At 60.4% G+C, this 56214-nt stretch carries 51 protein-coding genes, 1 tRNA gene and 1 pseudogene (2 of these 53 cut by a window edge); 21 read left to right on the top strand and 32 right to left on the bottom strand.

Annotated elements, in window-relative coordinates; all coding sequences use genetic code 11:
- The 3 genes from Q2T52_RS17335 to Q2T52_RS17325 all read left to right on the top strand — a co-directional run.
- Positions 1-502 carry the 3' portion of a cold-shock protein gene (locus Q2T52_RS17335; RefSeq protein ID WP_302078055.1) on the top strand. It extends 77 nt beyond the left edge of the window, so only the last 502 of its 579 coding nucleotides appear in the window; its start codon lies off the left edge, out of view; it ends in the stop codon at positions 500-502.
- 3 nt (positions 503-505) lie between these two features.
- Positions 506-982, top strand: a complete 477-nt coding sequence (locus Q2T52_RS17330; protein ID WP_302078054.1) for a DUF192 domain-containing protein — start codon at positions 506-508, stop codon at positions 980-982.
- A 79-nt stretch (positions 983-1061) separates the two neighbouring features.
- Positions 1062-1138 (top strand) — tRNA-Pro (locus tag Q2T52_RS17325).
- Positions 1139-1922: 784 nt separating this feature from the next.
- Here the strand turns inward: Q2T52_RS17325 and Q2T52_RS17315 are convergent.
- From Q2T52_RS17315 to Q2T52_RS17245, 15 genes are all read right to left on the bottom strand, one after another.
- The gene (locus Q2T52_RS17315; protein WP_302078053.1) at positions 1923-3236 is read right to left on the bottom strand and encodes an LLM class flavin-dependent oxidoreductase; all 1314 of its coding nucleotides are present in this window, start codon (positions 3234-3236) and stop codon (positions 1923-1925) included.
- A 16-nt stretch (positions 3237-3252) separates the two neighbouring features.
- Positions 3253-4602 carry an MmgE/PrpD family protein gene (locus tag Q2T52_RS17310; RefSeq protein ID WP_302078052.1) on the bottom strand — a complete coding sequence of 450 codons (1350 nt, stop codon included), beginning with the start codon at positions 4600-4602 and terminating at the stop codon, positions 3253-3255.
- 9 nt (positions 4603-4611) lie between these two features.
- A complete protein-coding gene (locus tag Q2T52_RS17305; protein WP_302078051.1) occupies positions 4612-5400 on the bottom strand; it encodes an amino acid ABC transporter ATP-binding protein in 789 nt (262 codons plus the stop codon).
- A gap of 13 nt (positions 5401-5413) precedes the next feature.
- On the bottom strand, positions 5414-6193 hold the full coding sequence (locus tag Q2T52_RS17300; RefSeq protein ID WP_302078050.1) for an amino acid ABC transporter permease: 780 nt from the start codon (positions 6191-6193) through the stop codon (positions 5414-5416).
- Positions 6190-6936, bottom strand: coding sequence for an amino acid ABC transporter permease (locus Q2T52_RS17295; protein WP_302078049.1), 747 nt, complete (start codon positions 6934-6936; stop codon positions 6190-6192). Before Q2T52_RS17295 ends, Q2T52_RS17300 begins: the two co-directional genes overlap by 4 nt.
- A gap of 20 nt (positions 6937-6956) precedes the next feature.
- A complete protein-coding gene (locus Q2T52_RS17290; protein ID WP_302078048.1) occupies positions 6957-7793 on the bottom strand; it encodes a transporter substrate-binding domain-containing protein in 837 nt (278 codons plus the stop codon).
- 203 nt (positions 7794-7996) lie between these two features.
- On the bottom strand, positions 7997-9085 hold the full coding sequence (locus tag Q2T52_RS17285; protein ID WP_302078047.1) for an LLM class flavin-dependent oxidoreductase: 1089 nt from the start codon (positions 9083-9085) through the stop codon (positions 7997-7999).
- 40 nt (positions 9086-9125) lie between these two features.
- Positions 9126-9905, bottom strand: a complete 780-nt coding sequence (locus tag Q2T52_RS17280) for an ABC transporter permease (RefSeq protein WP_302078046.1) — start codon at positions 9903-9905, stop codon at positions 9126-9128.
- A gap of 2 nt (positions 9906-9907) precedes the next feature.
- Positions 9908-10729 (bottom strand): ABC transporter permease, encoded by an 822-nt coding sequence (locus Q2T52_RS17275; protein WP_302078044.1) that lies wholly within the window; start codon positions 10727-10729, stop codon positions 9908-9910.
- A gap of 39 nt (positions 10730-10768) precedes the next feature.
- Positions 10769-11845 carry an ABC transporter substrate-binding protein gene (locus tag Q2T52_RS17270; RefSeq protein WP_302078042.1) on the bottom strand — a complete coding sequence of 359 codons (1077 nt, stop codon included), beginning with the start codon at positions 11843-11845 and terminating at the stop codon, positions 10769-10771.
- Between the two features lie 27 nt (positions 11846-11872).
- A complete protein-coding gene (locus Q2T52_RS17265; protein ID WP_302078041.1) occupies positions 11873-12706 on the bottom strand; it encodes an ABC transporter ATP-binding protein in 834 nt (277 codons plus the stop codon).
- Positions 12707-12979: 273 nt separating this feature from the next.
- Positions 12980-14287: an NtaA/DmoA family FMN-dependent monooxygenase gene (locus Q2T52_RS17260; RefSeq protein ID WP_302078040.1), complete on the bottom strand. Its 1308-nt coding sequence runs from the start codon at positions 14285-14287 to the stop codon at positions 12980-12982.
- Positions 14284-15531, bottom strand: a complete 1248-nt coding sequence (locus tag Q2T52_RS17255; RefSeq protein WP_302078038.1) for an acyl-CoA dehydrogenase family protein — start codon at positions 15529-15531, stop codon at positions 14284-14286. Before Q2T52_RS17255 ends, Q2T52_RS17260 begins: the two co-directional genes overlap by 4 nt.
- Before the next feature lie 184 nt (positions 15532-15715).
- Positions 15716-16801, bottom strand: a complete 1086-nt coding sequence (locus Q2T52_RS17250) for a rhodanese-like domain-containing protein (protein WP_302078037.1) — start codon at positions 16799-16801, stop codon at positions 15716-15718.
- Positions 16802-16812: 11 nt separating this feature from the next.
- Positions 16813-18423: an ABC transporter substrate-binding protein gene (locus Q2T52_RS17245; RefSeq protein WP_302078036.1), complete on the bottom strand. Its 1611-nt coding sequence runs from the start codon at positions 18421-18423 to the stop codon at positions 16813-16815.
- 399 nt (positions 18424-18822) lie between these two features.
- Here Q2T52_RS17245 and Q2T52_RS17240 point away from each other — a divergent pair, with 399 nt between their 5' ends.
- From Q2T52_RS17240 to Q2T52_RS17205, 8 genes and pseudogenes are all read left to right on the top strand, one after another.
- Complete coding sequence (locus Q2T52_RS17240) at positions 18823-19683, top strand: NADPH-dependent oxidoreductase (protein ID WP_302078035.1); 861 nt, start codon at positions 18823-18825, stop codon at positions 19681-19683.
- A 169-nt stretch (positions 19684-19852) separates the two neighbouring features.
- Positions 19853-20908, top strand: a complete 1056-nt coding sequence (locus Q2T52_RS17235; protein ID WP_302078034.1) for an ABC transporter substrate-binding protein — start codon at positions 19853-19855, stop codon at positions 20906-20908.
- A gap of 9 nt (positions 20909-20917) precedes the next feature.
- A complete protein-coding gene (locus Q2T52_RS17230; RefSeq protein ID WP_302078033.1) occupies positions 20918-21814 on the top strand; it encodes an NmrA family NAD(P)-binding protein in 897 nt (298 codons plus the stop codon).
- A complete protein-coding gene (locus Q2T52_RS17225; RefSeq protein ID WP_302078032.1) occupies positions 21805-22974 on the top strand; it encodes an LLM class flavin-dependent oxidoreductase in 1170 nt (389 codons plus the stop codon). The genes Q2T52_RS17230 and Q2T52_RS17225 overlap by 10 nt, the downstream gene beginning before the upstream one ends.
- A gap of 67 nt (positions 22975-23041) precedes the next feature.
- Positions 23042-24248, top strand: a pseudogene (locus tag Q2T52_RS17220) (M20 aminoacylase family protein).
- A gap of 35 nt (positions 24249-24283) precedes the next feature.
- The gene (locus Q2T52_RS17215) at positions 24284-25870 is read left to right on the top strand and encodes an ABC transporter substrate-binding protein (protein WP_302078031.1); all 1587 of its coding nucleotides are present in this window, start codon (positions 24284-24286) and stop codon (positions 25868-25870) included.
- A 207-nt stretch (positions 25871-26077) separates the two neighbouring features.
- Positions 26078-26416, top strand: coding sequence for a DUF3088 domain-containing protein (locus Q2T52_RS17210; RefSeq protein WP_302078030.1), 339 nt, complete (start codon positions 26078-26080; stop codon positions 26414-26416).
- A 99-nt stretch (positions 26417-26515) separates the two neighbouring features.
- Positions 26516-27868 carry an LLM class flavin-dependent oxidoreductase gene (locus tag Q2T52_RS17205; RefSeq protein ID WP_302078029.1) on the top strand — a complete coding sequence of 451 codons (1353 nt, stop codon included), beginning with the start codon at positions 26516-26518 and terminating at the stop codon, positions 27866-27868.
- Positions 27869-28069: 201 nt separating this feature from the next.
- Here Q2T52_RS17205 and Q2T52_RS17200 read toward each other — a convergent pair whose 3' ends face one another.
- The 7 genes from Q2T52_RS17200 to Q2T52_RS17170 all read right to left on the bottom strand — a co-directional run bounded on the left by Q2T52_RS17200 (position 28070) and on the right by Q2T52_RS17170 (position 35321).
- The gene (locus Q2T52_RS17200) at positions 28070-29026 is read right to left on the bottom strand and encodes a LysR substrate-binding domain-containing protein (protein ID WP_302078028.1); all 957 of its coding nucleotides are present in this window, start codon (positions 29024-29026) and stop codon (positions 28070-28072) included.
- 17 nt (positions 29027-29043) lie between these two features.
- Positions 29044-30288, bottom strand: coding sequence for an acyl-CoA dehydrogenase family protein (locus Q2T52_RS17195; protein WP_302078027.1), 1245 nt, complete (start codon positions 30286-30288; stop codon positions 29044-29046).
- A gap of 65 nt (positions 30289-30353) precedes the next feature.
- Positions 30354-31409: an aldo/keto reductase gene (locus Q2T52_RS17190; protein ID WP_302078026.1), complete on the bottom strand. Its 1056-nt coding sequence runs from the start codon at positions 31407-31409 to the stop codon at positions 30354-30356.
- Between the two features lie 19 nt (positions 31410-31428).
- Positions 31429-32364, bottom strand: a complete 936-nt coding sequence (locus tag Q2T52_RS17185) for an ABC transporter ATP-binding protein (RefSeq protein WP_302078025.1) — start codon at positions 32362-32364, stop codon at positions 31429-31431.
- Entirely contained in the window at positions 32342-33340 is a 999-nt protein-coding gene (locus Q2T52_RS17180; RefSeq protein ID WP_302078024.1) for an ABC transporter ATP-binding protein, read from the bottom strand. The genes Q2T52_RS17185 and Q2T52_RS17180 overlap by 23 nt, the downstream gene beginning before the upstream one ends.
- Complete coding sequence (locus Q2T52_RS17175; protein ID WP_302078023.1) at positions 33337-34335, bottom strand: ABC transporter permease; 999 nt, start codon at positions 34333-34335, stop codon at positions 33337-33339. Before Q2T52_RS17175 ends, Q2T52_RS17180 begins: the two co-directional genes overlap by 4 nt.
- Positions 34332-35321, bottom strand: coding sequence for an ABC transporter permease (locus tag Q2T52_RS17170; protein ID WP_302078022.1), 990 nt, complete (start codon positions 35319-35321; stop codon positions 34332-34334). The genes Q2T52_RS17175 and Q2T52_RS17170 overlap by 4 nt, the downstream gene beginning before the upstream one ends.
- A gap of 244 nt (positions 35322-35565) precedes the next feature.
- Between Q2T52_RS17170 and Q2T52_RS17165 the strand changes: the two genes are divergently transcribed.
- From Q2T52_RS17165 to Q2T52_RS17155, 3 genes are read left to right on the top strand one after another with little or no spacing between them, the layout of a single operon-like run.
- Positions 35566-37173 carry an ABC transporter substrate-binding protein gene (locus tag Q2T52_RS17165; protein WP_302078021.1) on the top strand — a complete coding sequence of 536 codons (1608 nt, stop codon included), beginning with the start codon at positions 35566-35568 and terminating at the stop codon, positions 37171-37173.
- 47 nt (positions 37174-37220) lie between these two features.
- Complete coding sequence (locus Q2T52_RS17160) at positions 37221-38249, top strand: ABC transporter substrate-binding protein (RefSeq protein ID WP_302078020.1); 1029 nt, start codon at positions 37221-37223, stop codon at positions 38247-38249.
- A complete protein-coding gene (locus Q2T52_RS17155; RefSeq protein ID WP_302078019.1) occupies positions 38246-39448 on the top strand; it encodes an acyl-CoA dehydrogenase family protein in 1203 nt (400 codons plus the stop codon). The genes Q2T52_RS17160 and Q2T52_RS17155 overlap by 4 nt, the downstream gene beginning before the upstream one ends.
- Before the next feature lie 48 nt (positions 39449-39496).
- Here the strand turns inward: Q2T52_RS17155 and Q2T52_RS17150 are convergent, their stop codons facing one another.
- The 5 genes from Q2T52_RS17150 to Q2T52_RS17130 form a co-directional block, all read right to left on the bottom strand.
- The gene (locus tag Q2T52_RS17150) at positions 39497-40162 is read right to left on the bottom strand and encodes a methionine ABC transporter permease (RefSeq protein ID WP_302078018.1); all 666 of its coding nucleotides are present in this window, start codon (positions 40160-40162) and stop codon (positions 39497-39499) included.
- Positions 40155-41237: a methionine ABC transporter ATP-binding protein gene (locus tag Q2T52_RS17145; RefSeq protein ID WP_302078017.1), complete on the bottom strand. Its 1083-nt coding sequence runs from the start codon at positions 41235-41237 to the stop codon at positions 40155-40157. Before Q2T52_RS17145 ends, Q2T52_RS17150 begins: the two co-directional genes overlap by 8 nt.
- Positions 41238-41309: 72 nt before the next feature.
- Positions 41310-42137, bottom strand: coding sequence for a MetQ/NlpA family lipoprotein (locus Q2T52_RS17140; RefSeq protein WP_302078015.1), 828 nt, complete (start codon positions 42135-42137; stop codon positions 41310-41312).
- A 304-nt stretch (positions 42138-42441) separates the two neighbouring features.
- Positions 42442-42630 carry a hypothetical protein gene (locus tag Q2T52_RS17135; protein ID WP_302078013.1) on the bottom strand — a complete coding sequence of 63 codons (189 nt, stop codon included), beginning with the start codon at positions 42628-42630 and terminating at the stop codon, positions 42442-42444.
- Positions 42631-42804: 174 nt separating this feature from the next.
- Positions 42805-42984 (bottom strand): hypothetical protein, encoded by a 180-nt coding sequence (locus Q2T52_RS17130; protein WP_302078012.1) that lies wholly within the window; start codon positions 42982-42984, stop codon positions 42805-42807.
- A 291-nt stretch (positions 42985-43275) separates the two neighbouring features.
- Here Q2T52_RS17130 and Q2T52_RS17125 point away from each other — a divergent pair, with 291 nt between their 5' ends.
- Entirely contained in the window at positions 43276-43731 is a 456-nt protein-coding gene (locus tag Q2T52_RS17125; protein ID WP_302078011.1) for an RrF2 family transcriptional regulator, read from the top strand.
- Positions 43732-43740: 9 nt separating this feature from the next.
- Here the strand turns inward: Q2T52_RS17125 and Q2T52_RS17120 are convergent, their stop codons facing one another.
- The 5 genes from Q2T52_RS17120 to Q2T52_RS17100 form a co-directional block, all read right to left on the bottom strand.
- On the bottom strand, positions 43741-44937 hold the full coding sequence (locus Q2T52_RS17120) for an acyl-CoA dehydrogenase family protein (protein ID WP_302078009.1): 1197 nt from the start codon (positions 44935-44937) through the stop codon (positions 43741-43743).
- 130 nt (positions 44938-45067) lie between these two features.
- Positions 45068-45613, bottom strand: a complete 546-nt coding sequence (locus Q2T52_RS17115) for a flavin reductase family protein (RefSeq protein ID WP_302078007.1) — start codon at positions 45611-45613, stop codon at positions 45068-45070.
- A gap of 117 nt (positions 45614-45730) precedes the next feature.
- On the bottom strand, positions 45731-46900 hold the full coding sequence (ssuD, locus tag Q2T52_RS17110) for an FMNH2-dependent alkanesulfonate monooxygenase (RefSeq protein WP_302078005.1): 1170 nt from the start codon (positions 46898-46900) through the stop codon (positions 45731-45733).
- 10 nt (positions 46901-46910) lie between these two features.
- Positions 46911-48389 carry an FAD/NAD(P)-binding protein gene (locus Q2T52_RS17105; RefSeq protein ID WP_302078004.1) on the bottom strand — a complete coding sequence of 493 codons (1479 nt, stop codon included), beginning with the start codon at positions 48387-48389 and terminating at the stop codon, positions 46911-46913.
- Positions 48390-48481: 92 nt separating this feature from the next.
- Positions 48482-48622 carry a hypothetical protein gene (locus Q2T52_RS17100; protein WP_302078003.1) on the bottom strand — a complete coding sequence of 47 codons (141 nt, stop codon included), beginning with the start codon at positions 48620-48622 and terminating at the stop codon, positions 48482-48484.
- A 738-nt stretch (positions 48623-49360) separates the two neighbouring features.
- Here Q2T52_RS17100 and Q2T52_RS17095 point away from each other — a divergent pair.
- The 6 genes from Q2T52_RS17095 to Q2T52_RS17070 all read left to right on the top strand — a co-directional run.
- Positions 49361-50359 (top strand): MsnO8 family LLM class oxidoreductase, encoded by a 999-nt coding sequence (locus Q2T52_RS17095; protein WP_302078000.1) that lies wholly within the window; start codon positions 49361-49363, stop codon positions 50357-50359.
- Positions 50360-50376: 17 nt separating this feature from the next.
- The gene (locus Q2T52_RS17090; protein WP_302077999.1) at positions 50377-51711 is read left to right on the top strand and encodes an LLM class flavin-dependent oxidoreductase; all 1335 of its coding nucleotides are present in this window, start codon (positions 50377-50379) and stop codon (positions 51709-51711) included.
- Between the two features lie 48 nt (positions 51712-51759).
- The gene (locus Q2T52_RS17085; RefSeq protein ID WP_302077998.1) at positions 51760-52947 is read left to right on the top strand and encodes a M20 aminoacylase family protein; all 1188 of its coding nucleotides are present in this window, start codon (positions 51760-51762) and stop codon (positions 52945-52947) included.
- A 24-nt stretch (positions 52948-52971) separates the two neighbouring features.
- On the top strand, positions 52972-53520 hold the full coding sequence (locus Q2T52_RS17080) for a GNAT family N-acetyltransferase (protein ID WP_302077997.1): 549 nt from the start codon (positions 52972-52974) through the stop codon (positions 53518-53520).
- 9 nt (positions 53521-53529) lie between these two features.
- Complete coding sequence (locus Q2T52_RS17075) at positions 53530-55311, top strand: amino acid ABC transporter permease/ATP-binding protein (RefSeq protein ID WP_302077996.1); 1782 nt, start codon at positions 53530-53532, stop codon at positions 55309-55311.
- A gap of 89 nt (positions 55312-55400) precedes the next feature.
- Positions 55401-56214, top strand: the 5' portion of a protein-coding gene (locus tag Q2T52_RS17070) for an ABC transporter substrate-binding protein (RefSeq protein ID WP_302077995.1). Its footprint extends 125 nt past the window's final position; only the first 814 of its 939 coding nucleotides appear in the window; its start codon is at positions 55401-55403; the stop codon falls past the right edge of the window.

The raw sequence follows: 56214 nt of genomic DNA, 5'->3' as shown, positions 1-56214 counted from the left end.
CACCGGCGTGGTGAAGTGGTTCGATGTCGCCAAGGGTTTCGGGTTCATCGTGCCGGATAACGGCATGCAGGATGTGCTGCTGCATGTAACTTGCCTCAGGCGGGACGGCTTCCAGACCATTCTGGAAGGGACCCGCATCGTGGCGCTGATCCAGAAGGGTGGTCGTGGTTACCAGGCCTTCCGCATCCTTTCCATGGACCAGTCGACGGCGGTGCACCCCTCCCAGCTTCCACCGGTCCGCACCCACGTTCAGGTAACACCCACGAGCGGCCTGGAGCGCGCTTTGGTCAAGTGGTTCAACCGTACAAAAGGGTTCGGCTTCCTGACACGTGGTGAGGGGACCGAGGATATCTTCATTCATATGGAAACCCTTCGCCGCTTCGGCCTGACGGAACTTCGCCCCGGTCAGGTGGTGCTGGTTCGTTTCGGACCTGGCGACAAGGGCCTCATGGCTGCGGAGATTCATCCGGATGGTCCAAGCTCTCCGGTGCGGGCACACTAAGACATGCGCATCATCGTCGCGATTATTAAGACTTTCATGCTTTTCGCGGCGCTTGTCTGGATGCAGTTACCTGCATCCGCAGAAGTTCGTTTTGCGAAAGAGCCGCTTTCCATTGTCACGACTGCTGGCGTGAAGCATCAATTCGACGTGGAGTTGGCGCTGAATGACGAGCAGCGGGAACTTGGGTTGATGAAACGCACAGCGCTCGGTGCGGATCAGGGCATGCTTTTTGATTTTGGTGGGTCGCGCGACGTGTCGATGTGGATGCGCAACACGCTGATCCCGCTCGACATGCTGTTCATCAACGCCAATGGCGTGATCAGCCATATTCACGCCAATGCCAAACCGGAATCGGACGATATCATTTCGTCTAATGGCAAGGTGGCCTATGTGCTGGAACTAAGCGGGGGCGAGGCGGCAAGGCGCGGCATCGCTATCGGCGATCATGTTCTCAGCCATCAGATAGGCAATCTGAAATAAGCTTCTGTGAGAAAACAGATTAAAGCGATTTTGCAGTTGCGATACGTTTCTGAACGTTGTATGCGCAACCTCATTGGAACGGAGTGTAGCGCAGTCTGGTAGCGCATCTGGTTTGGGACCAGAGGGTCGGGAGTTCGAATCTCTCCACTCCGACCATTAAATCCCTTAGAAGACCATGTTTTCGGGCAAATTCGATTAGCTTCTAAGCTTTATCGCCAACAAATTGATTGGTACGATCTATAAATTTGGTTCTTGAAGACAACCTGGCGACCCTGCGTATTACGACTGTACGAGAGGCGTAGCATTTAATTAGTCTCAAAAGGGCCTGCGTCTGATCGCGCGGCCTCCTATTTTGGTTTAGCAGGTGCGTCGCGGACACATCGGGCTGCTAGTTGTGGAGCCTCAAAAGGTTGTTGGTTCCCTCCGGCAGGTATAATTTTCGGCCTTCGGAAGGAAGGGTATGCGCGGGCATCCCATTCGGACAGAGCTTTCTGAATGAAGCGTTCTGCCTTTCCGTTGCGCAGCCTGTCTGCCGCCTCTGAATACTTGACCCAGCGCAACACAACTTTGCACAAAACGCCATAAACGCCGGTGGCTTGCACCTTCGTCAACTCACCGCCGACAACCGCGGCTGCTATTTCCTTTCGACGCAAAGATGTCAGTCGGTCATTGTTGTGTATGTTCATTCGGAGCGGCCTCGGAAAACTGAGGTGTGGAACTCCAGTCCCCTAAATCCGCTCCGAATGGACAACATCCTCAAGCTCATAGCTAGTCAACGAAACCGGTTACCGGCTAGGGCCAAGGTGGGCTTCGATTTTTGCCGTGCACGCAATATTATTGATCCCGCGACCGATCAAAGCACAGTTGCAGATTTCTCCATCATCGCGGCCGATATTAAGGCCGCACGGAAGCAACCTACATTCGGTCTCCTGGAAACAATCTACGGCTCAAACACAGGGGGCAGGGCCGGCCGGGTAAGACCCAGATGGTCCCGCAGTGTCGAGCCCGTGTAATCCCGGCGGAACAGGCCGCGCTCCTGCAGGATCGGCACGACGAGCGTCGTGAAATCTTCCAGTCCTTGCGGGAAGAAGGGTGGCATGACGTTGAACCCGTCGGCGGCGCGGGTTTCGAACCATTGCTGCATCCGGTCGGCGATCTCTACCGGCGTACCCAATACGATATGGTGGCCGCGACCGGCGGCAACGCGCAGCGCCAATTGCCGGATGGTCAAGTTCTCGCGGCGGGCAAGCGCCGTCAGGAGCTCGGCGCGGCTGCGCAGCTGGTCGGAAATCGGCAGATCCGGCAGTGGGCCGTCCGGGTCATAATCCTTGAGGCTGTGGCCAATCCGCTCTTCAAGGAGCGGCATGGCGGCTTTGAGGTCGGTCCATTGGTCGAGTTCCGCCAGCTTTTCCTCGGCTTCCTTCGCCGTGCGGCCAATGACAGGCAGGAAGCCCGGCATCACGGCGACGTCATCCGGGTGGCGGCCAAAGCCGGTGACACGGTCCTTCAGGCTCTTGTAGAAGGCCTGCGCTTCCTCAAGGCTCTGCTGCGCGGTGAAAACGATATCGGCCGTGCGTGCCGCGAGATCCTGGCCGGGACCGGATGAGCCTGCCTGGATCAGGATCGGGTGGCCCTGCGGCGACCGCGGAATGTTAAGCGGACCCTTGACCGAGAAGTATTTCCCTTTGTGGTCGAGGATGTGCATCTTTTCGGGGTCGGCGTAAATGCCGCTCTGCTTGTCCTTGATGATCGCGTCGTCATCCCAGCTGTCCCAGAGCCCGCGCACCACATCCACGAATTCTTCCGCCACAGCGTAGCGTTCGTCATGCTCCGGGTGCGACTTGGAAAAATTGTTGGCGGTGCGGGCGTAGGATGTGGTGACGATGTTCCAGGCCGCACGGCCATGGCTCAAGTGGTCGATGGAGGCAAATGCGCGCGCGGTGTGATAGGGTTCGCCATAGGTTGTGGAGGCCGTGGCCGCCAGACCGATTTTTTCCGTCACCATGGCAAGCGATGCCAAAAGCGTCAGCGGCTCGAAACGGGCAATGGTGGACGGGTGTGCATCCGCACCACTCGTCAGACCATCCGCCAGAAACACGATGTCGAACTTGGCGGCTTCCGCGATCTGAGAAACGCGGCGCAGCAGGTCGAAGTTCTCGCTTCCGGCCTCGGCCTGCGGGTGGCGCCAGCCGGATACATGGTGACCTGCCCCTTGCAGGAAGAGGCCGAGATGGATTTCGCGTTTGCGGGTCATGGAACGTCTTTCGTCATTATTGTGAGGAGGTCTGGTTCAACAGGGCGAGGAGCCTTTGCAGGTCTGTTTCGCTGTGCATGCTGCGAACCAGCGGGGGGATGTCTGCAAAGACCGGTTGTCCAGCCGTGGCATCCTGGAATTTTTGTGCGGGGTCCGTCAGACCCGGCAAGCCGTCAAAACGTCGAGTGAGCTTGCTGCCGTCCTTGAGGGCGATGTCGAGAACGACGAAGCGGGTCGTCGGATCGTTCGACATGCGCGGCGCCGTTTCGTCATGCCGCCTGCTGGCGCGGCTGGCGAGCGCCATCAGGCGCTCTTCGACCGGACGTTCGTCAAAGTGATCGAGCCTCAGCGCGCCATCGATCAAGGCAGCGGCAAACACATATTCCGGGCTGAAGCGTGCCTCGATCCCGTTGGTGGGATTGGTGACCACCAGTGCTGCGTCTGCACCGGGTGGGTAGGTGAAGGTGATGCCCTCGATTGCTGCCGGATTAAGGCCTTCGCGATGGAGGTCTATGCCCAGCGAAGCCACGGGATGGCTTGCCGTGCAGCAGGGATAGGCCTTCAGCGTCAGGCCAGGAGAGACGATCTGCCAGGGCTGTCCGAAATTCTCAATAGCCGCCTCGGGACGTCCCGCACCGAAGGCATAGGCGGAATGGAAGCCGACGGGATTGTCGAGGAAATCCGGGGCGCCGCCGAATCCTGCTGCGGCCAGCCGAGCTGCCAGCAGCCCGGAACGTGCCGCCATTCCGGCGTGATAGGGTTTTGCGTCGAAACCGAACTGCAGCCTGAGGCCTGCCGATTGGGTTGCTGCAAGGCCGAGCGCGACAGCCGTTTCCTCCACCGATGCCCCTGTCACATGGCAAATGGCCGCTGCGGCACCGATCGGCCCAAGGGTCGCCGTGGCATGAAAGCCGTTTTCATAATGCCTGACGCCGAGCGACAGGCCAAGCCGCGCCATGGCTTCCAGGCCGACGACATAACCGTGCAGGAAGGCTTCGGCGGAGAACACCCGTTCAGCGGCAAGCGCCAGCAGGGCGGGGATGATGACGGTGGTGGGGTGCCCACGCACGCTGGAATGCACATCGTCATAGTCAAGCACATGGCCTGCATAGCCATTGACGATGGCAGCTGCGAGAGGATCGGTACGGCCTTCGCTGCCGATCAGGATGGCATCACCGTTTGCTCTTGCACCCACGGCCTCTGCCAGAAGCCCCGTCGTCCGATCCTTTGCGCCGGGAATGGCACAGGCAAGGAAATCGATGATGGCGTTGCGAGCGATCGCCATGGCCGTCGCATCATCGCCGGGTCTGGCTTGCGTGATGGCCTGCGCGAAAGCATGGGTCAGCGGGGCTGAAGGATGAGTCATGGCTGTCTCCTAGATGCCTTCGCCGTCGCGAACAGAGCCGCGCGCGCCCGAGAGACCGCCGACAAACTGGCGGATGCGGGCATTGTCATTGCCGTGGAAGATCTCGCGCGGCGACCCTTGGGCAACGATGCGGCCGTTTTCGGTGAAGACCACGGTATCGCTGATCTCTTCGGCAAAGCGCATCTCGTGCGTCACCAGAATGCTGGTCATACCGTCACGGATCAGGTCGCGGATCACCCACAGCACCTCGCCCACGGTTTCCGGGTCAAGCGCTGATGTCACCTCATCGAACAGCACCAGTTCCGGCTTCATGGCGAGCGCGCGGGCAATCGCCACGCGCTGCTGCTGGCCGCCCGAGAGCTGGCCGGGAAAGGCGTTGGCCTTGTCCGACAGCCGCACCTTTTCCAGCAGTTCGCGTGCCAGCTTTTCCGCCTCCTGCCGTGCCACTCCCAGGATACGGGTGGGGGCAAGAACGATGTTTTCCAGCACGGTGAGATGCGGGAAGAGGTTATATTGCTGGAAGACGATGCCGACGCGCTTGCGCAGTGCAATCCGCTCGCTCTCGCGCGTCAACTGGTCGACGCGCGTTCCAGCAACCGTGATGCGCCCGCTCTGCGGCGTCACCAGCGCATTGATACAACGAAGCAGCGTGGACTTGCCCGACCCCGATGGGCCAATGATGGAGACGGCATCACCCTTGTTGATCGCAAGATCAATGCCCTTCAGCACTTCGGTCTGCCCAAAGGCAAGGCGCACATCTTCCAGACGAACGATGGCAGTGTCGGCGTTTGTGGTCATGGGGCAGGTGTCCTCAGCCGGGCAGGAAGCGGCGTTCCAGCCGCCGGGTCAGGCGACCGATGGGATAGCAGAGTGCGAAAAAGGCGGCCATCACGACCACATAGGCAATCACGGTAAAATCCAGCCGCCGCACGGCGGTGCTGGCATCGGTTGCCGCATGTAGAAGCTCGTGCACGCCGACCAGTGAGGCAAGCGAGGTGCCCATGGTGATGGAGGCCAGCACATTCATCCACGGCGGCAGGGAACGTCGCAGGCATTGCGGCAGAATGATCCAGCGGAGTGCCTGCACGCGTGAAAAGCCGAGCCCCGTGGCAGCTTCCCACTGGGCGGTCGGGATCGACTGGATGGCGCCGCGGGTAATTTCCGCCACATAGGCGCTGGCCGGAATGGCAAGGCCGATCACCGCCTTCACCCAATCGGGAAAGGCGATGTAATTGCCGAAGATCACGATCTCGAAGGGAAAGATATAGGTCGTCGCAAATATCAACACGAGATGCGGAGCGTTGCGGAAGATCTGCACATAGCTCACGATCGGTGCACGCACCAGCCGATAGGGGACGAGCTGCAGAATGCCGAGCGCGCAGCCGACTGCTGTTCCGAGTACCATGGCGCAAAGGCTGATCAGGATATTCATCGCAAAGCCGGAGGCGAGGTAGGGCAGCCACTGCATCAGTTCGCGGCCAAGCGATAGATCGGTGAGGCACCAGGCAAGGATCGCCGCCGGCAAGGCCACGAGGCCGATATTGCGGAGTACGCGCCGTCCCGCGGGGCGTTGTGCTGTCACCACCGTCATATCCCATACCCCGGCACGGCAAGCCTGCGTTCAACCCATTTGCCGATACGGGCGACGATGAAGTTCAACAGGCTGAAGAAGGCGAGGATGACGAGCATCAGTTCGACGACATTATCCCGTTGCGTCCAGACCATGATGGAGGCGTAGGTGATTTCGCTAACCGCGATGGCATTGCCCACGGTCGTCAGCTTCACCAGGTTGATCAGGTTGTTGACGATGGCGGGCAATGACGTGCGGAAGGCCAGCGGCACTTCGACATAACGCAGGATTTCCAGGCGGCTGAAGCCGATGCCGCGCGCCGCCTCCACCAGCGAGGCCGGCACAGCCTCGATACCTGCCCGCAGCGCTTCGGCATGCAGGGCTGCCACATGCAGCCCGACCACGGCCACCACCCAGAAGAAGGGGGTGAGCGGATTGTGCTGTGCCCCGCCCAACAGGTTGGAGACGAAGGTGTTCAGTGCGAGAAAGCTGAACATCAATTGCACCAGTGTCGGCGTGTTGCGGGTGATTTCCACGAACGCCCGGACAGGTGCCAATAGCCAGGGCTTGCCTGAGGTGAGGCAGGCGGCAAACAACACGCCGAACAGCAGGCTGACCGGGATCAGCAGCAGCACCAGATAGATGGTCGTGACAAAGCCGTCACGCCAGATCTGCGCCTCATAGCCGGTAGCCAGGAACTCGTAGTTCAGGCCGAGCTTGCCCGTCCAGCGGACGAACAGCTCGGTCAGCGTGCCATTCTGCATGTTGAGTTACCCTTCGCCGCTTACTTTGCGGCGGAAAGTGCCTTTTGCTGCGCTTGCAGGAAATCAGTGTTGGTCAGGCGGTTGGCCTTGGCGAATTCCAGCAGCTTGCCGGAAGCATGAAGCTTCTTCACGCTCGCATCAAGCGCAGCCTGGGTATCCTTCTCGCCCTTGCGCAGCCAGATCACGGAATCGGAGGGGATCAGTTCGGTCGGGAAGGGAATGGCGTAATCCTTCCAGTCCTCGGGGCGATCCTGAAGCAGCAGGCCGACGGTCGCGCCAACATGCACGGCCGCCACGCAATTGCCGCCCTGCAGGGCGAGCAGAGATTCCGGCTGGCTCGGCAGCGCCTTGATCGTCGCGCCGTATTCCTCGATCAATGGCTGGGCATAGTTGGAGCCTTGCGAAATGCAGACCGGCTTGCCCTTGAGGTCGGCCCAGTCCTTCAACCCGCTGTCCTTGCGCACGACGGCGGCACCGCCGCTGCGGTCGTAGGGCGTCGGAACAAAGTCCAGCACCTTGGCGCGGTCTTCCGTGTACTGCATGTTGGCAATCAGGATATCCACCTTGCCCTGCTGCAGAAACTGCACGCGGTTGGGCGGTGTCACTGTGACTGTCTCCAGCTTCACCCCGAGAGAGTCCGCAAGAGCCTGCGCGAGATCGACGTTCAGCCCCTTCTGCTCCTGGCTCTTCGGGTCGATATAGCCGAAGGGTGCGCCGGACAGGATGACGCCGACTGTCAGTTTGCCGCGCCCTTTGATGCGGTCCAGCGTCGCATCGGCCGAAGCCTGGGTGGCGACCAGCGCAGATAGAGAAAGGGCAAGTCCGAAGACTGTTTTGGTGAAGCGGTTGGCAAACATCATGGAGCTCCTGTGATGCGCGCGAACCTATGTCATGCGAGCGCTTCCAACGAGCACCAGAATTTCTCAACCGGAGCGAATATTGGAAAATAACCGCTCTCTCATCCTATGGGTGAGCGATAAATTTCTACACGCTTGAGGGTTCAGATCCCTCCGATAACATCCTCTATTGAAGGGCATGCTCGGGTCATTGATGCGTGAAATTATGCGGGTTGCAAAGCAGGCGCCTTCAGCAAGGGCAGAAGCTTGCTTCCCTGCCGCTTGATTTCCTGGAGATAGGGCGTGTCTGAGAGCACGAAGTGCGTGATACCCAGCTCCCGATACTTGTTAAGCGAACGGGCAACATCCTCTGCCGAGCCGACCAGCCAAGTGGTTCCTGCACCGCCGCCACCAAACTTGCCTGGGGCCGTGTAGAGGTTGTCATCCAGCACATCGCCCTTGGCCTGCAGATCGAACAGCCGCTTTTGCCCCACGGCAACTTCGCGCTTGTGATCGTGCCAGTTGCCGCCGCCGGTCCTGGCCATTTCGGCCACCTTGGCCTCGGCATCCCGCCAGGCTTCTTCCGTGGTGTCACGCACCAGCGTGGTGATCCGAAGACCGAACTCCAGCGGCGGAAGATCGCGATCGAGTGTCTTGCTCAGTGTCTTCAGCCGCGCGATGCGCTCGTTCACGCCCTCCAGCGGTTCGCCCCAGAAGAGCTGCACATCCGCTTCCGTGGCAGAGACCTGTTCCGCCGCCTCCGACGCACCGCCGAAATAAAGCTTCGGGTGCGGCCGCTCCGGCGTTGCCTTGATCCTGGGCTGGACGGTCGAATTCTTCACCTTGAAATGCTCGCCTTCAAAGGTCACGGCTTCATCGGTCCAGAGCCGGCGGACGAGCCGCATGAATTCCTTGGTCCGGGCATAGCGATGGGTGCTGTCGCCTTCTTCGTTGCCATAGGCCGCAAGGTCATCCTTGCCGGAGACGATATTCACCCGGATGCGCTGGTTGCTGAGGTGGTCGAGCGTCGCGGCCGCCGAGGCAAAATTGGCGGGCTTCCAGTAGCCGGGACGGATGGCGATCAGCGGCTGGAATGTTTTGGTGCGGGCGGCAATTGAGGTCGCCACGGTGAAGGTGTCCGGCCGGCCCCAGCCCGTGCCGATCAGTGCGCCGGTCCAGCCATTGTCTTCCAGCGCGGTCGCGTGCGCGGTCAAGGCATCAAGGCTGTTGTGGCCTTCGGCCGCGGTGTCGCCGCGATGGCCTGCCTTTACGTCGTTCGGGATGTACCAGAGGAATTGGGTCTTGCTGCTCATGCTGATGCCTGCATCAAAGGAGGGGAAGGACGAAATGGGGTTATGCTGTGCGCGGCGGACGCCAGCGCAGGAGATGGTTTTCAAGCGTTGCCGCGAGGCGGTTGAGCGTGAAGCCCACAAGGCCGAGGATGATGACGCCGACCATGACCATCGCCATGTCGAAGCGTTCGCGACCGGCGATGACCAGCCCACCAATGCCCGGACCCACCGCGAGAAAGTATTCGGCGCCGACCGTCGCCAGCCAGGAATAGATCAGGCCGAGGTGAATACCGGTCGCAATGGCGGGCATGGCGGAGGGAAGATAGATGCGCAGAAACCGCTGACGCGCATTGAACCGGAGGGCATGCCCCACTTCCAGCAGGTCCTTCGGCGCATCGCGCATGCCATCATAAGTGTTGAGCACGACCGGGATGAAGCAGGCGAGCGCCACGAAGACGATCTTGGCCTGTTCGCCGAAGCCGAACCAGACGGAGATCAGCGGTATCCAGGCGAGCAGCGAAATCTGCTTCACGCCGTTAAAGGTCGGCATCACCAGCCGTCCGGCGAGCGGTGAGAGTGCAAGCACGGTGGCAAAGGCAATTCCCAATACGGCCCCGACAAGAAAGCCGCCCAGATTGCGCGCAAGGCTGGAGAGCAGATCGAAGATCAGATCATTGCCCAGCAATTCGCGCTTGGCTGTGATCGCAACACTTTCCAGCGAGGGGAGGAAGCGCGGATCGACCAGCCCCGTGCGGCTGGAAACCTCCCAGAGAACGAGCAACAGGATGGGCAGCGTGATGCCCCGGCGAATGCGAACGGACGTGGGTGTCTTGCTGGCCATGGTCAGATCTCGTTCCGTTTCCAGCGCTGGATCAGCCGTTCGGTGCGGTTCAGTCCGCTATCCATGACGAAGCCGACAATGCCGATCGCCAGCATGGCGATGATGACCGTATCCAGCCAGAACATCTGCCGGCCCCAGACCAGCAGGTAGCCAAGCCCTTCGGAGGAGGCGAGGAGTTCCACGCCCACCAGAGACGTCCAGGCATGGGTCAGGCCGTAGCGGATGCCGGTAAAGACGAAGGGAATGGAGGCGGGGATGATCACCAACCGCAATGTCTGCCAGCGGCTGAAGCGAAGTGCGCGCGCGACCTCCAGATAACGGGGAGACACATTGCGAATGCCGGCGAAGGTGTTCAGCGTCATCGGCACCAGCGCGCCTTTGGTGATGATGATGATCTTCAGAGTTTCACCAATACCGACCAGCAGCATTAATAGCGGGATCCAGCCGAGCGTCGGGATCTGAGCGAAGGCCAGGAACAGCGGCTTCACGTAGTCCTCGACCGTTTCCGACAGGCCCATCGCAATGCCGAGAGCCAGGCCAAAACCGGCTCCGATGGCAAAGCCGATCAGCACGCGCCGGAGGCTGATAGCGGTGTGGTAAAGGAGTTCCCCGCTTGCCACCATGTCCCGCAGCGTCTGATAGACATCCAGCGGATGCGGCAGGATCTGCGCGGCCAGCCAACCACGATCCGAGGCTGCCCACCACAGGATAAGCAGCGCTGCCGGTAATACGAGCGCGACCGCCAGACCCACGGCGCGGCTGCGCCATGGATAAGGCAAGCGGGAGGGTGCATCTGTCTCAGTGGTGACTGTCAGCACGGCCATGGCCTTCTCCCTCTCGCAGTCCGATGAAGATCGCGGAGATCACGATGCCGTCGGCTTGCCATCGGCGCCGTAGGGCTGCCAGAAGTTCTTCAGCTTGAGACGCTCAAGCGCACTGTTCAGATATTTCGGTTCGAACCAGCCGTTCAGGTCGACATCGCGACGGATCAGGCCGAATTCCTTGCTCTTCACTGCCTGCTCCTTGTACTGCGAAACCAAGAGGTCATCGATCAGCGGCGAGTTGCGGTAGGCCAGCGTATCGTTGCTGAAATACTCCTCCAGGATCGGAATCGGCGTTCCCGACTTGCCCCAGAGTTCGAACTGTGCGGCGCGATTGGATTCATCGGAAGACCATTGCGCCGCCTTCACGAAGGCGTCGACGACGCGGTGGGTGATCTCGGGATGGGCGCTGATGAAGGCCTCGCGGGCGATGATGCCGGCGTTGCGGCCAAAGCGCGGATCGTCGCCCTTGGTCGTGTAGATGACATCGGCGGAACCCTTGGCGGCAAGGTTGATCAGTTGCGTGTCGCCGAAGGCTGCATCTATATCCTTGCTGGTGAGCGCTGCGACGGTTGCGGCGCTATCGAGGTTGACCACCTGAACATCGCGTTCCTTCAGACCGTGTGCTTCCAGGATCTTGATGGCGGACAAATGGCTGTTCGTGCCGCGTTGCAGCGCCACCTTGCGACCTCTCAGATCCTCGATCTTCTTGATGCCGGAATCCTTGGCAACTGCCAGATAGGAGGGTTTGCGGGCACCGCTTGCAAGCAGGAGTTTTGTCTTCAGACCCGTCGCGCGGCCGATCAATGCGGGCAGATCGCCCTGATAGGCAAAATCGAGCTGGTCATTGGCAAAGCCTTCATTGACCGCCGGTCCGGCACCCTTGAAGAAGGTCCATTCGATCTTCACGTTGGGATCATTGGCGAATTCCTTTTCCAGAAATTCACCAGCGCGGGCGGTCGCGGCCGAAGTTCCCTCCGCAAAGGGGCGGTTATCGACGCCGATGGCCGCATAGCCCACATGGATGACGAGCGGATCGGCCGCGAGGGTTGGCTGTAAGGAAAGCGCGAAGGCAAAGGCTGCACCGGCAGCGGCGCGCAAAGCGATTGAGAGTTTCATGGATAGGCTCCAGTGTTGGCAGAGATTTCAGCCGACGGCTGCGATGGCCGGGCGGGGCAGGACGGGCTTCGTTTCGCCTGCGGTCGCACGCGTCTCGGCCAGGGAGGCGGTTCCGTTCAGGCTTTGCAGCACATGGGCGCGCACCTCGCCGAAAGCGGACGAGGTACGCTCGCGGGGACGCGGCAGGTTGACCGGCACGATTTCGCGGATGCGGCCAGGACGCGGCGACATGACGACCACACGATCACCCAGGAAGACCGCCTCATCCACATCATGTGTCACGAGGATCATGGTGATCTTTTCCTTGGACCAGATCGATTGAAGCTCACCTTGCAGATGCGCCTTGGTGATGGCGTCCAGTGCGCCGAAGGGTTCGTCGAGGAAGAGAACATCCGGACGGTTGACGAGCCCGCGGGCAATCCCTGCGCGCTGCGCCATGCCGCCGGAGAGCTGATGCGGATAGGCCTTGGCAAATCCCGTCAAGCCGACGAGTTCCAGATGCTCCTTCACCAGGCGCTTCTTTTCCGCCTTGCTGACACCAGCATTTTCCAGCCCTAGCGCAATGTTGCGTTCAACGGTCAACCACGGAAAGAGCCGAGGCTCCTGAAAGACAATGCCACGATCGAGGCTCGGTCCCAGGACGACGTTTCCCCGGTGTCGGATTTCACCCTGATGCCCGGCATCCAGCCCGGCCCCCAGCCGCAGGAGGGTAGACTTTCCGCAGCCACTGGCTCCAACGATGGTGACGAATTCACCTTCGGTCACCGATAGGCTGACATCCTGCAAAGCGGTGATGGTTTGCGAATCCACCGAAAACTGCCGGGTGACGTTCTTGATCGTAAGATGTGCCGTGACGCTCATCGACATGCCCTCCTGCTGCATAGAAGCGGCGGATCAGCGAATGCTCAGTCCCGCCGGTGCAAACCTGGCGCCTTGATGGGCGAGCGATCCAGATTGCGAACGATGCATCCAAACTAGCAGTGACGGATATTTTCTATAGGAATGATATTCTATTTTGGCGGGAGCAGGCGAACAATGTGACCGGCTTGGCGCTGTGCCGCAGTACGGCGTCATATTGGATGGATGCACACTCCCGCTCCTCATGCGGGAGCGGAGAGGTTACAGGTGTTTTGCTCAATCGGGATAGGGCAGGCGGTAGCGGTCGCGGATGGTCCGGCCTTCATATTCGCGCGGATAGACGCCGCGATCCTGCAGGATCGGCACGACCTTCTCGACAAACTCTTCGATATCATCGGGCGCACGTGGCGGCTGCAGCGTATAGCCGTCCACGGTTCCGTCTTCCCAAAGGTCGATGATCTGGTCGGCCACCTCTTCCGGCGTGCCGAGCACAAGACGATGGTGACCTTCGGAGCGACGCACTGCCTGACGCGCCGTCAGTTTCTCGTGGGTCAGCAGGTCGGACAGGCCAAGCCCCATGCCGACCGCCCATTGACGGTTCTGGTCCGGCACGAAGCGCTCGGCGTCCAGCACGGCATCGGGGTCGAAGGTCGCGGGATCGATGCCGTTCTCCTTCGCGAAACGGGCAAGCAGCCCGTCTTCGGAACCGGTACCGCTGAACAGCTCATGCTTACGCAGCGCCTCTTCGCGGGTCTCGCCGATGATGGCGACGAGACCCGGCACGATGCGGATACCGGAGGGATCGCGGCCGACTTCGATGGCCTTGTCCTTCACCTTCTTGGCAAAGGCCTGTCCGGCCGGACGTGAAAGAATGTTGCAATAGATGATTTCGCCATGGCAGGCAGCAAGTTCGATGCCGCCCTCGGAGGCGCCCGCCTGCGCGATGACCGGATGTCCCTGCGGACTGCGCGGCACGTTGAGGGGACCGCGTACATGGAAGAACTGTCCTTCGTGATCAATGGTGTGCGCACTCGATGCATCCCAGAAGCGATCCGGCGGAACCTCGCCTTCGCGCCTTGGATCCCAGCTTGCCCAGAGCTTCTTGGCGACATCCAGAAACTCGATGGCGCGGGGGTAACGCTCGCTGCGGGGTGGCAGTGGTGCGTTGCTGAAGTTGGCGGCGACATTCGGGTTGAAGGACGAGACGACGTTCACGATCAGCCGACCGCCAGAGACGATATCGAGCGACTGCACCCGCCGCGCCAGATTATAGGGCGAGTTATAGGTGGAGGTGATCGTCGCGACGAAACCGATATCCGGCACCTGGGCCGCGAGTGTCGTGCACAGGATCAGTGGGTCCAGCGTGTGGAAGGGGCGGGCAAGCGGATCCGTGAGAAGCGCCGGATGATCGGAAAAGAAGACGGCATCGAAACGCCCTCTATGGGCAAGCTCCGTCAGACGGCGATAGTATGCGGGGTCGTTGATGTCATGCCGGTCGCCGGTGCGGTATTTCCATGCGTTTGCCAGATAGCCTGTCGTGTTGATGCCGACATTCAGGTTCAGCCGTCTCTTTGTCTCTGTCATGCCTTGGTTTTTTCTCTTTCGGGATGGATGCCGACGCCCGCTTGCGGCGAAGGCAGTGTGCCGTTGACGGCAAAGTTGCCAACGACACGATCATGGTAGATGCGGGGATTATGGGAGGTGATGGTGCGCGCATTGCGCCAATGCCGGTCAAGCCCATGGCTCTTCTTGGCGGCGGATGCGCCGAGCGCATCGAACAGTACGGTCGTTGCATCCAGGATCAGGCTGGAGACGACGGTGACAGACTGGCTGACTTCCAGCTCCGCATCACGGTTGGCCTGCACAATTGCCTCGGCGTCCCCCGCCAGATTGGCTTCGTGCGCACGCTGCAGCGCGTCCGCAGCCTTCAGAGCGATGGCGCCTGCCGCATAGGCGGCGCTGCGCACGCGGCCGACAACCTGCAGGATCTGCGGGTCTTCACCGGGGAGCGACGCGTTGCTGCGCGCATAGACGCGGCGGCGTTCCGCCACAAGTGCAGCCACTTCCGTGGCGGCCGCCCGGCCGATGCCTGCCAGCGAGGCAAGATGAACAAGCTGGAAGAAGCCGCCGGAATAGCTGAAGCGCAGTGCGCTCGGCTTGATCAGGTCGTTGCTGATTTCAACATCCGCGAAGCGTGCCGTGCCGCTTGCGGTCAAGGACTGTCCGAAACCATCCCAGTCATCGATGATTTCGACGCCGGGGGCTTTGGTCGGCACGAGCGCGCCGATCGGATTGCCATCACCATCCACGGCACCGAGCGTGATCCAGTCGGCATAGAGCGAGCCGGTGGTGTAGAATTTCTGGCCGTTCAGCAGCCAGTGCTCGCCATTGCGGATGAGCTGGGTGGAGTAGCTGCCAAGCGGCGCATTGCCGATTTCGGAAAAGCCGCTGCCGATCGTTTCGCCTTCCGCAAGTTTCAGAAGCCAGCGGTCGCGCCAGTTACTCGGCGGAGCGTTCAGAAGATCTTCCGTGAAGCCGAAATGGCTGCGATAGGCATTGGTGAGGTTGGGATCGGCTTGTGCGAGTTCGATCAGCAGGCCGAAGAGTTCCGGCAGGGTCAGCCCTGCGCCGCCGATAGCTTCCGGCAGCCGCAGGACGGAAAAGCCTGCTTCTCTAAGCCGCTGATATTCCGTAAATGGCAGTGTGCGCGTGAGATCGCGTTCCGCTGCGCCGGCATGAATTTCGGCGAAGATTGGTCGAAAGCGGTTCGCAATGGCATCGAACCGTTCGCTTGGCGCAGCACCCCAAGCCTTGGAAATGTCGGTCATGTCTTAAGAATCCTCCCGCGGACGGTCGGCCACGAGGCCCAAACCTATCAGTTGGCTGAGAGGACGCAGGCGATGAATGTTTTCTCGTGGCGAAAGAAATTGTTGCTTGAACCGGACCCGGAAGCGGCATGCCCGCCCATGATCATGCCGCTGTCCGGGCCCGGTCCTGCAAGCAGCGGCCTGTTCAGGCCGCAGCCCGTTCCTCGGCACTGAAGTCGTGCAGCAGAAGCGCGATCTCGAAGCCACGGCGTGCCAGCCAATGGGCCACGATGCGGGCGCGGGCGCCGAGGAGATCGTCGACAAGGACGACCCGTGCGCCCCTGACTAAGAGCGTGCGATAGGCCACACCCAGCAATTGGCCACCCTCCGAGGAGACGGATTGAGGCAGATGTGACTCCGCAAATTCCTCGGGCGTGCGCACATCCAGAAGGTAGGTTGTCCGCTCCGGATCGGAGGCCCAGGCCTTGGCTGTCTCCAGATCGATGAAGGTCAGCTTGTCGTCTTTGGACAAGGTGGCGAGATGTTCTTCCGCAAACGTCAGGGATTGCTCGCTCGGATCGCCGTAGGTGGTCGTCAGACCGTGTTCCAGCGCAAAGCCTGCTTCCGTCCAGCCGCGGGTTCCCTCATCCAGATAAGCCACGAAATTCTCGACCCCGGCATCGATCAGCGTCTGGGCGCCGAGGATTGCGCGCGGCAAGCCCGCGCAGGAAACCACCACTTTCGTTTGCGGGTTCGGTACGCTGTCGCGGAAGCGCAGCAGAAGTTCCGCGCCGGGAATGCCGATTGCGCCCGGCACATGCGCCTTCTCGAATTCGGCCAAGGTGCGCGTATCAATGACGACGACGTCCTCGCCCGCATCCCGCCAGGCCTGAAGTTCCGCCGCGAAGACAACCGGCGTCTTCTTCTCATCCCGGATCTTCTTCACGAAAGGCACGCCCGGCACGTCGAAAGTTGGCAGGTTGTCGGTGCCCTTTTCGACCCACGCAGGAATGCCGCCCTCCAAGGCGTGAATATCGGCCCAGCCGTTTTTCGAAAGCGTCTCGGCAGCCGCAAGGGCCGCTCCCTTGCCATCATCGACCAGTACAGTGCGGATCGAGCGGCGGGGAATGAAGCGGTCGATCTCGGCAAGCAGCCGGTCGGCGGGTAGATTGGTTGCAAACAGCGGCGAGGCATAGCCGACCTCTTCTGCCGGTCGGATGTCGAGAACCGCAAGCTCCTGACCATCGGCAAGCCAGGCCGTGAAGGTCTTTTTGTCGATCTGGTGTGTCATGTCTCTCTCCTTCAGACGCCCGGTTCCAGCCAGATGTCGCCAAAGCTCCAATTGATGCCCTGCGCACCGGTGACGAAATTCTTCACGCGCTTGTTGGCGACGATCTGGCTGCCGGCGGCGACGAGGTCGACGGATGCAACCTCGTCGTGGATGAGATGCTGAAAGCGGCTCCACAATTCCCAGCGCTTGCGTTCATCCGGCTCGATGGCCGCAGCCTCCAGCAGAGCATCGGCCTGGGGATTGTCGTAGTGGGCGGCATTCGAGAAGGGCAGGCCGATCTTGAAGTTCTTGCTCCAGTAGGCGCGCTGGATCCCGAGTGTCGGATCGAATGTGTTCGACAGCGATTCCACCACAAGGTCGAAGGCGCGGTCGGTGTAGACTGTCTTCAGGAAAGTCGGCAGATCGTATTTGCGGATCTCGACACCAATGCCGATCTTTTCCAGCTGGCTGCGGATCACATCGGCAAATCCCGGCACCAGGTAGGAATTGTAGGTCAGCCGCAACTGGAACCGCTTGCCATCCGCCTTGCGCGGAAAGCCCGCCTTGTCGAGAAGCGCTTCCGCCGCTTTGGGATCGTAGGGGTGCGCCGTGACCTTCGGATCGTACCAGTTCGGCAGCGCCGTGCTGACGGGGCTCGGCGAAACCTGCCCGTATCCGAACAGCGCGACATTGACGATTTCGTCCAGGTTGATGGCCTTGGCGATGGCCAGACGCACATCCTTGTTGCGCAGCAACTCGGTGTCGTAGTTGAAGAACAATTGCTGCTGGGGGCCTGAATAGGCATAGGTCGTGGTGTCGATCACCAGGTTCTTGTTCTGCTTCAGGCGCTCCAGGTCGGCCAGCGGCACAGGGTTGTCGCCGATGTCGGCTTCTCCTGTTTCCAGCGCCACGGCGCGTGCAGCCGGGTCGGTCACGATGCGCAGCACGACGCGGTCGAGATAGGGTTTGCCCTTGTCCCAATAGTTGGGGTTCTTTTCGAAGATCAGGTGGCTGCCGGGCACCCATTCGCTGAGCTTGAACGGGCCGGTGCCGATTGCCGTCTTCAGCGTCTGGCCGTCACCGGGCGGCAGTTTCTCGAAGATGTGCTTCGGTACGATCGGCGATTCAGAACTGGACTGGGCCGCCAGCAGGAAGGGTGCCGGCTTGGAGAGCACGATAATGGCCGTCAGCGGATCCGGCGTCTCGACCGCCACGACGTTCTGGTAGGTAATGCGGCCGCGCGGATGCGCCTCTTTCAACCGGAAGATCGAAAAGGCCACATCCTCGGAGGTGAAGTCCGCGCCGTCATGCCACTTCACACCCGGGCGAAGCTTGAAGGTGTAGCGCAGGTTATCCTCGGAGACGGACCAACTGGTTGCCAGAAGCGGCTGCGGCTTCAGATCGAAATCGAAGGTCAGCAAGCCTTCGACGATCTTCGGCCCGATCGCCTGGCCGGTGCCGGAGGAGGTGTTGATGGCAAACAGCGCATTGCCGGGATCGACCCTGTACAGAAGCTTCAACGTTCCTCCAGGAACCGGTTTCGCGGTCTGGGCTCGGACGGAAGAGGGGAAATGCACGGAGAGGGAAGTTCCGGCTGTGGCTGCCAGCAGCAGGCTGTTAAACGTGCGTCTCGTGAAGGACATAGGGGCAGTCTCCTGTGAACGAAGATCAATCCGGTTCGTCAGAGCATCGCGATCGGTTGTCGATTTCAGAAGAATGAATTTCTTTGCGGGTGGCGAAGATTTCCTGTTTGTGGAATTTTTTACTGCAGATAGTGTTTCCAGATGCCACAACAATCCGGCTGCGTGCCATTTGCGGGTTTGACGATCCTCAAAATCCGACAACGGCATTGTCGCAAAAAGTTGAGGCGTGCCACCATTGCGCCGGATCGGCCGAAATGATCTTTCATCCCCTATGGCCCTGTTGGCAGGAAATTCCTCGGCAAGGCGTCAAGGTGGGGTTTTAGTGAGCGGGACAGATGGCGGCGGCCGCCGGGCGGGCGCAGGCCATCGAAATGAAACCCATTCAGGCTAGGAGATTTCATGACATCGACAGTATTACGGCAGGCATCCCCGAAGATTGAGGAGGCTGACCGCCAAAGTCTCTGGCAGGCACGGTATGGCAATGGCCCGGTTCCGGTGTTGCCGCCGGAATGGAACGACACGCTCGAGGTCCTGCTCAATCACCGTTCTTCGCGCAACTACCGCCCCGACGCCCTGCCGGCCGGCACGGTCGAGCTTCTGGTGGCGGCTGCGCAATCGGCGCCGACCTCGTCCAATCTCCAGGCGTGGAGCGTCATTGCGGTGGAAGACCCGGAGCGCAAGGCGCGGCTTGCGGGCTTTACGGGCGGCAATGCGCATATTCTGGCCGCCCCGCTTTTCCTGGTCTGGCTGGTCGATCTGTCGCGCCTGAGGGGCATTGCCCGGCAGCACGGCAATAATGGTGAGGGGCTTGATTTCCACGAGAGCTTTCTGATTGGCGCGATCGATGCGGCGCTGGCCGCGCAGAATGCCGTAGTCGCGATCGATTCGCTGGGGCTCGGTTCCTGCTATATCGGCGGTATGCGCAACCAGCCGGAAAATGTTGCCCACGAGTTGAAGCTTCCGCCTGAAACGGTTGCCGTGTTCGGTCTGACGGTGGGTTATCCCGATTCTGCGGTCGAAACGGATGTGAAGCCGCGCCTGCCGCAATCCACCGTCCTGTTCCGCGAACAGTATGGTGAAGTGCGTAATGAAGATCTCGCCTCCTATGATGAAGCCATGAAGGCCTTCCAGCAGAAGCAGAACCTGCCGCTTTCCGGCTGGACGAGCGTGATTGCCAAGCGCATCGAAAACGAGGCCGCGCTGAAAGGGCGCTCGCAGTTGACGGCCATCCTGAGACGACTTGGTTTCCCTCTGAAGTAATTCCAGAACAGCGGTCAGCGGGCCGGACACTGATCCGGCCCGTTTCACGATATCAGGGACTTTGGAACGATCCGTTCCCAGTCTCACGAGAATATAGTATATCTTTTCTATAGACTTTTTTCTCTTGCGGCTAGCTTGGGACATCCTTCTCTGACAACAGGATGTCGCGATGGCACAGGCCGCTCCCCGTCTTTCTTCCGCCCCGTCAGCGGTGTGGTATACCCGCTGCCCGGCGCCGACGCCGCTTTCCATTGCCGCGCAACTGGGATGGGTGAATCAGGCATTTTCCCGCCATGGCATCGACGTCACATCCATCCGCGACTCCGCCGATCCAAAAATCCGGCAGAGCCATTTCGACCATCACCTCGACTGGTCGTTTCGCCAGGGCGGGAATATCCCGCCGATCTGGGCGCGATCCGGTGGTCGCCATACCCGCATCGTCGGGCTGACGCGCACGGATGAATTTCAGGCGGTCATCACGCTGCCGCATCTTGGCATCCGCCAGGGCGCGGACCTGAAGGGCCGGAAGCTCGGGCTGCCGCGCCGGCCGGGAGACATCATCGACTTCCAGCGGGCGACGTCCCTCAAGGGTATCGTTTCCGCTCTCGAAATTCATGGCCTGACGGCTGCCGATGCCGAGCTGGTCGATCTCGTCGCGCAGACATCCAGCCCCGGCTCGAGCGCCGACGCATCCGCGTTCACGCCACGCCGCAAGCTTCCCTATGGCGAGGAGATCGCAGCCCTGCATCGCGGCGAGATCGATGCCTTCTTCGTCAAGGGTGCGGAAGGTGTCACGGTGACGAGCCTGATTGGCGCCCATATCGTCGTGGAGACGGGATTTCACCCGGACCCGAAGATCCGCATCAACAACGGTACGCCCCGCCCGCTCACGGTGGATGCGACCTTTGCGGACGAGCGACCGGATCTCGTGGCGGACCTGATCGCAACGATCCAGCGCGTGGCGGACTGGGCGGAAAAGCATCCGTCTGATGCCGTGCGTTTCATCGCGAACGAAATCGGGGTCAGCGAGGATGCGGTCAGGACGGCCAACGGTCCTGAGGTTCACCGTCATCTGTCGCTGACGCTGGATCAGGATGAAATCGACGCCATCGCCCACTTCAAGGATTTCCTGCTGGAATGGAAGTTCATTCCGGAAAACTTCAACGTGCAGGACTGGGTGGATCCGCGCCCGCTGGCGCTCGCCCATCTGCGCCAGCCATTGTGAGGGTGGATCATGAGTTCTTCCGTTCTTGTGACCGGTGCGACAGGCAGGCTCGGCCAGCTGGTCACGCGCCGATTGATTTACAGCGGTGACCGTGTCCGGGTGCTGACGCGCCGTCCGGATGAGGCAAGACGTCTATGGGGCGATGCGGTCGACATTGCCCAAGGGGATTTCCAGGATCGATCGAGCCTCATGACGGCCTTGAACGGAATCGACAGGTTTTTTCTTCTGTCTCCGATCAATGAGAACCTTGCGGCCCATCAGATCGCTTTGATCAATGCCGCGGCAGATGCGGGCGTGCGGCATATCGTGAAGATTTCGGGCTCGATTTGGACGATCGAAAACTCCGCCCGCTCCAGAGCTGGCGCTCAGCACCGGCAGGTTGAGGCCCATCTTGTCGAACGCGGGCTCTCTCACGCGGTCATTCGCCCCAATGCGTGGATGCAGGTGTCGCTGGCGCCTGTCATTGCCGCGGCATTGGCGGGGAACGATCTTCCTGCCCGCTATGCCGGAGCCGCGGTCTCCTTCATTGATATCAGTGATATTGCCGACGTGGCGGCGCGTACGCTGCATGCGGGGCTGAACGTGAGCGAACCGCTGGTTCTGACCGGCGCGAAGGCCTTCACCAGTTCGGATATCGCTGGCCTGGTTTCGGCCATTCTGCGGCGTCCCGTTGGCATCGATCCGCAAGCTGTCGCTCTTTCCCCCGGACATGATGACGCGTTTGCCGCGCAGGCGGTCCGGGAGTTCGGCGCGCTCATCGCAGAAGGCCTGGCCGCGCCAGTGACGGATACGGTTGAGCGTGTCCTGGGCCGCAAGCCTGTGAGCTTGCGTCGTTTTCTGGAGCAGCAGCTTGTGCCTGCAAAACGCCAGCCGGAACAGGCTGAGGGAGATATACAATGGCAGTAACGGCTATCCAGGCAACCGGGACCGAATTAAAAGCTCCCTCGGATTTCGAGGAAAGCCCGCTCAGCCGGGCCACGCGACAGCCTTTGATGCTGGGCCTGTTTCTCAATCTGCAGGACATCAACTTCTCAAGTCTGCCGACCAGCAATAGCTGGACCTTCGATTACAACGCCGAACTGGTCAAACGGGCGGACGAGCTTGGCTTCGAGATTGCCTTCAGCCGGACGCAATGGCTGCCGAAGGGCGGGTATGATGGCGAATCCTCGCTCGACAGTTTCATTGCCCTCGGTGCGATGGCGGCGATCACCAAGAACATTCTGCTGATCTCGACGATCCATGTGCTTTACGGGCCGCTGCATCCGCTTCATCTGGCAAAATACGGCGCCACGCTGGATCACATCGCCAAGGGCCGATGGGGCATCAATATCGTCACGGGCCACCGCGCCATCGAACACGAAATGTTCGGCTGGCAGCGCATCGACCATGACAAGCGCTATGAGATGGCCGCCGAATTGTTCGACGTGCTGCATCATCTGTGGGGCGAGACGGAGAATTATTCCTATCAGGGCAAGCTCAATCCCTGGTCCGTCAACAATGGTTGGATCACGCCGAAGCCGCTGTTCGGGCGTCCCAATCTGGTCACGGCAACCGGTTCGCCTGCGGGGATCGATTTTGCCGCGCGCCATTCGGATCTCGTCTTCGTCACCTCGCCGGGCGGGGCGCATATCGATAGCGCCCTGGAAACCTTGCCTGATCACATCCGGGCGATAAAGGATCGCGCGGCAGCCTATGGCCGGCAGGTCAAGACGATCATCAACCCGATCGTCGTCAGCCGTGACACGGAAGCGGAAGCCATTGCCTATGCCGACGCGATCGAAGCAGGCAAGCCCCAGCCGGGAACGCGCGCCTTTGCCACGAACAATTACGACAGCGACGCTCATGCCTGGCGGGGCAGGGGCGATGCCCGTCACAAGCAGGGCCGTAATCTCGGCGGCAATATCGAGATCATCGGCTCGCCGGAACAGGTGGTCGAGCAGCTGATCGGCCTCAAGAAGGCGGGCATCGATGGCGTGCAGTTGAACTTCTACGATTTCCGCGAGGATCTGGAATATTTTGCCGAACGCATCCTGCCTTTGATGAAAGAGGCCGGTCTGCGCCTCTAACACACTGAAACCGAAACTGCCCCTCTGCATGCGTCGCATGCGGAAACAGCTTTTGCATGACCGGAGAATGACCTTGACCACGTCCATCGATCCCGTGACCGACAGCCAGCCGAAGGTGATTGATCGCATTGCCGCCTTCACGCCGGAACTGGTTTCCATCCGTCACGACATCCACCAACACCCGGAAATCGGTTTCGAGGAGGTGCGCACCTCAGGCATCGTGGCGGAAAGGCTCGCCTCCTGGGGCATTGAGGTGCATCGCGGGTTTGGCAAGACTGGCGTCGTGGGCCGCCTGACGGGCCGCCATTCCGGCAATCGCTCGATCGGCCTTCGGGCGGATATGGATGCACTGCCCATGCCGGAAGAGACCGGGCTTCCCTATTCTTCAGTCTATCCCGGCAAGTTCCACGGCTGCGGGCACGATGTACATACGACCATCCTGCTTGGCACAGCGCGCTACCTTGCCGAAACGCGGGATTTTGCCGGAACGGTCGTGTTCATCTTCCAGCCGGCGGAAGAAGGGTTGGGCGGCGCGCGCGCCATGATCGCGGACGGTCTGTTCGAACAGTTTCCGGTCGATGAAATCTATGGGCTGCACAATTCATCGCACGCCTATCCCAACCACTTCAGGGCTTCACCGGGTGCTACTCTGGCGGGGGGCGGACTTCTTCGATATTCATTTGCGCGGGCGTGGTGCTCATGCCGCCCACCCCGATGCGGGGAGGGACCCCATCCCGGCAACCGGCGAGCTTATCCAGGCGCTGCAGACGATCGTCAGCCGCACCATCTCGCCGACGGAACCGGCGGTGCTCTCTGTGACCAAGCTGGAAGCCGGGTCCGCCTACAATGTCATTCCGGAACAGGCTTCCATCAGCGGCACGGTGCGTGCGTTTTCGGATGAGGTGCGCGCCATCGTCCGCGAGCGTATCCGTACGATTGCCGAGCATGTGGCAGCCGCCCATGGTCTGACTGCGGAGATCGACATCCGGGATATCTTCTCGGTGCTGACCAATCATCAGGAGCATGTAGATGCCGTGGCGGCCGTCGCGCGCGACGTTCTGGGCGAGGCGCGTGTCTCGACGGCACCCTCTCGCTTCATGGGCAGCGAGGACTTTGCCGACATGCTGAAGCATGCGCCCGGCGCGTTCTTCACCCTCGGCCATAGCGGAACGGTGCCGGCACACAATCCGCGCTTCGTCGTGGACGACGCTATTCTGCCAGTCGGGGCAACGCTGTTTTCCCGACTGGTCGAGACCAGGCTGAAGGCAGCCTGATTTTTTCATCACCATAACAAAAGAGAGGTAACACCATGGATTTGACACGTCGCAAGGCGCTTCTGCTGGGCGCGGCTCTGGGCGGAGCATGTCTTCTGCCCCGGCTCGGTTTTGCTGCCGAGACCCCGAAGAAGGGCGGCATTGCAACCTTCGTCACCGTCGGCGAGCCGACGACGCTCGTTCCCCTGTCGGACAGCAACACGAAGACGCGCATCGTATCGACCAAAGTGCTGGAAGGGCTCGTCCGGTTCGACAAGGAGTTCAAGCCGGAGCCGGTGCTGGCGGAAAGCTGGGAGCAATCCGTGGATGGCCTGCGCCATACGTTCAAGCTGCGCAAGGGCGTAAAGTGGCATGACGGCAAGGACTTCACCTCCGCGGATGTGAAGTTCTCGCTGCTGGCCTTCAAGAAGGTCGGCCCACGTGGCCGTATCACATTCGCAAATGTCAGCGATGTGGAAACGCCCGATCCGCTGACGGCCGTCGTCGTCCTCTCCAAGCCTGCACCGTATCTGCTGCGGGCACTGGCTGGCGGCGAAACGCCCATCCTGCCGGCGCATCGTTATCCGACTGACAATTATGCCGAAAGCCCAAATGGCAATGCGCCTATCGGCACCGGGCCGTTCATCTTCGAGGAATGGAAGCGCGGCAGCTATGTGAAGCTGAAGCGCAACCCTGACTACTGGCAGGCCGGCCTGCCGCATCTGGATGGATTCGTGACGCGTTTCGTGGGTGATGCGGCTTCCGCCTCCATCGCGCTGGAAACCGGTGAGGCCGACTTCACGACCGACATCGCCTACAGCGACATTGAACGCCTGCGTCAGAGCCCTTCGGTGGCCGTCGATGTCTATACCGATGCCTATCTGAACAATGCGCAGGTGTTCGAGTTCAACCTTGAAAATCCTGTGCTGGCCAAGAAGGACGTACGCCACGCGCTCGCCCATGCCATTGATCGGCAGTTCATCATTGATGCCATCTTCTACGGTACGGCCCAGCCTGCCGCATCCAATATTCCTTCGGTTTTCAAGGCCTATAACGACGAGGCACCGTTCCAGTACAAGTTCGACCTCGCGAAAGCCAACGCACTTCTGGATGCTGCCGGTCATCCCAAGGATGCAAGCGGGACACGCTTCACGCTGCATCTGGCTTTTGCGCCAGGCGATACCTTCAAGAAAACCTCTGAATATCTGCGCTCAACCTTTGGCAAGCTGGGCGTAAAGGTCGAGATCCTGGAAGGCGATCTCGCGACCTATATCAAGCGCGTCTACACAGAGCGGGGCTTCGACATCAACTTGAACGGTATCAGCCGATTGTTCGACCCGACGGCCGGCGTGCAGCGGCTATACTGGTCCGATAACATCAAGAACATCGTGCCTTATGCCAATGCCGCGCATTACAACAATCCGAAGGTGGATGATCTCTTCCGTACAGCGGCGGTTGAAGTGAATGAGACGAAGCGTGCGGAGCAGTTCAAGGAGATCCAGAAGATCACCGGCGAGGACCTGCCGAACTTCTCCGTTGTAGCGCTTCCGACCGTGATTGCCCGCAACAAGCGGATCGAAAATCTCGTGACGACGATCGACATCGCCTATGGCGATCTGTCGACGACCTGGAAACGCAGCTGAGGTGAGCAGGGTCTCCTCAACCTCCCCGGCGCTCCTTCGGGACGCCGGGGCTTTTTGCGTTTCAAGGGATGCTTCAAGAATTTTATGCTGCGCTGGAATGCGCAATTTTTTTCTTCCTTAAGCGGCAATATTGATTGCTGGACGCCGTAACAAGCAGAGCTCAAGCTGCTTCCAGAGTTGATTTTCCCAATATGGATGGCGCGTCGCATGGCAAAAGACAGACTGTTTCTCATCGCTCCCGGCTTTGAAGATCCCAAGCATCCGGGCACGGTTTTCGTCTGCCCGTACTGCAATCAGGTGGAGGGCTTGCTGGCGAGCTTTCCTGCTCTCGCGGAGAAGATCGAGGTCAAGCGCGTCGGGTTCCTGCGTCCGAGGGCGGACGTGATTGCCGTTGTTGGCGAGGAAAACCAGTCGCTGCCCTTGCTCGTGTTAGGCGACAATCCGCCGGAAGACGCGCGCGAGGCAGACGGTGTTCATTTCGTGCAGGACACGAAACGCATTCTTGATCTTCTGGCGGAGCGCCACGGTTTTCCCCGCCTGCACTGAGCGCAGTAATGCAAACCATCATGTTTTTTAGGTCGGCATCGGATTGATCCGAAAACCGGTTCCCACTTTTCGGTCCGATGCCCCAGGAAGGAGACCCGCATGACAGTGCCTTCACGCTCGCTTGTTTTGAACGCTTTCATCTACCCTGCTGGCCATCACGAGGCGGCCTGGCGTTATCCGGATTCCGAACCGCATCGCGTCACCGACATCAAGCTCTATCAGGAGATCGCCCAAAAGGCTGAGGCGGCGAAGCTCGATGCGATCTTCTTTGCCGATGCGCCGGTGCTGGATGAAAATATTCGCTATGCGGCGCGACACCGGCTGGAACCGATCACCGCAATCACGGCACTTGCTGCGGTGACGGAGCGGATCGGCTTCATCGCGACAGCCTCCACGACCTATTGCGACCCTTACAATCTCGCGCGCCTGTTTGCGTCAGTGGACCATATCAGCGGTGGCCGCGTGGGATGGAATATCGTTACGACCTCCGTCGATCGCGCGGCGGCCAATTTCGGGCTTGAGAAACATCCGGTCCATGCCGATCGCTACCGGCAGGCGACAGAATTTGTCGATGTCGTCACCAAGCTCTGGGACAGCTGGGAAGATGACGCCCTGGTGGTCGATGCTGAAAGCGGACTGTTTGCTGAGACCGATCATATCCATCCGATTGAGCACAAGGGCGAGTTCTACAGCGTGCAGGGCGCCTTGAACCTGCCGCGCTCGCCACAGGGGCGTCCGGTCTATGTTCAGGCAGGCTCGTCCGATGATGGGCGTGCGTTTGCCGCGCGCACTGCGGAAGCAATTTTCACAGCGCATCAGTCGCTGGAGAGCGCGCAGGAATTCTATGCGGATATCAAAAGCCGTGCGCGGGGTCAGGGTCGCAATCCCGATCATGTCAAGATCCTGCCGGGCCTCAGCCCCTTCATCGCTTCCACCGAGGCCGAAGCCAAGGCACTGGAGGATAAGTTCAACAACCTCATCCAGCCGGCCTTCTCCCTCCAGCAGCTGCGCCGCATCATTGGTGTAGATCTGTCAGGCGCGGATCTCGATGCTCCCGTGCCGAAGGATGCCGTCGATGCCACTCGTGCCCGTGCTGCGGCCAGCCGTCACCAACTGGTTCTTGACGTCATCGATCGCGAAAATCCGACGCTCCGTCAGCTGCTGCATCGCCTGGCCGGCGCACGTGGCCACAAGGTCATCACCGGCACGCCCGAGAAGGTGGCGGATTGGATCGAACTCTGGCATTTGAGTGGCGCGGCTGACGGCTTCAACATCATGCCGCCTTACCTGAAAGGCGGGTTCGAGATCTTCGCGGACGAGGTAGTGCCTATCCTGCAGCGTCGCGGGTTGTTCCGGCTGGATTACGAGGGCAAGACGCTGCGTGATCACTACGGCCTGCCGCGGCCTGAAAGCCTCTACACGGCGGAAAGAAACCGCAAGGCGAGCGCATAATCAGAGTGTCGCATAGAGTGGCGGGCTTTGCCCGCCATACGCTTGATGACAAACCGTGACGTTCTCATTTCGTCATCCTCGGGCTTGACCCGAGGATCCACGTTTTGAAAGGTTTATGGATGGTCGGGTCAAGCCCGACCATGACGGAGGAGAGGTTGTCCCGGCTTTGCAGCAGTCTGACCGGGCACAGCCCGCCATTCCTCAATGGGCAGACGGTGGAAAGCCCTTCGCTTCCTGGTGAAGGAGACCAAACAGGGCTTCCACCTGCGGCAGGCGGCGCCGATCATCGGATGCGATGAGATAATAGGGCGATGACACCGGAATGGCTCTTCCGAACGGGCTGACAAGGCGGCCCGTCTGCAATTCGGCGGAGACGAGCGAGTGTCTTGCCAGCGCAATGCCATTCCCCGCCAGCACGGTTTCGATCAAGGCGGGAATGCTTGTAAGGCGCGGGCCTTTGCCGGACAGCCGGACAGGAAAGCCGCAGGCCCTGAGCCAGCGTGGCCAATCCAATTCCGGTTCTGCCTGCGCGTCGTAGATGACAGGCACATCCCGCAGACGGTGCGCGCCCTCCTGCAATTGATGGCGCGCCGCAAAGCCGGGTGTGCAGACGGGCAGAATGCTGTCCGGCAGCAACAGTTCGCAATGATGTCCGGCGAGTGGGTAGCTCAGCGGCAGTATGGCGCAGTCGGCTTCCAGCCGGGCGAGATCGGCCTCGCCTGAAATGGAGCGCTCGATCACCAGGTCGGTGTCGCCTATGCCTTCATCCAGGAGATGCAGACGTGGCGCCAGCCAGCGGCTGGCAAAGGCATCATCCACCAGCAGCCGCAGCGTGGTGCGACGCCCCTGTGCGTAGAGCGCACCAAGGCTATCGATAATGGATTCGAAAGCGGCAGAGAGGCCGGGATAGAGAGAAGCGCCGGCAGGCGTCAGCACCAGTTCGCCACGGTTGCGGCTGAACAGGACTTCGCCCAGATGCGTTTCGAGAAGGCGGATCTGCTGACCGATGGCCGCCGTCGTGACATGCAGCTCATCTGCCGCGCGGGAGAAGCTCGCATGCCTCGCCGTGACCACGAAAGCCCTCAGGGCTGTGAGCGGCGGCAGCCGGGAAAGCCCCGGCAAGGGTTGGGTCGCTCGAAGGATGGCTGACGGTCCCATGACGATCCTATCGTTGTTTAGAATACGCGGCCTTCGAGAAGATGCGTCTTGGTGCCGTTGAGATAGAAATCTCCCACCACGCGCGCCTTGTGCAGCAGCGGATTGTGGTTGTAGACGGTGCGGATATTGCGCCAGTAGCGGTCAAGGTTCAGGTCGCGCGATGTGGCTGATCCCCCGCCCAGTTCGAACACCTTGGTCGCCGCCGAAAGCCCCAGTTGTGCGGTGATGATCTGCACGCGCGAGGTCGTCAGGGCGCTTTCCGTCAGCGCATGTTCGATTGCCTCTTCATCGCCTGTCGCAAAGGCGGCAACGGTTCGATCGAGGGCACGGGCACCTTCGCGGATGAGTGTTTGAACCGCGAATGCCGCAGCACTCAACTCGCCCACGACATTCTGGACGAAGGGGTCCTCGCTGGCCGTATCGGCAGCACTATGGGCTGCGGCGCGGGCCTGCTTCTGGACGTAGCGGATACCTTCATCCACCGCGCCCTGAACGGCCCCTGCCGCGGATGCCGCCAGATGCAGCTGGCGCATGGTGGAGCAATGGCGGCCGACCAGCGATCCTAGCGTGCGGTCGGAAATCTCGTGGCGGTAGACCAGCACGTTTTCGAGCAGAACACCGCCGCTGGCCGTCATGCGCTGGCCCATGCCATCCCAGTCATCCAGGATATTGATGCCTTCGCGCGTGACGGGCAGAAGGTTGTAGGTTGGCTTTCCGTCCTCATCCACGGCGCTGAAGCTGGCGAAGTCGGCAAAGGCAGTGCCCGTCGCGTACCATTTGCGGCCATTCAGTCGAAAATTCTCACCGTCGCGGGTCAGGCGCGTGGTGATTTCGCCGGGCTTGTGCGTGCCCTGTTCCGTGTGCGCACCGCCGAACAGCTTGCCATCCAGCACGTGTGCAAGCAGCGTGCGCTCTCGCTCGCCCGGAATGCCGCCCAGCACCAGCCCTTCGGTAAAATTGAAGTGGCTGCGTAGTGCATGCGGCACGTTACTGTCTGCCGCGCCGAGGATCATCAGCACTTCGATATAGTCGCTGATGCTGCCGCCGGGCCCGCCAAGCGCCTGGGGAATGCGCAAGGTTCCCAATCGCGCCTTTTTGATCTTGTCGAAGATGTCGAAGGGCAGAACCCGCTCGCGCTCCCGTCGGGCCGCATCCACCGCCAGATCGGCGGCAATGCTTCGCGCACTTTCAATCAACGCCTCACGGGAAAAGGCAGAGGCAGGTGCAGGGTCGGCAGGCAAGGATCGCAACGTACTGGGCATGACGGGTTTCCGGTGAAGGGGAGCAGGGGACGGCGGCGTAGATCCGCCGTCCGAGGGATTGTCGATCAGGCGACAGCGCGGGGCGCCGCGGCCGCCGGCTTGGAGACTTTCACGGCGCGCGCCACGCGGCCTTCCACCGGATGGCTCGGATCGTTGAAGCCCGGCGTAGAGGGGTGGCCGGTCGTGACGAGGCTATCGACCAGCGCCTCGTCTTCGGCATCGATCTGCACATCGAGTGCGCGGATATAGCCGTCCCAATGTTCTTCCGTGCGCGGGCCGGTGATGGCAGCGGTCACCAGCTGGTTGTTCAGCACCCAGGCGAGCGCGAAATCGGCAGCCTTGATGCCCTTGCGTTGAGCATGGGCGGCAATCTTCTGGGCGATCTCGACCGATTCCGGACGCCATTCCGTTTCCAGAATGCGCTTGTCGCCACGGCCCGCACGGCTATCGGCGGCCGGTGCCGCACCGGGCTGGTACTTGCCGGTCAGGACGCCGCGCGCCAGCGGCGAGTAGGAGACGACACCAAGGCCGAAGTGATGCGCAGCCGGCAGCTGCTCCGCTTCCGCGGTGCGGTTGACGATGTTGTAGAGCGGTTGGCTGGCGATAGGACGATCGATGCCCAGTTGGTCGGCCAGATGCGAGATTTCCGCAATGCGCCAGCCGCGGAAGTTCGACACGCCGAAATAGCGCAGCTTGCCTGCCCGGATGAGGTCGGCAATGGCGCGAACCGGTTCTTCCAGCGGTGCATCGAAGACAGCGCGGTGGAAGTAGAGAATGTCGATGTAGTCGGTGTTCAGGCGGCGCAGCGAATTTTCGACCGTCTCAATCACCCACTTGCGGGAGTGGCCGCCGAGATTGGGGCCTTTTTCGCGCGAGTTCACGAACTTCGTGGCGACAACCCAATGATCGCGATTGCTCTTGATGCCGCGTCCGACGACCTCTTCCGATTTGCCATCATTGTAGACATCGGCGGTATCAATGAAATTGATGCCCTGTTCCTTCGCCTTGTCGATGATGCGGAAGGCCACGTCATCCGGCGTCGGCCCGCCGAACATCATGGTGCCGAGGCTCAAAGGGGAAACCTTCAGCGCACTGCGGCCAAGGTAGCGATAATCGACCATGTTCTACTCCAATCGGTCTTTAGTTTGTGTGGTGGCAGGCCACTGCATGGGCAGGGCCGAAGAGGCGGTGTTCCGGCGCTTGCGCGCGGCAGAGATCGGTTGCCAGCGGACAGCGTGTGTGAAAGCGACAGCCGGAGGGCGGATTGTGCGGGCTTGGCAGATCGCCGGCAATGGGCGCTGCCTGCTTGCGGCGGCTGGGATCCGGCACGGCGGCGAGAAGCGCGCGGGTATACGGGTGCTTCGGGTCCGCCCACAGCTCGGCCGTCGGCGCGCTTTCCACGATCTTGCCGAGATACATGACCAGCACCCGGTCGGAGAAGTAGCGCACAACGGAAAGATCATGCGAGACGAAGAGATAGGAGAGCGAGAGCTTGTTCTTCATCTCCACGAGCAGGTTCAGGATCTGCGCCTGGATGGACAGATCGAGCGCCGAAACCGGTTCGTCGCACACGACAAGTTCCGGCTGGAGGATCAGCGCGCGGGCAATGCCGATGCGCTGCCTCTGCCCACCGGAAAACTCGTGCGGATAGCGATCGAGTGAATCGGCTGGCAGCCCGACCTGCACGATGATGGATTCGATAATCTCCCGGCGGCGCTTGGAATCGCCGACGCCATGGACCTTCAGCGGTGCGGTGAGGATCGTACGGATCGTCTGGCGCGGATTGAGCGAGGCGAAGGGGTCCTGAAAGATCATCTGGATGCTGCGGCGCAGGCTGCGCAGTTCCCGCGCCGGCATGGCGGTGACGTCCTTGCCCTTGAACTCCACCTGACCGGATGTCGGCTCGACCAGACGCATCAGCGACTTGCCGAGCGAGGATTTCCCGCAACCGGATTCGCCCACCAGCGCCACGGTCTCACCTGGCTCAATGGTCAGCGAGACATCATCGACGGCGCGCACGGTGCCGCGTCCACCCGCATAATGGGTTGAGAGATTACGAACGGAGAGAAGCGTCATGGACGTGGCTCACAAAGCTTGTCGGAGTAAAGGGGCAGGCGGCAAGCCGATCTTCAGTGATCTGCCTCAGCGGCGGCACGGCAAAGCCACAGGAGGCCTGGGCGCTCGGACAGCGGGGACGGAAGGCGCAGCCCTTTTCCCCGGTCGCGGACACGATGGAGCCCGGAATTTCAATCAGTGGGCCTTGCCGGTAGTGATGGCCGCTTTCGGCGCGTGGCGACGCGCCCAACAGACCGCGGGTATAGGGATGGTAAGGGTTGGTAAAGACCGGCTCCGGCAGACCCTCTTCGACCTTGCGACCGGCATACATCACCATCACCCGGTCCGCCCATTGCGCAACGATACCCAGATCATGCGTAATGAGGATGACGGCCATGTTCAGGTCACGCCGCAGGTTGTCGAGGAGCTGCAGGATCTGCGCCTGGATCGTCACATCAAGAGCGGTCGTTGCCTCATCGGCGATCAGCAGTTTCGGATTGCAGGCGACGCCGATGGCAATCATCACACGCTGGCGCATGCCGCCGGAAAGCTGATGCGGATAATCATCCACGCGCTTGCGGGCTTCCGGAATGTTGACCAGTTCCAGAAGTTCCACGGCGCGCTGGCGCGCCTGCTTCCGGTCGACGTGCTCATGGATGCGCAACACTTCGGTGATCTGCTCGCCGACGGTCAGCACCGGGTTCAGGGATGTCATCGGCTCCTGGAAGATCATGCCGATATCGCGGCCGCGGATCTTGCGCCAATCGCGCTCGCTTTGACCAAGAAGGTTGCGCCCGTCGAAGCGGATTTCTCCGCCGGTTTTCGCATGTCGTGGCAATAGGCCGATCAGGCCAAGAGCCGTCAGCGACTTACCGGAACCGGATTCGCCGACGATGGCGAGCATTTCACCGGGATTGGCGGTGAAGCTGACGCCCTTGACCGGCTGGCTTGCGCCGAAGGCAACGGAGAAATCGCGAACATCGAGAAGAGCAGTCATCGACGTTCCTCCGAGAAGCGCGGGTTGAGTGCGTCGTTCAGCCCATCGCTGATCAGGTTAAGAGAAATCACAGTGAAGACGATCGCGAGGCCGGGCAGGGCGGTGAGGTACCAGGCGGTGCGGATGACATCGCGGCCTGCGCCGATCATCGAACCCCAGGAGACGCGGTTCGGATCACCCAGCCCCATGAACGAAAGAGCTGCTTCCATGAGGATGGCGCCGGCCACCATGACGGAGGATGTCACGATGATGGGGGGCAGAGCGTTCGGCAGGATCTCGCGGAACACGATCCGCACATGCCCATAACCAAGGCTGCGGGCTGCCAGCACGTAATCCTTTTCGCGGATGGCGCGGAATTCGGCACGGGTGAGGCGGGCCACCATCGGCCAGGTGATGATGCCAATGGCGGAGGTGACGGTCAGTACGTTCGGCTGGGCAATGGCAACCAGAACCACCAGCAGCACGAAACTTGGCAGGGTCTGGAAGATCTCGATCAGCTTGACCAGGACATCATCCACGACGCCGCCGAAATAGCCGGCAATTGCGCCGACCAACACGCCGATGGTCAGGCCAATCAGGGTCGCGGCAATGCCGACCGTCAGCGAAATCCGAGCGCCGTGTACAATGCCCGCCAGCACGTCGCGCCCCATGGAATCAGTGCCCAGCGGGTAGGCGGGGTTCTGGCCCGGCCAGAGGAAGGGGCGCGCCACCATTTCCAGGGGATCGCCCGGGAAGAGATAGGGGGCCGCCAATGCGACCGCGATGACCGTCACCAGGAAGACAAGGCCGATAATCGCGTTGGGGTTGGTCAGGAAGATGCGCACTTCCCGACGAAGGCCGGCCTTCGTCACCGTGGCGGACGACTGAGTGAGGGCATCCGGCGCATGCAGGAAGGGCCACTCCTTGGACTGCTCTGGGGGTGCCGCTTCGGTTTCGTCGGTATGGACGGCACTGAGACGCTTTGAAGGGATAATCGAGGATTGAGTGAGTGTCATCGGCTTTCTCCGATGCGCGGATCAAGCCAAGCCTGCAGCAGATCAACCGTGGCATTGACAATGATCACGACAAATGAGGACAGGAGCAGGATGCCGAGCAGGACGCTGAAATCGCGCGCCATGACGGCCTCGAAAGCAAGACGGCCAAGGCCGGGCCAGCTGAAGACGGTTTCCACGACGACGGCGCCGCCCAGCATGCCACCGATATGCATGCCGGCCAGCGTGGTGATCGGGATCAGCGCATTGCGCAGAATGTGGCGCAGCACGAGGCGCAGAGGCGAGACGCCCTTGGCACGCGCTGTGCGCACATAATCCTGGGATTTGACTTCCAGCATCGCGGCGCGCGTCAATCGTGCGTAGATCGCGAGGTAATAGAGCGAGAGCGACAGCGCGGGCAGAACGATATAGCGCGCCTTGTCGGCCAGTAACGCGAAGCCCGTGAGATTGCTGCCGATGGTGCTGTCGCCACCGGATGGCAACCAGCCAAGCTTGACCGAGAAGAGCAGGATTAGCATCAGCCCGATCCAGAAACCCGGCACGGAATAGAAGAGTAGCGATCCGACCGACAGGACACGATCCGGCAAGCGGCCAGAGAACTGCGCCATCAGCGAACCAAGAACCACGCCGATGGTGAGTGCAAAGAGCAAAGCGGCGCTCATCAGAACCAGTGTGCCGGGGAGCCGCTGGCCGATCAGCTCGGCAACCGGCATGCCGTAGCGGGGTGAGTAGCCGAGGCTGAAATGGGCGAGATTGTTTAGATAGTTCAGCAGTTGGTGGATGACCGGCAGATCGAGCCCGAAGCGTGACCTGAGGTCTGCCATGGTTTCGACGGTTGCAGAACCAGCCTCTGCCGCCATCACATCAGCCGCATCGCCTGGCGCGAACTGCAGCAGAAAGAAATTGAGGATCACGATTCCAAGGACGGTGGGGATCGCCTGAAAGAAGATTCGCCTCACTCGTCTCAAGAGCCTGTCAGGTAAAGTCATGTCTTCGATCCGCGATGGGTGGCGACAAATTTCATGCACATTAGTTGACTAGTTTTATGGATTTTGTCAAATAGCTAAGGAAATTTTTTGCGAGATATGCGCCAGAAACACCAAGAAATAGGATTTTATTTTCCTATTTATAGGATTCGTGGCTCGTTGTTCTGAGGAATGGCGCTTCTCGGCAAAAATTGAACGGTATTAGAGGCGAGGAGGGAATTTCTCGCCAGCGACACGAGAGGCGTCCATGCACACCAAGTTCCATTTGACACGCAGGCATATTTTGCAGAGTTCCGTCGCCTTGGCGGGTCTATCGCTGACCGGGTTTTGGGCGAAGGCCGCCGCGCCCGTGAGTGGGGGGACTGCCACACTGGTGCTGGCATCCGAGCCGCCCGTTCTCACAACGATTGCGCACACGGCCTACAACTCCGTCTACGTTTCTCCGAAGGTCACGGAAGGCCTTTTGACTTACGACTTCGATCTCAACCCAAAGCCGCTTTTGGCACAGGAGTGGGCGATTAGCCCTGACGGTCTGCGCTATACCTTCCATCTGCGTCCCGGAGTGAAGTGGCATGATGGCAAGCCATTCACCTCGGCAGATGTCGCCTATTCCATCAAGACCATCAAGGAGATCCATCCGCGGGGTCGCAACACCTTCCTGAACCTGACGGAGGTGGAAACGCCGGATGAACTGACGGCAATTTTCGTGCTGTCGAAACCGGCACCCTATCTCATTACAGCGCTGGCAGCCGCCGAAACGCCGATTGTTCCGAAGCATCTCTACGAGGGTACGAAGGCGGCTGAAAGTCCTGTTAATCTAGCACCTGTCGGCACGGGTCCGTTCCGTTTCAAGGAATGGGTGCGTGGCAGCCATCTCGTTTATGAGCGGAACCCCGATTATTGGGATAAGCCGCGCCCCTACCTTGATCGTCTCATAGTCCGCTTCATCCCCGATTCGGCAGCGCGAGCGATCGCGATTGAAACGGGAGAGATCGACCTCGCACCCAGTACGCCATTGCCTTACAGCGATCTTGATCGGATCAAGACCTTGCCGCATATCGGCTTCGAGACACAAGGCTATCAATACTCCAACAGTGTCAGCAGGATTGAGTTCAATCTGGAGAAAGATTTCTTCAAAGACGTCCGGGTGCGCCGTGCCTTCGCTCATGTGATTGACAAGAAGGTCATCTTCAACACGGTCAATTATGGTTACGGCTCCATCAATCCGGGGCCGATCAATCCTAAGCTGACGAAGTGGTATGTCGGAGACCTGAAGACTTATCCGGTCGATCTGAGGGCGGCCGAGGCATTGTTGGATGAGGCAGGCTACAAACGTGGTGCGGGCGGCATCAGAGCGAAACTCACGATTGATTATGTGCCGAGCGGCGAGGGATATGCGCGTGGTGCGGAATATATCCGCCAGGCGCTCGCGAAGGTCGGCATCGAGGTGACGGTGCGGTCTCAGGACTTTGCCACCTATACCAAGCGGATCTACACGGATCGCGACTTCGACTTTGCCTATGAAGGCATGAGCAATCTTTTCGATCCGACCGTGGGTGTTCAGCGTCTCTATTGGAGCCAGAACTTCCGCAAAGGCGTGCCGTTCTCGAACGGTGCGGCCTATTCCAATCCCAAGGTCGATGCGCTTCTGGAAGCATCAGCGGTTGAGATCGATCCGAAGAAGCGGTTCGAGCAGTGGCGCGACATCCAGCGTGTACTGGTCGAGGATTTGCCGGCGATCGATGTCGCCAGCCCTCCGGAAATCACGATCTACAACAAACGCATCGCGGACCATACGGTCGGCGCCGAGGGTGTCTCCGGCAGCCTGGCCTACGCCTATGTCACCTCAGCCTGAGTGTCCCCTGAAGAGCCGCCGCACCGAATAGCCCTGGAGCAAATATCATGACTCTCTCCGAACTCTGGTATACCCGCTGCCCTGTGCCGACCCCTGTTGGGCTTGCGGCGCAACTTGGTCTCTTGGAGAAGACAGTCTCCGAGGCGGGCGTCGCGTTAAAATCTATCATCGATTCGCCTGATCGAAATGTCCGCCAGAGCCATTTCAATCACACGCTCGAATGGTCCTTCCGCCATGGCGGCAACGTGCCGCCTATTCGGGCGCGATCGGAAGGGCGGCAAACGCGGCTCGTCGGCATCACCTGGACGGACGAGTTTCAGGCGCTCATTACGCTTCCCACCAGTGGCATTCGTTCGGTGGAGGACCTGGTCGGGCGGCGTGTCGGTATTCCGAAGCGCCCCGAAGGCATTGTGGACTTCATGCGTGCGACGGCGCTCAAGGGATTGGTTTCGGCACTTTCACTCGAAGGGCTTTCCGTCGATGACGTTGAGCGCGTTGACGTCGAGATCGCGCAGTCGGTGCTTGCCGATCAGGAGGGACAGTCGCTCTTCGGTCTCAAGCGCCGGCAGTCGTTCGGCGAGGAAGCGGCCGCGCTCTTGCGTGGCGAAGTGGATGCGATCTTTGTCAAGGGAACAGCCGGCATCGCCGCGGCCAATTTCATCGGCGCTGTACCCGTGGTGGAGTTTGGTTTTCACCCCGACCCGAAAATCCGAATCAATTCCGGGTCGCCGCGCATCCTGACCGTGGATCAAAAACTGGCGGACGAGCGACCGGATCTGGTGGCGCGCCTGATCGGCGCTATCCATCAGGCATCGGCCTGGGCTGAGCGGCATCCTGAGGAAACGCGCCGCTTTGTGGCCCGCGAAGCCGGCGCCACGGAAGAACAAGTGCTCGCCGCCAATGGGGCGGATGTCCATCGCCATCTCGGCCTCTCACTTGATCCCGAGCTTGTCGATGCGGTTGGCCACTACAAGGATTTCCTGCGCGACTGGGGTTTTCTGGAGACTGATTTCAGCGTGGCGGATTGGGTCGATCATCGTCCGTGGGCGCTGCTGGATGGAAGGGCCGTTGCATGACCGCCCATGTCACAGCTCTCAAGACGGCAACAGCGGAGCGCGATGTGATCGCGTCCGCGCAGGAACTGGCTTCATCCTTTGCGCAGACGGCTGCCCATCACGATCGGACGGGGGAATTCCCCGCCGCCAATTTCCAGGCACTGTTCGAGGCCGGTCTGCTGGGTCTGGTGACGGCTCGCGAACAGGGCGGCCTGGGCGAGGGGCTTGAGACGGCGCAGGCTGTCATCTCTGCCATCGCTGTGGGCGAGCCCTCGACGGCGCTGGTGCTTGCCATGCACTACAATAACCACGCTGCCATCCGGCGTGGCGATTGGCCCTCCCATCTGGCCGAACTGGTGCTGGAGGCCAATCGCAAGCGACCTGCGCTGTTGAACGCCGCCCAGGCCGAACCCGGCATGGGCTCGCCCGCGCATGGCGGTCTACCAGCCACGACCGCGCGGCAGGATGGCGATCACTGGATCATCAATGGCCGCAAGAGCTTCGTGACGGGCTTGACCGGTCTTGCCTTCGCCAATGTGCTGGCGCTGACCGAAGAGACGGAGCCGCGCCTGATCCAGCTTCTCGTTCCGTTGGACCTGGATGGAATGTCGCAGGTCAAAACCTGGGAAGCGGCCGGCATGTATGCCACCGCAAGCGACGATCTTGTTCTTCGCGACGTCCGGGTGCCGCTCGATCATATCATTGCCGAGCAGCTGGCGACCGAGCCGCTACGACGCGATGAGGCAGGCGGGAATGTGTTCTTCACGCTGCTGGCTGCCGTCTATCAGGGTGTAGCGATCTCTGCCCGCAACGATCTGCTGGCGCATCTGACACAGCATAGCCCCTCCAGTCTTGGTGCGCCGCTTTCCACGATCCCGCGACTTCAGGAGGGCCTGGGCGAGATCGAGGTTCTGCTGGCCAGCAATGCACGGCTGCTGCAATCGGTCAGCCGCGATGTGGATGCGGGAAGGTCTGTCGGAACCGATGCCATGGTGCTCCGCCATGCCGTTATTGAGAATGCGGTGCGGGTGACGGATCTCGCGCTGGAACTTGGCGGCAATCGCGGCCTTCGACGGGATTATCATCTGGAGCGGCATCACCGCGACGCACTGACTGCGCGGGCGCACGCACCACAAAGCCATATGATCCGCACGACGCTCGGCAAGGCCGCGATTGCACGGTTCACCGCCGCAACCAATGCAGGGAAACCCGCTCGCTAGAACGTGCGCGAAGCCGGTGGCGGCAAAACGCGCCGCCGGCCTCGATGATCAATTGCGCGCCTGCCGGCGATCCAGTTGGGCAACCAGGCGATCGCCGATCCATTGAATGCCGCAGACGAGGATGATCAGCACAATGACGACGGCGATCATCACGCCGGTTTCGAACCGCTGATAGCCGTAGCGGATCGCAAGGTCGCCCAACCCGCCCGCACCAATCGCACCCGCCATTGCCGACGCCCCGATGAGAGTGACGAGCGTGACGGTGAAGCCGGCAACGATGCCCGGCAATGCTTCAGGGATCAGCACTTCGCGGATGATCGTCCAGCGATTGCCGCCCATGGCACGAACGGCTTCGATTAGCCCCTTGTCCACTTCCCGCAGAGAGACCTCGGCGATGCGCGCATAATAAGGGGTTGCGGCAATCGCCAGCGGCACGATCGCAGCCCAGGTGCCGAGTGCCGTGCCGACGATGAAGCGGGTGACCGGAATAAGCGCGACCAGCAGGATGATGAAGGGGACCGAGCGGAAGGCGTTGATGACCGCACCGAGAATACGGTTGACCCAGAGGTTTTCCGCAACTCCACCCTTGGCTGTCGCAACCAGCGCCAGGCCGAGAGGAAGCCCTGCGACAAGCGAAATCAGGCCGGATGCCACGGTCATCAGCAGCGTTTCCCAGATGGCGCTGATCAACAGTTCGATCATGATTTCAGACATGGCCCAGAACCTCCAGGTGAGCGCCGGCAGCGTGGAGTTTTGCGCGCAGACGCTCAAGGATCGCCTGCTGGTCTGCCGGAATGGTGATGAAGAAGCGGGCGACCGGTTCGCCCTGGATATGGTCGAGAGCGCCCTGCACGAGCGAGCCGCCATGGGCCAGTGTTTCCGCCAGGTCCGCGAAGAACTGCTGCTGTCCGTATGCCCCGATCAGATCGATGCTCGCGACGAGGCTGTTGCCGGATGAGCCGAGCCGCGTTTGCAGGTGTTCCGGCAGATGAGGCCTGTTGCCGGACAGGAGGCTTTTGGTGATCTCCTGCTGTGGAGCCGCAAAGACAGATCGGACACTGCCTTCCTCGACAATCCGCCCGGCATCGATTACCGCCACGCGGTCAGCAATGGTGCGCACCACATCCATTTCATGGGTGATGAGAACGATGGTCAGACCGAGCTTGCGGTTGATCTCCTTCAGGAGGGCGAGGATGGACCGGGTCGTCTGCGGATCAAGCGCGGAAGTTGCCTCGTCGGAGAGCAGAAGGGCAGGGCGCGCTGCAAGCGCGCGGGCAATGCCGACACGCTGCTTCTGCCCGCCGGACAGTTGTGCCGGATAGGCTTTCGCCTTGTCGGACAATCCCACCAGATCCAGCAGTTCGTGCGCACGTGCAAGTCGTTCCGATCTGGGCAAGCCTTCGATCTTCAAGGGTAGCGCAACATTGGCCTCGACCGTCTTGCTGGACAGCAGGTTGAAGTGCTGGAAGATCATGCCGATACGACGGCGCAGCGGCTGCAGCTGTCGCTCCGCCAGCTGATCGATGCGTTTTCCCTCGATGACAATCTCGCCACTGTCGGGGCGTTCCAGCCCGTTCAGGCAGCGGATCAGCGTTGATTTGCCGGCGCCGCTGCGCCCGATGATACCAAGGATCTCTCCCTTGCGAACGGTGAGCGAAATTCCATCCAGTGCGACGGTCTGGTTGAAGCGGCGCCGCACATCGACCAGCCGCACAACCTCTTCACCCCCAAGAGAAGGCTGAGCAAGAGACTGGGAATGGCTGATGTCCACGACAGAATGGCTGTTCATGACCATATTCTCCAAATGAAGAAAGGCGGCGGGTATTGCCCGCCGCCGTAAAACACAAAGCTCGTCAGCGCCTTAGTAGGCGATCAGGCCGGTGCCCTTGTAGACCTTGTCGAAGACGGCCTTCACGGTTTCATTCTGATAGGACGATACCAGCGTCTTCACCCATTCCTGGTTCTCATTGCCCTGCTTGACGGCAATGAAGTTGCGGTAGGGATTGTCGTTGATTGGCTCCTGCGCGATGCGCTGTGCCGGGCTGAGGCCTGCCTTCAGCGCCCAGTCGGTGTTGACGACGGCGGCATCCAGATCATCGATGGCGCGACCGACGACGCCGGCATCCAGTTCCTTGATCTTGAGGCCCTTCGGGTTCTCGGTGATGTCGGCAATCGTTGCCAGGATGCCCGTGCCGTCCTTCAGCTTGATCAAGCCTTCGTTCTGCAGCACGCGCAGTGCGCGGCCTTCGTTGGACGGATCGTTCGGCACGCCCACCTGCGCGCCCTTGGGAAGATCCGCGACGCTCTTTTGCTTCTTCGAGTAGAGGCCGATCGGCCAGACGCCGGTGTAACCGACAGGCACGATGTGATAGCCGTGCTGCTTGATCTGGTTGTCGAGGTAGGGCTTGTGCTGGAAGGCATTCGCGTCAATGTCGCCGCGTTCCAGGGCCTCGTTGGGCTGGGTGTAATCGTTGAAGACGACGGTCTTGATGGTCAGGCCCTTCTTTGCTGCCTCAGCGGTGACAGTGCGCCAGACGTCTTCGTCTTCACCGCTGATGATGCCGACCTTGATGGTCTTGTCGGCGGCATGGGCAGCTGGAACGCTGAAGCCTGCAATCGCACCTGCAATTATGGCGGCAAGACTTGCGCGGCGGGTCCAGGAGAAGGTGTTTCCGACTTTCTTTGTCATAGTGTGTCCCTAGCGAGTTGATTTGCGGAAGCGTTCATTGCGACTTCCGTCACGCTCAAAGCATCGCAGGAACAGTCGCCGGGTTCGAAGAAGGCATGTTCATTTTCAACTGCTAAAGCGAAAAATAGTGTCGAGCTTTGAGCAGGTGCAGGCAAAATAATCCATCATTCTGATGTAATATTGTGCAGTCGCGACATGGGGTCCTTCGGTCGATGTCGGTCGCCTGGAAACACGAAAGGCCAGGCGGAGAGGCCTGGCCATAAATTAGGAGTTGTCAGATAGATGGAATGCGGTGCGATCGATCTTAGGCGGCCAACGGGCGTGCGTTGCTCACATGGCGGAAGATAGCCCTGCGCAGGTCTCCCAGACTTGCGAATTTCTGATTATCAAGATCAATCACATGAAATTTCACCGCGATGAAGCGGAAGACACTTCCATCGTTGACGGCTATCCCGACGGGTAGACCTCCAAATTCCACAACGCTCTTTTCCATGACGCAGCCTCAGCCCTTGGATTTGTTTGGGTCATTCTCAACCTCTTGCAATGAGGAGGCAGCAACAGCGCATGAGCATGCGACGAGGGTTGGAACGCGATCGAATGGCGGATGACAAGCCAATCCGGAACATGGGGTAACCTTTCGATCATGGTCCCTTCAGGACCACGGGTTTCAAAAGAGGGGAAAGAAGCTCCAAAGGTAAATCTGGGAACTCTCCTCGCGCTCATCAGGATTGGACATGACGATCGGTGCCGCTTCTGGTTTATAGCTTTTTTTCGCGCCGCTCAGTTTCAGAGTTCTGAAAGTGAGGAAGTCGAAAATACCGAGATGCGGCAGAGAAAATGGTGTCATGTCTGTTCCTTATCTTTCTGTCACCATATTCTAAGAAACACGGCCTTGGGTCAATTTAGTCCAGTAAACTGATGTACTAAATTGAGGGAGGGGGAGGGTAGCTTTTTCCGGCTCCGCGTCTTTATGCGCAATAGCGAGCCTATATCGGATTTAGCGCCTTCAGCCGGTGCCAACGAAAACACAGCCAGCCTGTGTCGAGAGTTTCTTCGCCGACATCGCCGGCGCACTTGCTCTCCGCGGCGCGGAGCGACTATATGCAACAAGTACAAAGGGCGGGATGATCATAACGCGATGCTGACCAAGAAGGGCAAATACGGGCTGAAGGCGCTGATTCATCTGGCACAGTTGGCGCCGGGAGAGACCGCGTTCGTGGCGGACATCGCTTCTAAGAACAATATTTCGAAGAAGTTTCTCGATACAATCCTTCTCGAACTACGCAATGGCGGACTCCTTCGATCCAAGAAGGGCCCTGGCGGCGGCTATGCGCTGTCAAAACCGGCAGCAGAGATCTCTGTGGGGCAGGCGATCCGCATATTGGACGGTCCCCTTGCGCCGATCCGCTGTGCCAGCAAGACAGCATTCGAACCCTGCGAAGATTGCGATCATCCGGAAGACTGTCAGATTCGCGCGACGATGACAGATGTACGCGATGCGATGGCCGCCATTCTCGATGGCACGAGCCTCGCGGAATTCGTCCAGAAGAAGCGGCCGGTTGCCGATCTTCTGGATACAGCGAGCGAAGCCTGACCTTTTTAGTCAGTTGATGTGTGCGTTCGTGCCGCTCGTGGACGCGGCGATGAGGTGACGGCCGAGAATATGGCGGTGGCCAGCGCGATGCCTGTGGGACGCGTGTCGGTTTTCGGCACGGCCATAGGCGATCGCCGATAAGGAGGTCGGTCCCTGCAGATCGAGAATGTTCGCAATGGAATCCCGAACGATCTCGCTTGAGAGTATGTTCGCCGATGTGGCTGAGAGCCAAGCCTTGCTCACAGCCTCTTCCGTTGCGTCGATCTGCGCGATGTCGAGATGCAGTCCCGCCCGCTCCACCATGGCGCCCAAGCCCTCTATGCTCGCAGCCAGACGACCAAGCGCATTGAGAACATCGAGATCGTCGTCATTCTGCCGGTCGCCTGCCGGTTCGATCCATTCGAGCCTCTGCCTTGCTGTGAGATGACGCAGAATGGCGCGCGCGATTCCGAGATCAATGGCGCTGTCGAGTAGCATGCTTAGGATACTCGGCGTGGATGGCTTTCCCCTTTCCGGAACTCGCAAGATGCTGTCTGCAGCAATATGGACATCCTCGAAAACAATGGCCGGTGCTTCATGTCTCAGCTGCTCGGCATCGGCCGCGACGTGTTTAAATGCGACTTCTTCGGTATCTCGATGAACAAGCGCCATGTGTGCCGTGCCTTGTGGATCAACGGTTGTCACGGCAATCCAGTCCGAAAACAGCGGCAGCAGTGAACGCAGTTCGCCGGTCAGACTGCATCCCGACCTGTTGATGGAGAGCGTGGCCTGCGGGACAGTGCTGGTTCGCCCGCTGGCTTGGGTGAGCGATACGCCGCAGAAATGTTCGCCTGCCAGCGCGCCGGCAAAGAAGAACTTCTGTTGCGCAGGTGCTCCTTCGACACGTAACGTTTCCAGCACGGTGAAATGGCTCTTGAGGCTTTCGCCGATCAGCGGATTGACCTCCGCCGTAATTGCAACAATTTCCGCGAGAGACGCGTTGGCAAGGTCCGGACCGCCGAATTCGGCTGGCACGCCGACACCGAGAAGCCCGGCACGGGCGATCCATTCCAACTCGCGATAGGGCAGGGCCTGTACATAGCCGGATGATGTGGAGACGCCAATCCGGCTGGCGAAATCCCTTGCCGCAGCAAGAGCTTCTTCTTCCGTCGAAGGATGCCCCATATCCTGTTGCGAATGAACGGGCAGGCGAAACACATTCTGCATGTATGGCCCTCCAAATCCTCTCGGAATGCTGCCATGAGTGACGTTTATCGGAAAGAACGTTTCATCCGGCATGACGAAACGGGGAAGCAAATCTTTCCCCGATCCGGGGATCACTCAAAACGCCAGACGATTAGCCGAGCGTATGGTAGGCGCCGCCCTGATAGACCAAGGAGCGGCCTTCCGACGCGCGGATCGCCAGCACCTTGCCGATCACGATCACATGGCTGTGGCGCTCGATCGCCTCCTCGACAACGCAGTCGATCGCGGCAACGGCATCTTCAAGCAGCGGAGCGCCGCTCGCAAGCCGGGTCCATTCCCATCCGCGGTAGCGATCCGGCCCCTTCAATCCGCCGACGCCAGCAAACTGGTTTGCGAGCGTCTGATGTCCGGGCCCAACGATATTCACGCCGAAGAAGCCGTAGCGTTCCAGCACCGGCCAGGTGGATGACGTCCGGTTGAGCGCCACCAGCATGCGCGGCGGCTCCACCGACAGGGCCGTGGCGGATGTCACGGTAGCACCCGTGCGCGTTTCACCTTCGCCCGTGGTGATGATGCTCACACCACCGGCCAGGCTGCGGAGGGCAAGCTTCAGGCTGTCCGCATCTGCCGGACGGTCTTGGGGTAAGGGGCGAGCATCATTTGTCTGAAACGCCTTCGCGGAAAACTGACTGGTCATTGCGCTATCCCTGAGCGGTGGTTCGATCCTGGTAGGCTAGCGGGGGCCAACGGCAGTTGCGAGACAGCCTTTTTCATTCCCTATAAAGTTTGTAGAATATCAGTTCTTTCTGCCGTTTCAGGAGCCGGAAGCAACCCGCACGTTACCGCCATGGCCGCCGCCGCCGAAGAGCTGTTTCTTACCGAAGGAGGAGCGCAGCTGATTGCGGGGCCCGCCAAGGCCGATCTCCGGGAACAGCAGTTCAGAAACCCGATAGGCTTCCTCCAGATGCGGATAGCCGGATGCGATGACGGTGTCGATACCGAGATCCTGATACTCGCGCAGCCGCTCAGCCACCGTCTTTGGCGAACCCACAAGCGCCGTGCCCGCACCGGAGCGTACCAGTCCAATACCGGCCCAGAGATTGGGCGAGACCTCCAGCTTGTCGCGACGTCCGCCATGCAGGGCGACCATCCGCGCCTGCCCCACCGAGTCGGAATTCTTTGCGAACACCTGCTGCGCGGCGGCGATGGTCTCGTCCGACAGTTTCGAGATCAGGCGGTCGGCTGCCTCCCATGCTTCCTCGTCCGTTTCGCGAACGATGAAGTGGAGACGGATACCGAAGGTCACCTCGCGGCCGTGCGCTGCGGCTGCCTTGCGCACCTTCGCAATCTTTTCCGCCACCTGTGCGGGCGGCTCACCCCAGGTCAGATATTTGTCGATGATGCCGCCGCAGAAATCGATCGCGGCATCGGAGGAACCGCCGAAATAGATCGGTGGCCGCGGGTCCTGAACCGGCGGCAGAACCAGTTCCGCATCATGCGCCTTGATGTATTTTCCATCGAGATTGGCGCTGCCGGTTTCGATCAGTTTGTTGAAAACCTGGAAGAATTCGTCTGCATGGTCATAGCGCTCGTCATGCGGCAGGAAGATGCCGTCGCCGGCCAGTTCCTGTGCGCTGCCGCCCACGACAATGTTGAGGAGAAGCCTTCCGTTTGACACACGGTCAAGGGTGGCGGCCAAGCGGGCATAATAGGCGGGGGAAGCGACGCCCGGCCGGATGGCAACGAGGAACTTCAACTGTTCCGTATGGGCGGCCAGATTGGCCGCCAGAATGAAGGATTCTTCGCAGGCAGCCCCCGTCGGGATCAGCACGCCGGAATAGCCGAGGCGATCGACGGCTTGCGCGATCTCCTTGAAATAACCGGGATCGGAGGGGCGGCTGAGGTCGTCGGATCCGAGATAGGCGCCATCACCCGAGGAGGGGATGAACCAGAGAAAATCAAGCGGCTTGACGGTCTTGCTCATGCGAGTTTCCTTATCTGGCCAGCGATCTCAGCGCAGTCGGCTTCCGATCAGTGGCATCTTCCAGCTTCTGGGGTTGTTGTTTCGCGACGGGTAGTTCAGGGAGGGCGAGATGCTTCGCCACCTTCTCCGAAACCAGCAGTGCATGTTCCGTGACCTGCGGCAGCCCCATGAGTTCGCCGAAGGTGCCGCGTGCGAGTGGTCCGAGGATAAAGAGATCGGTGATGGGCTGACCATCAGCGCCCAACGCATTGGCGTTGAGATCGCAGGCAAGACCGAGGCCGGTCTCGCAGGCGCTGAGGAGCCCGGCCTCCGCGAGCTCCTGAAGGAAAGGTTGCGAGCGTAGGATCTGCCCGTGTGCGGGGCCGGTGGTGACAACGATGGCGTCGACATCGATGGAGGTGTCTGCCTGTTGCTTCACCCGCAACTCGACCCGGAAACCCGTCTCCGTCGCCTCCACTTTGGCGAGCGAGGCAGCGAGGATCTTCAGTCGCCCTGCCGAGATGGCATCATCAAGCACGGCCTCGACCTGTGGCGCGATGCGGAAGCGGTGAGCGTCCCAGAACGGTCGCGCCAGCCGCGCGATGCGTCGGCGGGCAGGGACATCCAAGGCGCGCCAGATGGCAAAGCCTTGGCTGCGCACGGCATCGAGCACCGGGTGCCATTTCAGGCCCTGGGCCTTCGCTTCCCGGATGGCAGTGCGAATGCGATGAAGAAGATCGGATGCTCTTCTTGAGGGCGATGTGGTGAAATCACCAAAGGGGTCTTGAGTGCCGACCGGATGGCCGCGCGAGCGCAAACCACGACGGGAAATGGATGTGATTTTTCCGCGGTGACCCCGTTCGGCAAGGCTTGCAACGACATCGGCGGATGTCAGGCCGTTGCCAACGATCAGGACGCTGTCGTCCCTGCCAACAGGGGCAAGCGCATCCGCGACAGTCACATCGCTGATCAGCTTCGGATGGGTCTTCACCGATGAGAGAGTCGAGGGCAAGGCGGGTGGCGGATGCGTCGCAGCGATAACCACCGCATCCGCCAGAAGGCTTTCGCCCCACGCATCCGTCACATGCCAGCGGTTCGCCACGCGTGTCATGCTCGCGACGCTGGCGCGACGATGAACGACAGTGCCGGATGCAAGGAAAGGTTCGATCTCGGCAGCGACATAGTCTCCGAATACGCGCCGGCGCGGGTAAGGGGTCCCGTCCGGGGCAAGCAGTTTGCCATCTCGATCCTGTTCCCTGCTGCGCTCGACAAAGGCTTGGAAGTTGTCCGGCAGGTCGGGGTAAAGCGACATGCGTCCCGCCGGCACATTGATCCGGTGCGCCGGATCCAGGGTGCTGTAAGCGAGCCCCGCGCCCAACCGCGAACGCGGTTCGAAGATTACGATCCGCGCTGCGGGCCCGTGATGCCGTACGAGGTGGAGCGCGAAAGCGGCCCCACTGAAACCACCGCCGATCACGGCAATCAAAGGCGCATCTGAGACTGGTAGCATGGTGCTTTCTGGAACGGTTTTAATACTGGGCAATCGACCGGCGATCCCCTTCCGGCTCGGGTCATATCAAACTCGGAACACTGCTTTCAGCCTCAAAATCCGGTCGTCACGAAAAGGATGAAGGCGAAAGATGCAGCCACGGCAAAGCGACCCAGCAGAAGATCACGTGGCCCCTGCAGACGCAGGCTTGGCCATGCAATGACTCGAGTTGTGCGTTCCGCGAGAGAGGCCATCACAGATCCTCAAAGAACCGGGAATGCTGCAAGCCCCCAGAAGGAGACCTCGGCGGCTTGATCACGGTCACGGTCGGAGAGGGGGATTGGCTCGCTCTGCGTGGACAAAGCATCGGCCACCCCGAATGTCACCCATCCGAAAATCCTCCTTAGAGGCAGTGTTTGCAGCCAAGCGAGCATTTGAAACCTCCGCATCCGTTGAATGTCTCCAGTGTCATTCCCCGCGCGCATATCGTCAATATTGTCCATAAAATCACTATTCTATTTCCGTCGATATTGAGAGAATGGATCTTTGCCGTGAGACCATTCTGCGCGAAAACTGACTTTTGCCCTTGCCTGGCCTATGCACGGGTCAATTTCCGGCCTTCGCTCAGGGAGCGCGTGAGCAGATCTGAGAGATGTCTCTTCAGGTCTGAAACTTCGATAGACGTCCGATCGCGAGGGCGGGGCAGGGGCACCCTGTTCAGGTGCGCGTCTGGCTCCCGTAGTTCGCATTCTTCACGCAGGCTCTCGCCTTGCGTCGGATCTTCCAGGTACCTCAGGAAACGCAGAAACGTCCGGTTTTCAGCGGCGGGTCCAAGTTCGGGTGAAGGCGCAGCGTGTAGGTTTGCAAGTTGCATTGCCTGAAATGACGCACCGAATTTTCCCCATCGGAGCCGTCTTACGCAAATCCATTGCTTATCAGTCTATCGATTACATAGAATAAATGATCTCCAACTGGTTCGGTGGAGATGCTTCATGACTTATCAACTCAGCCTTCTGGACAAAAGTCCCATCCGTCAGGGTGAAAGCGCGGTCACTGCGCTCTCGAACACGGTCCATCTCGCCAAACGGGCGGAAGAACTAGGTTATAGACGGTTTTGGGTGGCGGAGCACCACGGTACGACGGAGCTCGCAAGCTCTGCGCCCGAGGTTCTGGTAAGCTGGATTCTCGCGAACACCTCGCGCATCCGCGTGGGATCCGGCGGTGTCATGTTGCAGCACTACAGCCCTTATAAAGTGGCGGAAGCATTCAATCTTCTGTCGTCATTGGCGCCGGGGCGGGTCGATCTCGGCGTTGGCAAGACACCCGGTGGATTGCCGAATGCCACCCAGGCGTTGCAGATCTATCGGACGGAGAAACCGGAATTTGTCGCTCAGTTGAGTGCGCTGAACACGTTTCTGGATGAGGCCATTGCTGCCGAACGCAACGCGGCTTTGCCGGTCGCCGGTCCGCGCCCCCCAGTCAGCGCCGAGCGCTTGCTGCTGGGCGCGAGCCCCGATAGCGCCAAGCTCGCAGCGCAGCACGGGTGGCAGTTCGTGTTTGCCGGACATCTGAACGGCGACCCGGAAAATCTTCGCCTCAGTGTCGAAACCTTCCGCAGCGAAAGCGGCGGCAAGTCCGCCATCCTGGCGCTCGCCGCGTTGGCATCAAACAATGCGGCGCGCGCCGCAGAGCAGATTTCCGGTTTAAAGGTCTTCAAAGTCTTTCTGGACAACGGGCAGTCAGTCAGCCTCGGCCGACGTGAACAGGCGGAAGAGTTCGCCCGCCAGGCCGGCGCCAAGAGCTTCCGCATCGAGGAGCGCAAGCCGAGCATCCTGCATGGTACACCGGACACGATCCATGCCCAACTGGCGGAACTGTCTAGCCTTTACGGCATCGAGGAATTCATCATCGAACCCCCGGCTGTCAGTGCGGATGAGCGACTGGCGTCTGTTGAGCTTTTGGCTCGCTCGCCGCTTTCCGCTGCCGCCTGAACAAGGAGCATGACCCTATGAGCAAGAAAATCACCTTTGGCATCATGCTGCAGGGCCCAGGCGGCCATATGAACGCCTGGCGCCACCCGAAGAGCCCTGTCGACGCGAGCGTCAATCTCGAGTTCTTCAAGAGCGTTGCACTGAAGGCGGAAGCAGCTGGCATTGCCTTCGGCTTCGTGGCCGATGGCCTCTACATCAACGAGAAGTCAATCCCGCATTTCCTCAATCGCTTTGAGCCGCTGACGATCCTTTCGGCTCTCGCGGCAGTGACAAGCAAGTTCGGCCTCGCCGGAACCGTATCCACCTCTTATAGCGATCCGTTCACCGTGGCCCGTCAATTCGCCTCGCTCGATCTGATCAGCGGCGGTCGTGCCGGCTGGAATGCGGTTACCACTCCGCTTGAGGGAACGGCGCGCAACTACAGCCGTCAGCATCCGGAACACGCGCTACGCTATGAGATCGCGCACGAATACCTGGATGTCGTGAAAGGGCTGTGGGACAGCTGGGATGACGATGCCTTCGTGCGTAATCGCGACACCGGCCAGTTCTTCGAGCGCGACAAGCTGCACCGGCTTGACCACAAGGGCCGTTTCTTCTCCGTGGAAGGCCCGCTCAACATCCAGCGCTCTGCGCAAGGGCAACCGGTCGTCTTCCAGGCGGGTTCGTCCGATGCGGGGATCGGCCTTGCCGGAAAGCATGCGGATGCCGTCTTCACCAATTCCGTTTCTGTCGAAGAAAACCGCGCCTTCTCCCAGCGGGTGAAGCAAGCGGCCGTCGCACAGGGTCGTTCCGCCAGTGATGTGAAGATCTTCCCCGGCATCGGCCCGGTTGTCGGTCGCACACAGGCAGAGGCGGAAGAGAAATACCAGATCATCCGCAATCTGATCACCATCGACGAAGCTCTGGCCTATCTCGGCCGCTTCTTCGATCATCACGATTTCAGCGTCTATCCGCTGGATGAGCCATTCCCGGAACTCGGCGATATCGGCAAGAACAGCTTCCGCTCGACGACGGATCGCATCAAGCGAATTGCCAGGGAAAAGGGCCAGACCTTGCGCGAGGCGGCATTGGAAGCTGCCACACCACGCGAAGGCTTTGTCGGCACGGCAGAGGCCATCGCCGACAAGATTATCGACTGGGTCGAGAACGACGCCGCTGATGGCTTCATTCTCGGCTTTCCGGTCATTGCCGAGGGACTGGACGATTTCATCGAACTGGTTCTGCCGATTCTGAAAGAGCGCGGGTATTTCGACGGTCAGCTGACTGGCTCGACATTGCGCGAAAATCTCGGCCTGCCGTTCAAGCAAAGCCGCTATGCGACGCAAGAGACCTGGGAGAAGGCCCGCGCCTGACATTCGTTCGTCAAAGCGAATGCTGCCGCGATAGCTTTGGAGACCATCATGAATATTCACGTGAACGGCGGTCGCGGAAGCGACACCGCCGAAGTGATCAGCTTTGCCTTCATCGATGAGATTATTGCGCTTCGCCATGATCTTCATCGGCATCCGGAACTGGCTTTCAAGGAGAAGCGTACAGCGGGAATCATTGCCCGCTACCTGCTCTCCTATGGCTTTACGGTGCATGAGGGGATCGGCGGCACGGGTGTGGTTGCCACGCTGAAGCGGGGGGAGGGCGAAAAGCGTCTCGGCATCCGCGCCGATTTCGATGCGCTTCCCATTCTCGAAGACACAGGCCAGCCGTTCGCGTCGCAAAATGAAGGTGTTATGCATGCCTGCGGTCATGACGGGCATACGGCCATTTTGTTGGCGGCAGCGCGCTATCTGGCTGAGGAGGTGGCGTTTGACGGAACCCTGGTGCTGATCTTCCAGCCTGCGGAAGAAATCGGTGCCGGTGCCAAGGCGATGATCGACGAGGGCCTCTTCGAACGCTTCCCTGTCGATGTCGTCTTCGGTCTTCACAACTGGCCTGGGGTTCCTGCCGGGCAATTCGGCTTCGTTGCGGGGCCTGCCATGGCTTCCGTGGATCAGGCCTTGATCACCTTTCGCGGCAAAGGCGGGCATGGCGCGGCTCCCCACGAAGCGGTTGATCCAGTGCTTGCCTCGGCCGCATTCATCACGGCCGTCCAAAGCGTGGTTTCGCGCAATATCGATCCGCTGGAGACGGCGGTGGTCACGGTCGGCTCCATTCATGGGGGCTCGGCCTCCAACGTCATTCCTGAAAGCGTGGATCTGAAGCTGACTTTGAGGGCGTTTACGCCGGAAGTGAGGGCGAAGCTGGCCGAGCGCGTGCCAGCACTGGCCCGGGCGCAGGCCGAAAGTTTCGGCGCGACGGCAGATGTCAACTATCGGCGGGGCTTTCCAGCCGTCATCAATGACGTCACCGAAACCGCCTTCATTCGCCAGATCGCCGAAAGCCATTTTCCTGAGGGCGCAGTGATCGCGGATTTCCGTCCACGCACCGCGAGTGAAGACTTCGCATACATGCTGCAGGCCCGGCCCGGGGCGTACATCTTCGCCGGCAATGGTGAAGGTGCTCCTCTTCACAGCCCGCAATACCGCTTCAACGACGACATTATCGCGCCCTCCGCCACCCTTTGGGTGCGGCTTGCCGAAGCCTTCCTGTCCTGATCCGCCACGATCCAAGGAGACGCCATGAGTGATCAATTTCATTACACAAGCACCCTCGATCCGCTGGCGAGGCCACTGCTTGAACAACTGACCTTCGAATATGACAGCCGCTATGGCAGCTTCTTCGACAAGGAAGGGGCGTCCAAGGAGATCAACCGCTATCCGGCCGAGGTTTTCCAACCGCCGCACGGCAACTTCCTTCTGTTGTTGCGTGAGGGACGTGCGATTGCCGGTGGCGCATTCATGGCCCATGCTGACGAAGGGACGGCAGAGTTCAAGCGCATCTGGACCGATGCTTCACTGAGACGGCAGGGACTGGCGCGCAAGGTGCTTCTGGAGCTGGAGGCGCAAGCGGTTCGCCAAGGTTATAGCCGCGTCTACCTGACCACGGGCTTTCGCCAGCCCGAGGCGGTCGGTCTGTACCTGACCAACGGATACACTGCGCTCTTCGACACAACGGCCCCGCCGGAGACCATCGTCAAGCTGCCGTTCGAAAAACACCTGAAGGCTGTCAGCTTAGCGCAGCCTCATCACGTCCAGCCTTCCATCGCCACCGTGCGACAGAGTGCGTGAGGATTTACGATGGCCGTCACGACCGACTTCATTGATTCCGACATCGCCAAATCCAAACCCGCACCGCAACCCAAAACCAACTATGCGCATTTCAAGATCGTGCCTGCGCGCTATCCGGCAAGAACGGCCGGCACGATTTTCGCGCTTGTCGTCATCGGGATTTCCCTGCAATCCGTGCTCACCAATCCTCGTTGGGGATGGGACGTGTTTGCACAATGGTTCTTCGCCGAGCCCGTTCTGGTGGGGCTTGGCCGCACGCTCCTGCTGACGCTTCTCGGCTCGATTTTCGGCTTTGCACTGGGTACGGCGCTGGCGCTGGCGCGTGTTTCCCGCTCGCCGCTGCTGTCGGGTCTCTCCTGGACCTATATCTGGCTCTTCCGCTCCATCCCGTTGGTGGTATTGCTGCTGATCCTCAACAATCTCGGTTATCTCTACGAGACGATCACGATCGGCGTGCCCTATACCGGCATCAACTTCTTCAGCTGGAACACCACGCAGATCATGACGCCTTTCGCGGCGGCATTGCTTGGCTTGACGCTGAACCAGGCTGCCTTCGCTTCAGAAATCATTCGCGGCGGCATTCTATCGGTCGACCAGGGACAGCTGGAAGCGGCGGCAGCGCTTGGTCTGCCGCGTAAGCGCCAGGCATCTCGCATCGTCCTTCCGCAGGCCATGCGCTCGATTCTGCCAACGGCTTTCAACGATATCATCGGCCTCGCCAAGGGCACGTCTCAAGTTTACATTCTGGCACTGCCGGAACTGTTCTATACGATCCAGATCATCTATCGCCGCAATCTCGAAGTCATTCCGCTGCTGATGGTGGCAACCGTCTGGTATCTGGTGATCCTCACGGTTCTCTCGATCATCCAGCATCATATCGAGCGTCATTATGCTCGCGGTGCGCTGCGCATTCTGCCGCCCTCCCTGTTTTCGCGGCTTTACCGGCAATTAGTTCCGGCACGCGAGCGCCGTACCGCCATTACGGCGACGCAGGTCAACCGCAATGTCAGCATCGCGCCCTTGCATGCACGCGGCGGTGACGTGACGATCCAGGGCGTTTCCAAGAGCTTTGGGCCGCTCAAGGTTCTGGATGATGTATCGCTGTCGCTTTCCGCCGGCAGCGTGACGGTCATTCTCGGCCAATCGGGCTCTGGAAAGTCGACTCTGCTGCGCTCGATCAACCATCTCGAACGCGTCGATGACGGCTTCATTGCCATCGACGGCCAGTTGATCGGCTATCGCCAGGAGGGCGAAACCCTTTACGAGTTGAAGGAAATGGACATCCTGAAACGCCGCGTCGAAATCGGCATGGTGTTCCAGAACTTCAATCTCTTCCCGCATCTCAGCGTGCTGGAGAACATCATCGAGGCGCCCGTCACCGTCCGTGGTGTTTCCCGCGAGCAGGCGGAAACCGAAGCGCGCGAGCTTCTCGCCCGCGTCGGTCTTGCCGACAAGGCGGAAGCCTATCCCCGGCAATTGTCCGGCGGCCAGCAGCAGCGCGTTGCGATTGCGCGCGCCCTGGCGCTGAAGCCGAAGGTGCTGCTGTTTGACGAGCCGACCTCCGCACTCGATCCGGAGCTCGTGGGCGAAGTGCTGTCCGTGATCAAGGAGCTTTCCAGCTCCGGCACCACGCTCATCATCGTCACGCATGAGATCGGCTTTGCCCGCGAAGTGGCGGATCAGGTCGTCTTCATGGAGCAGGGCCGCATCCTCGAAACCGGCACGCCGCACAAGGTCTTCAACAGGCCGGACCATCCGCGCACGGCGGAATTCCTGGCCAAGGTACTCTAACCATTTGTTTCTACGTATTTCCGGACGGAAAACCGGTTTCCACTTTTCCTGGAAATACTCCAACCAAAACACAAGAGGAACACCCGAACATGTCTTATTCAGCTAAGCTTTTCAGTGCCGTGGTGGCGGGCCTGCTGTCACTCATGGCTCCGATGGCCGGTATCGTCCATGCGCAGGAAGTCGATCTTTCGCCCGAGCAAAAAGGCCGCGTCAGAGCCGAGAAGGTGGAGGCGGCGATCAAGCTGATCCCGGCGGACTACAAGTTCGTCACGCCGGGCAAGTTCACGGTCGCGTCCGTTCCGGGACGTTTGCCCTTTGCCGCCTATGCCAGTGACAACAAGACGCCTGTCGGCAGCGAACCTGACGTGGCGCAGCTGGTGGCCGATAGCCTTGGCCTGCAGCTGGAACTCGTTCCCATTGCCTGGGCCGACTGGCCGCTCGGTGTGGTATCGGGCCGCTTCGATGCCGCAATTCACAACATCACCGTGACGGAAGAGCGCAAGGAAAAGTTCGACTTCTCCACCTACCGTAACGACCTGCTCGGCTTCTACTCGCCGCTGAACGGGAAGGTCACCAGCGTTTCCAAGCCGGAGGATGTCGCCGGTCTGAAGGTCATCGTGTCGTCCGGCACCAACCAGGAGCAGATCCTGTTGCGCTGGATCGAGGCTAACAAGGCCAAGGGCTTGGCCGCTTCGGAGGTGCAGTATTACGACGATGAAGCGGTTCTGGATGTCGCGCTGCAATCCGGTCGTGCCGATCTCTATCTTGGACCGAATGCCACTTCCGCTTTCAAGGCGTCCAAAGACAAGAAGACCAAGCTCGTTGGCACCTTCTCCGGCGGATGGCCGCAAACGGCGGAAATCGCCGTGGCGACAAAGAAGGGCTCGGGGCTCGCACAGGCAG

The sequence above is a fragment of the Rhizobium oryzicola genome, from assembly GCF_030504645.1.
GTDB lineage: Bacteria > Pseudomonadota > Alphaproteobacteria > Rhizobiales > Rhizobiaceae > Neorhizobium > Neorhizobium oryzicola.
This window is presented reverse-complemented; position numbering and strand designations above follow the sequence as displayed.

Bases quoted from the DNA above. Each gene is read 5' to 3' on its own strand.
- Q2T52_RS17205 (WP_302078029.1), top strand. From the start codon at position 26,516: ATGACAGTGCCTTCACGCTCGCTTGTTTTGAACGCTTTCATCTACCCT.
- Q2T52_RS17210 (WP_302078030.1), top strand. From the start codon at position 26,078: ATGGCAAAAGACAGACTGTTTCTCATCGCTCCCGGCTTTGAAGATCCC.
- Q2T52_RS17075 (WP_302077996.1), top strand. From the start codon at position 53,530: ATGGCCGTCACGACCGACTTCATTGATTCCGACATCGCCAAATCCAAA.
- Q2T52_RS17095 (WP_302078000.1), top strand. From the start codon at position 49,361: ATGACTTATCAACTCAGCCTTCTGGACAAAAGTCCCATCCGTCAGGGT.
- Q2T52_RS17145 (WP_302078017.1), bottom strand. From the start codon at position 41,237: ATGAACAGCCATTCTGTCGTGGACATCAGCCATTCCCAGTCTCTTGCT.
- Q2T52_RS17305 (WP_302078051.1), bottom strand. From the start codon at position 5,400: ATGACCACAAACGCCGACACTGCCATCGTTCGTCTGGAAGATGTGCGC.
- Q2T52_RS17230 (WP_302078033.1), top strand. From the start codon at position 20,918: ATGAGTTCTTCCGTTCTTGTGACCGGTGCGACAGGCAGGCTCGGCCAG.
- Q2T52_RS17265 (WP_302078041.1), bottom strand. From the start codon at position 12,706: ATGAGCGTCACGGCACATCTTACGATCAAGAACGTCACCCGGCAGTTT.
- Q2T52_RS17195 (WP_302078027.1), bottom strand. From the start codon at position 30,288: ATGCCCAGTACGTTGCGATCCTTGCCTGCCGACCCTGCACCTGCCTCT.
- Q2T52_RS17215 (WP_302078031.1), top strand. From the start codon at position 24,284: ATGGATTTGACACGTCGCAAGGCGCTTCTGCTGGGCGCGGCTCTGGGC.
- Q2T52_RS17105 (WP_302078004.1), bottom strand. From the start codon at position 48,389: ATGCTACCAGTCTCAGATGCGCCTTTGATTGCCGTGATCGGCGGTGGT.
- Q2T52_RS17255 (WP_302078038.1), bottom strand. From the start codon at position 15,531: ATGACCGACATTTCCAAGGCTTGGGGTGCTGCGCCAAGCGAACGGTTC.
- Q2T52_RS17240 (WP_302078035.1), top strand. From the start codon at position 18,823: ATGACATCGACAGTATTACGGCAGGCATCCCCGAAGATTGAGGAGGCT.
- Q2T52_RS17115 (WP_302078007.1), bottom strand. From the start codon at position 45,613: ATGACCAGTCAGTTTTCCGCGAAGGCGTTTCAGACAAATGATGCTCGC.
- Q2T52_RS17160 (WP_302078020.1), top strand. From the start codon at position 37,221: ATGACTCTCTCCGAACTCTGGTATACCCGCTGCCCTGTGCCGACCCCT.
- Q2T52_RS17315 (WP_302078053.1), bottom strand. From the start codon at position 3,236: ATGACCCGCAAACGCGAAATCCATCTCGGCCTCTTCCTGCAAGGGGCA.
- Q2T52_RS17300 (WP_302078050.1), bottom strand. From the start codon at position 6,193: ATGACGGTGGTGACAGCACAACGCCCCGCGGGACGGCGCGTACTCCGC.
- Q2T52_RS17155 (WP_302078019.1), top strand. From the start codon at position 38,246: ATGACCGCCCATGTCACAGCTCTCAAGACGGCAACAGCGGAGCGCGAT.
- Q2T52_RS17185 (WP_302078025.1), bottom strand. From the start codon at position 32,364: ATGACGCTTCTCTCCGTTCGTAATCTCTCAACCCATTATGCGGGTGGA.
- Q2T52_RS17135 (WP_302078013.1), bottom strand. From the start codon at position 42,630: ATGGAAAAGAGCGTTGTGGAATTTGGAGGTCTACCCGTCGGGATAGCC.
- Q2T52_RS17200 (WP_302078028.1), bottom strand. From the start codon at position 29,026: ATGGGACCGTCAGCCATCCTTCGAGCGACCCAACCCTTGCCGGGGCTT.
- Q2T52_RS17280 (WP_302078046.1), bottom strand. From the start codon at position 9,905: ATGGCCAGCAAGACACCCACGTCCGTTCGCATTCGCCGGGGCATCACG.
- Q2T52_RS17225 (WP_302078032.1), top strand. From the start codon at position 21,805: ATGGCAGTAACGGCTATCCAGGCAACCGGGACCGAATTAAAAGCTCCC.
- Q2T52_RS17270 (WP_302078042.1), bottom strand. From the start codon at position 11,845: ATGAAACTCTCAATCGCTTTGCGCGCCGCTGCCGGTGCAGCCTTTGCC.
- Q2T52_RS17250 (WP_302078037.1), bottom strand. From the start codon at position 16,801: ATGACACACCAGATCGACAAAAAGACCTTCACGGCCTGGCTTGCCGAT.
- Q2T52_RS17090 (WP_302077999.1), top strand. From the start codon at position 50,377: ATGAGCAAGAAAATCACCTTTGGCATCATGCTGCAGGGCCCAGGCGGC.
- Q2T52_RS17175 (WP_302078023.1), bottom strand. From the start codon at position 34,335: ATGACACTCACTCAATCCTCGATTATCCCTTCAAAGCGTCTCAGTGCC.
- Q2T52_RS17190 (WP_302078026.1), bottom strand. From the start codon at position 31,409: ATGGTCGATTATCGCTACCTTGGCCGCAGTGCGCTGAAGGTTTCCCCT.
- Q2T52_RS17330 (WP_302078054.1), top strand. From the start codon at position 506: ATGCGCATCATCGTCGCGATTATTAAGACTTTCATGCTTTTCGCGGCG.
- ssuD (WP_302078005.1), bottom strand. From the start codon at position 46,900: ATGAGCAAGACCGTCAAGCCGCTTGATTTTCTCTGGTTCATCCCCTCC.
- Q2T52_RS17180 (WP_302078024.1), bottom strand. From the start codon at position 33,340: ATGACTGCTCTTCTCGATGTTCGCGATTTCTCCGTTGCCTTCGGCGCA.
- Q2T52_RS17125 (WP_302078011.1), top strand. From the start codon at position 43,276: ATGCTGACCAAGAAGGGCAAATACGGGCTGAAGGCGCTGATTCATCTG.
- Q2T52_RS17245 (WP_302078036.1), bottom strand. From the start codon at position 18,423: ATGTCCTTCACGAGACGCACGTTTAACAGCCTGCTGCTGGCAGCCACA.
- Q2T52_RS17085 (WP_302077998.1), top strand. From the start codon at position 51,760: ATGAATATTCACGTGAACGGCGGTCGCGGAAGCGACACCGCCGAAGTG.
- Q2T52_RS17165 (WP_302078021.1), top strand. From the start codon at position 35,566: ATGCACACCAAGTTCCATTTGACACGCAGGCATATTTTGCAGAGTTCC.
- Q2T52_RS17130 (WP_302078012.1), bottom strand. From the start codon at position 42,984: ATGACACCATTTTCTCTGCCGCATCTCGGTATTTTCGACTTCCTCACT.
- Q2T52_RS17150 (WP_302078018.1), bottom strand. From the start codon at position 40,162: ATGTCTGAAATCATGATCGAACTGTTGATCAGCGCCATCTGGGAAACG.
- Q2T52_RS17140 (WP_302078015.1), bottom strand. From the start codon at position 42,137: ATGACAAAGAAAGTCGGAAACACCTTCTCCTGGACCCGCCGCGCAAGT.
- Q2T52_RS17310 (WP_302078052.1), bottom strand. From the start codon at position 4,602: ATGACTCATCCTTCAGCCCCGCTGACCCATGCTTTCGCGCAGGCCATC.
- Q2T52_RS17120 (WP_302078009.1), bottom strand. From the start codon at position 44,937: ATGCAGAATGTGTTTCGCCTGCCCGTTCATTCGCAACAGGATATGGGG.
- Q2T52_RS17295 (WP_302078049.1), bottom strand. From the start codon at position 6,936: ATGCAGAATGGCACGCTGACCGAGCTGTTCGTCCGCTGGACGGGCAAG.
- Q2T52_RS17100 (WP_302078003.1), bottom strand. From the start codon at position 48,622: ATGGCCTCTCTCGCGGAACGCACAACTCGAGTCATTGCATGGCCAAGC.
- Q2T52_RS17285 (WP_302078047.1), bottom strand. From the start codon at position 9,085: ATGAGCAGCAAGACCCAATTCCTCTGGTACATCCCGAACGACGTAAAG.
- Q2T52_RS17260 (WP_302078040.1), bottom strand. From the start codon at position 14,287: ATGACAGAGACAAAGAGACGGCTGAACCTGAATGTCGGCATCAACACG.
- Q2T52_RS17235 (WP_302078034.1), top strand. From the start codon at position 19,853: ATGGCACAGGCCGCTCCCCGTCTTTCTTCCGCCCCGTCAGCGGTGTGG.
- Q2T52_RS17275 (WP_302078044.1), bottom strand. From the start codon at position 10,729: ATGGCCGTGCTGACAGTCACCACTGAGACAGATGCACCCTCCCGCTTG.
- Q2T52_RS17170 (WP_302078022.1), bottom strand. From the start codon at position 35,321: ATGACTTTACCTGACAGGCTCTTGAGACGAGTGAGGCGAATCTTCTTT.
- Q2T52_RS17290 (WP_302078048.1), bottom strand. From the start codon at position 7,793: ATGTTTGCCAACCGCTTCACCAAAACAGTCTTCGGACTTGCCCTTTCT.
- Q2T52_RS17080 (WP_302077997.1), top strand. From the start codon at position 52,972: ATGAGTGATCAATTTCATTACACAAGCACCCTCGATCCGCTGGCGAGG.